Below are 55,193 nucleotides of genomic sequence, written 5' to 3' on the forward strand. Positions count from 1 at the left end.
CGGCAGCCAAGGCTGCAAAAGAGAAGCTGATCGCCGAAGCCGAGGCACTTTCTTCCTCAACCGACTGGGGCTTTGCCGCCGGCGAGTACCGCCGCCTGATGGACGAGTGGAAGGCTTCCCCGCGCGCCAGCCGCAAGGACGACGACGCCCTGTGGGCCCGCTTCCGCGCCGCCCAGGACGTCTTCTTCACCAACCGGCAGGCAGCCAACGACGAGATCGACCAGGAATACGGTGCCAACCTGGTGGTGAAGGAAGCGCTCCTGGTGGAGGCCAACGAGCTCCTGCCGATCAAGGACCTTTCGGCGGCCAAGAAGGCGCTGCAGTCCATCCGGGACCGCTGGGAAGAAGCCGGCAAGGTTCCGCGCGCCGACATGGGCCGCGTCGAAGCTGGCCTGCGGAAGGTGGAGGACGCCGTCCGCCAGGCCGAGGACGAAAACTGGAAGCGCTCCAACCCGGAGACGAAGGCGCGCACCAACAGCGCCTTGACCCAGCTCGAAACCGCCATTGCCGGTCTCAAGGAAGACCTGGCCAAGGCGGAGAAGGCCGGCGACGAGCGCAAGATCAAGGCAGCCCGGGAGGCCCTTGAGGCACGCCAGGCCTGGCTCGAGCAGCTCGAGCGCTCAGCGAGCGAGCTCTCCTAGGCACGCGGCACACCAGAAAGTCAGTCCAGGCCCCGTTTCGGTTATCCACATGACCGGAATGGGGCTTGTTCCATGTCCGGGGAACCCGGAACGATGGCGGGATGGTACACATGCCCCGCGCTCCCGCCGGACTTTCCGGGCCGCCTGGTTCGGGCCAGCGGGGTTCGGGCCAGCGCGCTCCGGGACCGGGGCCGGAGCACTGCGAGCTCTACTCCCCCGGCGCACTGTTCTCCTGGCCGGAGCTGCAGTCGATGGCCGCCGACGGCGTGCTGACGCAGCTGTATCAGCGGGGCTACCTGCCACCCGGCGCGCATGCCAGTCCGCAGCTGCGCGCCCGCGCCGCGTCCCTGGCAGTGGCGCCGGCGATCCGGCAGCGGGTCGTGGCGGGACGAATGACCGCGGCCTGGATCTACGGTTGCGCCGCCGAGCCGGACCGTCTGGCGCTGCTGGTTGACGCCAACCGGCGGATTTCCAGTCTGAGGTCAGTGCGCGGCTGCACCTTCCACGAAGTTCGGCTGGGGCCGTTCGACGTCGTGAGCATGGGAGGCCTGATGGTGTCCAGCCCGCTGCGCACGGCCGTGGACGTGGCGTTGCATGTGGAAGCTGAGCGGGCCGTGCCGGCTCTCAAGGCGCTACTGGCCCGTCCCGAGCTGGGCGTACGTCTCCGGCTGCTCAGGGTTGCGGTCGAAGCCAGCCCGCGCGTTCCGCACAAACGGGCGGCGCTGGCGAAGCTCGCCGCACTCGTCGCACAGCCGCCGCCCGATGCGGCCGGCTAGCGGGGCTGGGTGCCGTGGCGCGAACAGGGCCAGGCCACACGGGCCGGACTGGGCCCGGCTAACTGCGGCGGCGGTTCCCGGTGGTGCGGTACACATCGAAGACGCCGTCAATCCTGCGGACTGCACTGAGCACATGGCTGAGGTACTTGGGATCGCCCATCTCGAACGCAAACTTCGAGATCGCCACGCGGTCCGTGGACGTGTGGACACTGGCCGCCAGGATGTTGACGTGGTTTTCCGACAGTACGCGGGTGACGTCGGAAAGCAGCGACTTGCGGTCCAGCGCTTCGACCTGGATCTCCACGAGGAAGACGCTCGCCTGTGTGGGCGCCCAGTCCACTTCCACAATCCTGTCCGGCTGACCCATCAGACCGCTAACGTTCGTGCAGTCCGTCCGGTGCACGGAGACGCCGGAGCCGCGCGTGACGAAGCCAAGGATCGGGTCCGGCGGCACCGGCGTGCAGCACCGGGCCAGCTTCACCCAGACATCGTCCACGCCGCGGACAACTACGCCGGAATCGGAGAATCGGGCCTTGCTGACCTGGGTGGGAATGGAGACTTCGGTGAGGGCGTCGTCCGGGTGCTCGTTTCCGCCGAGGCTCTCCACCAGGCGTTCCATAACGGACTGCGCGGAGGTATGGCCGTCGCCCACGCCGGCGTAGAGCCCGGAGATGTCGGCATACTTGAAGTCCTCAGCGATCGCAGCGAGGGCGTCGTGGGTCATGAGCCGCTGCAGCGGGAGGTTTTGCTTCCGCATCGCCTTGGTCAGCAGGTCCTTACCGCGGTCAATCGCTTCCTCGCGGCGTTCCTTGCTGAACCATTGCCTGATCTTGTTCCGGGCCCGGGCGCTCTTGACGAAGTGCTGCCAGTCCTGGCTGGGACCGGCGCCTTCAGCCTTGGAGGTGAAGATCTCCACCCAGTCGCCGTGGTTCAGTTCGCTGTTGAGCGGAACGAGCTTGCCGTTGACGCGCGCGCCGATCGTCCGGTGGCCCACCTCGGTGTGCACGGCATAGGCGAAGTCCACGGGCGTGGACCCGGCAGGCAGGGCCATGACCTCACCCTTGGGGGTGAAGACGAACACTTCGCGGGCGTTGATTTCAAAGCGCAGGGAGTCAAGGAACTCGCCGGGGTCCGACGTCTCCTGCTGCCAGTCCACGAGGGAGCGCAGCCAGCCCATGTCGCCGTCGCGGGGGCTGCCGGGGCCGGCGGCCGTCCGGTTCGGCTGGTCCTTGTACTTCCAGTGCGCGGCGACGCCGTACTCGGCCCGCCGGTGCATTTCGTGGGTGCGGATCTGGATTTCCACCGGCTTGCCGCCAGGACCGATCACCGTCGTGTGCAGCGACTGGTACATGTTGAACTTGGGCATTGCGATGTAGTCCTTGAACCGCCCGGGCAGGGGGTTCCAGCGCGAGTGCATCGCGCCCAGGGCCGCATAACAGTCCCGGACTGAATCAACCAGGACGCGGACGCCCATGAGGTCGTTGATGTCGTCAAAGTCTTTGTCGCGGACGATCATCTTCTGGTAGATCGAGTAGTAGTGCTTTGGCCGTCCGGTGATGGTGGCCTTGATCTTCGCCGCCCGGAGGTCCTCGGTGATCTGGTTGCGGATGACCGACAGGTTCTTTTCCCGCTCCGGGGTCCGGTCCCCCACCATCCGCACGATTTCCTCGTACACTTTGGGATACAGAGCAGCGAAGGACAGGTCCTCCAGCTCCCATTTGATGGTGTTCATGCCGAGCCGGTGGGCCAGAGGCGCGAAGATCTCCAGGGTTTCGCGCGCCTTGCGGGCCGAGGACTCAGCCGAGACGAAGCGCCACGTGCGGGCATTATGGAGACGGTCGGCGAGTTTGATCATCAGGACGCGGATGTCCTTGGCCATGGCCACGACCATCTTGCGCACGGTCTCGGACTGGGCCGCCTCACCGAAGCTGACCTTGTCCAGTTTGGTGACGCCGTCCACCAGCATGGCCACTTCGGGGCCGAACTCGGCCTTCAGGTCGGCCAGAGTGTAGGAGGTGTCCTCGACGGTGTCGTGCAGCAGGGCTGCGGCCAGGGTGGTGCCGCTGAGGCCGAGTTCGGCGAGAATGGTGGCCACCGCCACCGGGTGGGTAATGTACGGGTCCCCACTCTTGCGCTTCTGGCCCCGGTGGCAGCGCTCGGCCACCACGAAGGCGCGCTGGATGAGGTCGAAATCCTCTTTGGGGTTGTTGGCACGGACCGTGCGCAGCAACGGCTCCAGGATCGGCGAGTACGCCGGGGCACCGCGGCCGGTCAGCCGGGCAAGGCGCGACCTCGTGCGTTCGCGCCGGCCAGGAAACGTCGGTCGGGCGTGCGAATTGTCGACCTGTACGGGAACATCGGGACGTCCGGGAACCACCAGGTCAGTCTGAGAACCCTGGCCTTGGCCCTTGTCCGCAGGTGCCTCCGGCACCGGCGTCGAACGTTCTTCCAATGGAGCACCTCTCGCGACCGGTCAATTATTCAAGTGTATTCCCGCAGCAGGATACTTTTGTAACCGGCCGGAGTACGGCGACGGGCCGGAGGCCGTCGAAATGGACGGTCTCCGGCCCGTCTGCTGGGCTGGCTAACGGAAGTGGCGGAGCTCAGGCCGTAGCGGGCGACGCCGCCGATGTGGCCTTGGCTGCCGCTTCTGCGCGCCTCTGTTCGACCCGCTTGGCCTGCTTGACCAGGTCAGGTTCGCCCTGCCGCAACGCGGCGTACAGCGGCGCCGCAATGAAGATTGTCGCGGCCGTGCCCACCAGGATGCCCACGAACAGCGCCAGGGACAGGTCCCGCAGCGTTCCGGCACCGAGCAACCCGGCACCGATGAAGAGGATCGCGCCGACCGGCAGGATGGCCACCACCATGGTGTTGATGGACCGGACCAAGGTCTGGTTGATGGCGAGGTTGACCTCTTCGGCGAAGGTGCGCCGGGTGGAGGCTTGGATGTCCGCGGTGTTCTCCCGGATCTTGTCGAACACCACCACGGTGTCGTACAGCGAATAGCTGAGCACCGTGAGGAAGCCGATGATGGCCGACGGCGTCACCTCGAAGTCACTGAGGCCGTAAATACCGGCGGTCATGAACATCGTGACCGCCATGCCGACCAGTGCCGAGAGCGACATCTTCCAAGTCCGGAAGTAGAGCGCCATCAGCACAGCGGCCAGGCCCACAAAGATTGCCAGGCCCATCAGTGCCTGCTTCGTGACGTCCGCACCCCAGGTGGGGCCGACGAACGTTGAGGTGACCTCGTTATCCGTGACGCCGTAGGCCTTGGTGAGGCCGTCCTTGATCTGCAGCGTCTCATCGTCGGAGAGCTTGTCCGTCTGGATGCGCATGGTGGTGCCGGCAACGTTAGCCACACGCGGAACGGATCCCGCCACGACGTCATTGACGGCCTTCTCGCCGAGGGACGCATCGGTTGTCTTGACGTTGGAGACGGTGAATTCGGAGCCGCCGCGGAACTCGATGCCGAGGTTGAAACCACCCTTGGCGACCGGGATCAGGATTGAGAGGGCGACGGCGATCCCGGCAATCAGGAACCACAGTTTCCTCTTGCCGACGAAGTTGTACGAGCGCTTGCCCGAGTACAGCTCATTGCCGAACGTTGAGAAGTTGACCATTTACTTGCCCTCCTTGGACGCGCTCTTGGAGGTACCGGCGAGCTGTGCCTGTTTTGCCTGGTCCTGCTTTTCGGCGAGACGGCGTTCTGCGATGGTCATCCGGCGTTCTGCCTCGGCGGCGGCGCCGGTGTTCTTCGCGCGCACCACTGCCACGGGCTTGTCCTCCGGGGTGCGGACCCGGCCGGCACCCCGGTACAGCGGGACGGCACCCAGGCGCTTCGGGTCCAGACCCGAGAACCTGTGGCCTTCGCCGAAGAACTTGGTCCGTGCCAGCAGCTGCAGGGTGGGATGGGTGAACATGAACACCACGATGAGGTCGGCAATCGCGGTGAGGCCAAGGGTGAACGCGAAGCCGCGGACGTTGCCCACCGCCACGAAGAACAGCACGACGGCGGCGAGGAGGTTGACGGCCTTGGAGGCGAGGATGGTGCGTTTGGCCCGCTTCCAGCCGTTTTCCACAGCCGAGACGAGGCCGCGGCCCTCGCGGAGCTCATCACGGATGCGTTCGAAGTAGACGATGAACGAGTCCGCTGTCTGGCCGATGGCCACGATCAGGCCTGCGACACCGGCGAGCGACAGCCGGTAGTTTTCGGTCCAGCCGAGGATGGCGATGGCCAGGAACGTCAGCACCCCGGCGATCACGAGCGATGCCACGGTCACGAGGCCAAGGGCGCGGTACTGGAACAGCGAGTAGACCACAACCAGCAGGAGGCCGATCAGGCCGGCCAGCATGCCCATGCGGAGCTGTTCCCCGCCGAGGGTTGCCGAGATCTGCTGTTCGCTCTGGATTTCGAAACTGATCGGCAGTGCACCGAAACGGAGCTGGTCGGAGAGGGCCTTGGCCGATTCCTCGGTGAAGCCGCCGGTGATCTGCGGCCGGCCGTCGGTGATGACGGCGAGGGAACGCGGGGCGGAGATGACCTGGTCGTCCAGGACGATGGCGAACTGGGCCTTGGGATCCGAGCCGGTCTGGCCGCCGCCGGCGGCGTAGAACTGGTACAGGCGCTCGGTGACTTCCTTGAACTTGGCAGTGCCCTGGTCGTCGAACTGGATATTGACGGCCCATTCGTTGGTCACGGCGCCCTGGGCGCCGCGCTGCAGCTGGAACGAGGAGGACTTGATGTTCGAGCCCTTTACTTCAACCGGACCAAGGATGTACTTGATGGCCGGCGAGTTGGCCGACGCCGGCTCACAGGTCACCAGCGGCTTGGTCGGATCGGAGCGCTGCTGCTTGTCCTGGGAGGGGTTGTCGCAGTCGAGCGCCTCGAACTGCTTGTAAATCTCGGGGGTAACCCAGTTCTCGTCGCTGCTGTTGGCGGGTGCCGCCGTCGGCTTCGGCAGCTGGGCCTCCGGGGTCCGGGACGCAGCGGGGACGGCTGCGCCGGGGCCAGTCTGGATAACCGGGCGGAAGTTCATGTCGGCGGAGGCCTGGATCAGCGCACGGGTTTCCTTGGCAGGAGTACCCGGGAGGCTGACGACGACGTTGCGGCCGGACTGGGTGCTGATTTCCGCTTCCGCGACACCGGAGCCGTCCACGCGCTGGCGGATGATCGCCACGGCCTGGTTGAGCTGGTCTTCGGTAATACCCGAACCGCCCTCAACCTTGGGCGCCAGGATCATCTGGGTGCCGCCTTCAAGGTCCAGAGCGAGCTTTGGAGCCCAGCCCGCCTGGCCGGCAATCGTGCCGCCTGCCAGGACAGCAGTCATGGCGGCGATGAGTACGCCGAGCCAGACCAGCATCCTGATGGCTGAGTATTTGGGGCCAGTTCGTGCCATTGTCGATCTTTCTATTATTTACGGCGGATCCGCCGGCGCGGGCTCTTGGCCCCCGCCGACGGATGCCCGCAACCGTTGCTTCGCGGGATAGCTCAGTTAGGCAGACTAGCTGTCTTTTTTGCCTTCGTCGTTGAGGCGGCGCAGGGTTTCCTCCGGAGTTTCAATGCGCGGTGCGTCTTGGACAGGAGTGCTGCCATCCGTGCTCTCAGCGCCCAGCTTGTCAGTGGTCAGCGACGAAGCGTCATCGGGAACAACCGACGGCTCCTCGGCCGCGACAACCGGCTCCACAATTTTGGTGACGGCCTGGCGGTGCACGGTGGCGGTGTTCCCCGGGGAAAGCTCAAGAGTGACCTTGTTCTCGGCCTCATCGATGTTGACGATCCGGCCGAACAGCCCGAAGCTCGTCATGACCTCCACCCCGGGCTCAAACTTGGACTGAAGCTGGGCCTGCTGCTGCTGGGTCTTCTTGTTGCGGCGGAACATCATGAAGACGAAAAGTCCGAGCAGGACGAAAAGGAGAATCGTCATGATGTCGATGCCGCCGCCGGCCTGCGGCTGGGTCTGGGCAGAAATAAGTCCGAACACAGGGATTGTTCCGTTCTGTACTTGCATAGCTGTTTTTCAGCAACGTCCGTTTGCTCCGGGCGGCGCGGGCAGAGGTCTGCACAGCAAGCTGGCAGAGAGACCATCCCCAAACCGCCGGCGGCTACCTGCTCTCCGCCCACGGAAACAAAACCCGAACGTGCCGAGCGTCATACCAGTCTAAAGGGAAAAGCTGAAAGTACGGTGCTAGCGGCTATTTCTGATCCGCTGGGGACCGGTTTTCTCAGCCAGGCCACCGCCGGATTCGCCCTGGGGGCCCTCGCCCGGTTCATCGCCAAGCTCGTCGGCCAGCTCTTGGGCCTGGAACAGCTCCAGAGGATCCTGGCTGAAGACGCCGGCAGGCACGGCGAAGCCCAGGTGTGTCCAGGCCGGTGCCAAGGCAATGCGGCCGCGCGGCGTCCGGCCCAGCAGCCCCTCCCGCACCAGGTAGGGCTCGGCAACCGTTTCCACGGTCTCCGTTTCCTCGCCGACGGCGATCGCGAGCGTGGACAGCCCCACGGGCCCGCCACCGAACTTGGTGATGAGGGCCTCGAGAACGGCACGGTCCAGCCGGTCCAGGCCACGCTTATCTACCTCATACATGTCCAGGGCCGCGGACGCCGCCCGGGCATCAATTTGCTCGATGCCGTGAACGAGTGCCCAGTCCCGGACCCGGCGCAGGAGCCGGTTGGCGATGCGCGGCGTGCCCCGTGACCGGCCGGCAATCTCGCTGAAACCGGCCGAGTTGACCTTCAGGTCCAGCAGGCCGGCCGAGCGGCGCAGGACCAGTTCCAGCTCTTCGACCGAATAAAACTCGAGGTGGCCGGTGAAACCGAAGCGGTCCCGGAGCGGCCCGGGAAGCAAGCCGGCCCGCGTGGTGGCGCCCACCAGTGTGAAGGGCGGCAGTTCAAGCGGGATGGCGGTGGCGCCCGCGCCCTTGCCGACGACGATGTCGACGCGGAAATCCTCCATCGCCATGTACAGCATTTCCTCGGCCGGCCGCGACATCCGGTGGATTTCGTCGAGGAACAGGACCTCGCCCTCAGAGAGCGAGGACAGGATGGCCGCGAGGTCGCCCGCGTGCTGGATGGCCGGGCCGCTGCTGATCCGCAGCGGGACGTTCATTTCGGCGGCGATGATCATGGACAGCGTGGTCTTGCCCAGGCCGGGAGGGCCGGAGAGGAGCACGTGGTCCGCGCTGCGGCCGCGCATCCGCGAGGCCTCCAGGACGAGGGAAAGTTGCTTGCGGACCCGGTGCTGGCCCACGAAGTCGTGCAGGTTCTTGGGCCGCAGGGCGGCTTCGATGACCCGCTCCTCCGGTTCCTCTCCCCCGGCGGTAATCGATGGCTCAGCCACGCGCGCCTACCCGGTTTCCGGCGCGGGCGCCGTCCTGGCCCAGCCAGCGCAGCGTCGCGCGGAGGATCTCCGCCACGTTGCCGTTAGCGGCCAGGTCTGGGGAATCGGCCAGGGATTTGTCGATGCTGGCCGTGGCATCCTTTTCGGACCAGCCGAGGCTTGTCATTGCGGCGACGACCTGCGGCTTCCAGACGGATTCCGCGGAAACCGCTGCGGAGGCCGGTGCGCCGGCGGTGCCGTGCGGCACGAGCTTGCCGGCGAGTTCCAGCACGATTCGGCCGGCCACCTTCGGTCCTATTCCGGGGACCTTCGTGAAGGCCTTGCCGTCGCCGGAGTGGGCGGCAACCCGGATGGCTTCCGGCTCGTGGACGGCCAGAACGGCCAAGGCCAGACGGGGACCGACGCCGCTGACGCTGAGCAGGATGTCGAACACATCACGTTCGTCATCGCTGGCGAAACCGAACAATGTCAGCGAGTCTTCCCGCACGATCAGGGACGTGAAGAGCTTCCCCTCATCCCCCACCCGCAGCCCGCTGAGGGTCTGCGGGGTGGCGTTGACGCTCATGCCGGCGCCGTTGAGGTCGATAACGGCGGAGGACAGGCCTACATGCGCTACGGTTCCGCGAAGAAAACTGATCAAGGCCGGGCTCCTGGGTCTACAGCGAAAGGCAACAGCGAATAAATAGAAAGGGAATCTCTAGACAGCGAACAGATAAGAGGGAAACCCTGCTATCCGAACATATCTACGAATACCCTAGCAAGCGAGCCCGACATTCAGCGCGCACGGCGCGCTTTTGCCTCCGCGTCCGCCCACGCCCGCTGGGCCGGAGTGAGAGACTGGCTGCCCGGCCCCGTCGTCGCTACTGCGGCGCCGCTGCCGGCCCGCCAGGCGTGGGTAATGGCCAGTGCCAGGGCGTCGGCGGCGTCGGCCGGGCGCGGGGGCGCGTCCAGCCGGAGGATCTTGGTCACCAGCTTCGTGACCGCGTCCTTGTTCGAGGTCCCGCTTCCCGTCACGGCGGCCTTGACCTCGGACGGGGTGTGAAGCGCCACCGGGATGCCGCGCCGCGCGGCGGCCGCAATGACCACGCCGGAGGCCTGCGCTACGCCCATGACCGTGCTGACGTTGAGCTGGGAGAAGACCCGCTCGACGGCGAGGACGTGCGGTTCGTACTGGTCGAGCCACTCGTCGATAGACGTGGCGATGACCAGCAGCCGCTGGTCCAGGCTCTCCTCCGGGGACGTTCCCACCACACCGAAGGCCACCATGGTGGCCCTCCGGTTCCTTTCGACGTCGACGACGCCGATCCCGCAACGGGTGAGGCCCGGGTCAACCCCCAGGACGCGCAGGGTCAAGACCGGGCCTCAAAATCACAGCTGCGTGAGCGAGTCACTCGGCTTCCAGTGCGGCCTGCACTTCGTCGCTGAGGTCGGCGTTGCTGTAGACGTTCTGGACGTCGTCGAGTTCTTCCAAAGCGTCCACCAGCTTCATGAACTTCTTCGCGGCCTCGAGGTCCAGTGGCACCTGCATCGACGGAACAAACTCGGCCTCATCGGTGTCGTACTCGATTCCGGCCTCCTTGAGGGCATCGCGGATGGCCTGGAGGTCGGTCGGCTCGGAGTGGATCTCGAAGGTCTCGCCATTGTCCTTGACTTCCTCGGCCCCGGCGTCGAGGACTGCCATCAGCACGTCGTCCTCGCTGAGGCCGTTCTTGGGCAGCGAGACGACGCCCTTGCGGCTGAAGAGGTAGCTGACCGACCCGGGATCGGCGATCGTGCCGCCGTTGCGGGAGATCGCGAGCCGGACCTCGGAGGCGGCGCGGTTCTTGTTGTCCGTGAGGCACTCGATCAGCAGGGCAGAGCCCTGCGGGCCGCGGCACTCGTACATGATCTCGGTGTAGTCCACGACCTCGCCGGTGAGACCGGCGCCGCGCTTGATGGCGCGGTCGATATTGTCAGCGGGCACCGAGGTCTTCTTGGCCTTGGTGACGGCCAGTTCCAGGCCCGGGTTGCCGGACAGGTCAGGACCGCCCATGCGCGCGGCGACTTCGATGTTCTTGATCAGCTTGGCGAACGACTTGGCCCGGCGGCTATCAAGGATGGCCTTCTTATGCTTGGTCGTCGCCCATTTGGAGTGGCCTGACATGCTTTACGCTTCCCCTCTGATCATTCGAATAAACAGTTCATGCACGCGCTTCTCCCCCGTCACTTCCGGGTGGAAGGAGGTGGCCAGCAGCTTGCCGGAACGCACTGCAACAATTCTAGCCGTCCCGTCCAGGGATTCGGGGTGGCCTGCTTTGGACGGTTGCACCTGGGCGAGGACTTCGACGCCGTCGCCGACGCGCTCCACCCAGGGTCCGCGGATGAAGACGGCGTGGACCGGGGCCACAGCCCCGGCGACGGCGCTGAACTCGAGCCCCCTGAAGTCGAGATCCGTCTCGAAGGACTCGCGCTGCCGCCCGAAGGCGTTGCGGCGGACGGTGATGTCGAGTCCGCCGAATGTCTGCTGCGGGTTCCCGGCGAGGTCCGTGGCCGGGTCCGCGATCTGGTCCGCCAGCAGGATCATCCCGGCGCACGAGCCGTAGACGGGCAGGCCGGCCTGGATGCGTTCGCGCAGCGGATCCCGGAGCCCGAAAATCCTTGAGAGCTTGTCGATCGTGGTCGATTCGCCGCCGGGGATGATGAGTCCGTCCAGGCCGTCAAGCTCTGCGGGGCGGCGGATCCCGACGCCGGTGGCACCGGCGGTTTCCATGGCGTGAAGGTGCTCACGGAAATCGCCCTGCAGCGCCAGGACGCCGATCCGGAGCCCTGTTCCCACGCGGGAATCAGGGGAAAAAGAGGGGGTGGTCATCCCCACAGCATAATGGGCCGCGCCGGTGCGGTACGCATGGAGATCGCATGCACCAGCCCCGGCCGTCCGGGTTCCATGCCGCTGCTGGGATATATTACAGAGCATGCTTTACTTCAGCGTTCCGCTCGGCAAACTCGTCCGCCGGGTCTCCCGGCTCAGGGGCGGAGGCTCGGCCCTTCCCGGGCTTGTGGTCGAAAAAATCGACCCCGATTTCATGCGGCGGACACTGTCCACGCTGCCCCAGGGGGTCGCCGTCGTCAGTGGCACGAACGGGAAAACCACCACCACGAAGATGGTGGTGGAACTGCTGGAGAGCCAGGGACTGAAGGTCTTCACGAACCGCACCGGCAGCAACTTCACCCGCGGCGTGGCCGCGGCGCTACTGGGCGAGGTGGACTGGCGGGGCCGGCTCGATGCCGACGTCGCGGTTCTGGAACTAGACGAGGCGCATGCCGTGCACTTCGTCAACAAGGTCCCGCCCCGGTACAGCCTCCTGCTGAATGTCCTCCGCGACCAGCTGGACCGTTTCGGCGAGATCGACAAGACCGCCGAACTGCTCCAGCACATCGCGTCCAAGACCACCGGGACCGTGGTCCTGAACCGTGAAGATCCGCGCGTTGCCCGGATCGCCCAGACCCTGGACGGGCCGGAGGTGCTCTACTTCGGGCTGGACGATTCCCTGCTCAGCACCTTCCCCAACGACGACGAGATGCGCGCGGCCCCGGGGAGCCCGGTGCCGCCCGCCCCCGCCCGGCCGGCCGCCGACGTCGTGCTGCGCCGCGTGGGACCCGACGACGCCGATTTCGAGTACGACGGCGCGACGGTCACCACGCCGATGTTGCTCCGCGGCGTCTACAACATCTTCAATGCCGCCGCCGCCCTGACCCTGGCCCGCGGTATCTCGGGAGCCCGCGGCATCGGTACGGACCAGGCCGGCCTGCTCACGGCCCTGGCCAAGGTGGCGCCGGCGTTCGGCCGGGGCGAGAGCCTTGTGGTCGATGGCCTGCCGCTGGAGCTGGTGCTGGTCAAGAACCCCAGCGGATTCCGGCTGGGCCTGAAATCGTTCCCGGCCGCCGGGTACGCCACGATGATCGCGATCAACGACAACTACGCGGACGGCCGGGACATGTCCTGGCTGTGGGACGTCGAATTCGACACCCTCCGCGTCGGCGGCGTGGACCAGCTCACCGGCTCCCGCGCCTACGACATGGCTCTGCGGCTGCAGTACGACGACGTCGCCATCGGCGCCGTCGACACGGAGATCGCGCCGGCGCTGGCAGCGTTCATCCGCGGCGGCGAAGGCAAGCCAAAGCGGATCTTCTGCACGTACACGGCCATGCTGGCCATCCGCCGCGAGCTGTCCAAAATCACCACAGTGGAGGTGGTCTCATGACCCCCCGGTCCCCCGAAACCCCGCACGAGCTCTCCTTTGGGCACGAACTTCCGCCCGACGACTCCGCGGCCCCCAGCAAGGGAACCATCCGCGTGTTGCAGCTCTACCCGCGCGACATGAACATCTACGGCGACTGGGGCAACGCCCTGGTCCTCGCCCAGCGCCTGCGCTGGCACGGCTACACACCGGAGCTGCTCGAATACAACGTCGGTGACCCATTCCCGGCAGACGTGGACCTGATTGTCGGCGGCGGCGGACAGGACAGCGGACAGCTCGTGATCCAGGACGACCTCCTGTCGCGCGAGTCCACGCTGAAGCAACTGGCCGACGACGGCACCCCAATGCTCGTAATCTGCGGGCTGTACCAGCTCTTCGGGAAATTCTTCAAGACCCGGCTCGGCACGGTCCTCCCGGGCATCGGCATCCTGGACGTGGAGACGCACGGCACCGACGAACGCCTGATCGGCAACGTCACCGTCTCCTCCCCCGAGTTCGGCAGCATCCTGGGCTATGAGAACCACAGCGGGCAGACCACGCTGGGACCCGGCGTCGAACCGCTCGGAACCACCGCCAAGGGTACCGGCAACAACAGCACCGACGGCCAGGAAGGCGCCCGCTACCGCAACATCGTGGCGAGCTACCTGCACGGCTCGCTGCTGCCCAAGAACCCGGCTCTCGCGGACTTCCTGATCCGGACCGCCGTCGAACGCAAATACGGCAACTTCACGCCGGGCACTCCGGACGACTCCTACGCGGTGCTGGCGCGTGAACACGCCGCCCGCCGGCCCCGCTGACCCAATGGCAGGGACTTCTAACGGCACGGTCCTGATTGGGCGCGACACCCCGGAGCGGGAGGACGTCCTGCAGCTCCTGGGCGAACACCTCGCTGACATGTACGCGACCTCCCCGCCGGAAAGCGTCCACGCCCTTGATCCCGCCGCGTTGGCCGGACCCGGCGTCAGCTTCTGGACCGCGCGGGAGGACTCACAGCTGTTGGGCTGCGCGGCGCTGAAGCATCTGGCGGCCGGCGACGCTGAGATCAAGTCGATGCGCACCGCGAATGCAGCCCGCGGGCGCGGCGTTGCCTCGGCGCTGCTCCGCCACGTTCTGGCGGAGGCCCGGCACAGCGGCTACCGGCGGCTGTACCTGGAGACAGGGAGCCAGGAGTTTTTCGCGCCCGCGCGGCGGCTGTATAAGCGGCACGGCTTCACGGACTGCCCGCCGTTCGCCGGTTACGAGCTCGATCCCCACAGCGTCTTCATGACCCTCCAGCTCGACGCCGGGTAGCTGCTCGGGGGCTGGCCGCGATGACCGGGGGCTCCGCCTAGCGCCCGGACACCCGAAGATTGCCCAGGGTGCTGAACCTTGCATGGCCCATCAAGTTGCCAACACGGCAAAACCCACCAGCGTTTTGACCGGATTCCATTTCGGAAACCAGTTCTGACCAACGCTATTGGGACATTCCGGCTGCTTTTCTGTGAACGACAGCGGCATCTGGCGCACGTCGGCGCTATTTGGCGCATCCCTTGCTGTAGGCTCCGATTCGAACCTTGGGGGATTGATGCTGAACTACTTTCGCGAGACGCAAGAGGCACGATTTGCGACCTCTGCACGTCGAATCTATGGCTTTGTCTCTGCCGGCTTCGTGGTTGCTGTCATGGCATTGGTTTTCGCGGACCTCGCACCTATGTGGATTTCGTGGGCGACCTTCGCCGCTTCCTGCGTTCTGGACGCTTTCCTGACTAGAAAGTGGATCAGAGAAGACGCACTCGAAGCCTATCGAGGCGGCCACGGTCGAATTCGGTAGGCTGGCGGCAACATTTGCTTTGACACAAACAAAGCCACGTCCTAGGGCCGGAAGTGCCCGCTCGAATAATTCCATCGACCAGCAGGTAAAGGCTACTAATGTTTGGGCTGAGTCGGTGAAGCCCTTGGTTCAGTGGGGTCGGGCTTATTTCGCCATTCAGGCGGTCGCCGGCCTCTCTTGGTGGATCGCGGTATTCGTTTCGCCTATGGTTCGCGAGGCGACTCTCGGTAATCTCGACCCGGTCGCGGTCGCAGTCTTCGACATTCCGCTGTTCGTCATGGCCTCGGCCCTGGCGGCATTTGGCGTCAGGGCAGCCGTGGCAGTAGCTACCGGCTGGACGGGCTTCGTCGCGGTCGCGCTGGCGGTATACGCCACCATCACAACCGAAGCGGGCTGGGGTGTCCTGAGCATGGGTGCTGCAACCGCAGGTTCCCTGATCGCGCTCTGCCTCATCTTGCTGGGGCGCGTACCGATTGCGTGGATCATCCGGGGTCCGTTCGCTTTCCGGCCGGCCGTCACCCGCCCGTCCGCTGCCATCCACGTGGCTTCAACATTCGGGCAAATTGTCTTCTTCTGGGGGTTCTTCCTGGCGGTGCTTCCCTTGGCCATAGCGTTTCTCGCGCAGCGCTGGGGGGTGGGGCTCCCGTTTCCATCGTTTGCAGGTCCCTTAGGTGTCGCGGTTCTCGTACTCGCCAGTGCTCTTGGCCTCTGGTCGGCAGTTGTGATGTCAACGCGGGGAGATGGCACGCCGTTGCCATCGGCGATGCCCAACCGTCTGGTCATTGCAGGTCCGTATCGCTGGATTCGTAATCCGATGGCGGTCGCGGGCATTGTTCAAGGCGCCGCGATTGGCCTCATTCTGCAGTCATGGCTTGTCATTGCCTACGCGGCGGTGGGCTCACTGGTGTGGAACTACGCCGTCAGGCCACTTGAGGAATCTGACCTCAAGGAACGGTTCGGCGAAGAATTCCAGCAATACCGCGACACGGTGCGCTGCTGGATTCCTAGGTATCGAAGACCCGGCTCCCTCAGAGATTTCGAGAACGGTACTAGTCGTCAATGACCGCGAGGCCCCGGCGTTTCAGGTCGGCGAGGCCATCTCGCATGGCCTGCAACTGATCGGGCGAGTGTCCTAACCAATCCACGAGTTCCCCGACGACTTCCACCGGCTCCCGGGTCCGGTAGGACCGGGTCGGATTGCCGGGGAACTTCTTGTCCGTCACGTTGGGGTCGTCTTCAAGCGTGCCCGTCGGTGCCACGATGTAGATCCGTCCACGGCCGTCCCCGGCGGCGAGTTCAGCGGCCCACGTTGCGGCATCCAAGGTTGCCGTCACGTACACGTGATTCGCCGTCCTTCCTTCTTCAAAGTTCGAGCCGCGTCCGGGCGTCAACAGGTCCCCTACCGCCAGGTCCGCCTTCGTCCCGTGAAACAGGGCCCCCGACTCGTGGACTTCGAATGGTTTGGGCTGGTTCGTCATGCACACCCCCTACGAGTTCGATTCGAAATATTAGGCCGGCCGACCCTATGCGGCAAGAATGCTCCACGGGCTATCCACCGGCCCAATCTGCCGTCAGTGGGCCCGGACAAAGGCCAGGACATCACGCGGCACCCGCCTGCTCGATCCCACCCGCAAGTGGCCCCACCGCTCGTAGACGATCAGCGTGCAGTCTGGAATTAACCGCGCGGTCTCCTCCGCCACCGCCCTGGGGAAGAACGCGTCCCGCCCTCCGCAGAGCAGCAGCACGGGCGGACGGATGAGCGGCAGCACCGCCCGCGCATCGAACCCCGACTCGGCCCGCGCCTCCGTAAGGACGTCCGCGGCGGCGCACCCGGAGCGGCCCAGCACGCGCCTGCCGACAAGGGGTCCCAGCAGTTCCCGCAGCCAGCGGGTCCGTGGGCCTGGGAGGAGGGACTCAGCCAGGACCGTTCCCGCGCGGTCTGGGTCCCCGGCGGCGACGGCGGCGGCCAGCCGATTGTCCACGTCCTTGCCCCACGCGCTCACCTCGGCCGCCGTGACCACCAAGGCGATATGCCCGAAGGACTGCGGATGGCGGGCGGCCAGGTATTGCCCGATCGTCCCGCCGAATGACTCGGCCACCACCAGGTCCACTCGGCCGCCGAACTCCTCGGCGATTAGTTCCGCGTAGTCGTCCGCCATGTCTGCACTTGTGTACGACGCCGGCATGTTCCGCCGGCGGGTGACAATCCAGATGGCGTACCCGGCGTCCTCGTAGGCAGCAAACCCCCGCCGGAACAATCCGCGCAGCACCCCTTGGGGCACAACGCTTCCCGGTCCGCCCTGGACGAAGAGCAGGGATTTGGCGCCCCGGCCCCACGTCAGGTATTGCATCCCGTTGCGGAACTCGCCGGTCCGCGGCACCTGATCCCGCCGGTCTGTCTGCGCTGTCACGTCGCCGCCTTACGGCGTCGTCACGGGCTGCCGCAGCAGTGCCGCGAATTCGGCCGGCCGGGTCACGGGCCACCAGTGGCCGCTGTCCACCCGCGTCACCGTGACATCGTCCACCCACGAGTCAAGCCCTTCCACGAGGGCCGGCGTGAGGAACGGATCCTGCAGCGGCACCACTACATGGACAGGGACGGTCACCCGGGTTGGGGCGGCCGGGTTCCGCCGCCGGCCGCGGAAGTTGCTGCGGTACAGTGCCAGGCCGCGGATGGGATCGTTGCCGACGTCGCGCTTGGCCATCTTTTCGTAGCGCCGGGTCAGGAACAGCCGCCAGGACGCCTCCGGCAAGACCGGGACCAGGAACGCTCCTATATACCAGCTGCGCAGCAGTTGCGCGCCCAGCTGCGGCCAGGCCCCCGGTGTCCGGACGCGTCCACGGATCCAGCGGGAAAAGTGGCCAAGGTCCGGCCCGGAAATACTCGTGTAGCGGATGATGAGGCCGTCCGCCCGGGCGTCCTGGACGACGGCCCAGCCCTGGATCGAGCCCCAGTCGTGCCCCACCAGATGGACAGCCCGGACGCCCACCCCGGCCAGCACGGCGAAGGCATCGTCCACGAGGGCCTGCATTGAATAGCCCCCGCCCGGGCCTTGGATGGCGGAGGCGCCCGCGTTCCGCGTGTCGTAGGCCACCACGTGATGCGTCCGTGAGAGTTCGCGGATGGCCGGAAGGAACACCCGGTGGTCATCGGGGTAGCCGTGCACCAGGAGCAGGCTGGGCACGTCCGGTCCAGGTTCCGGGCCAAACTCGAACACGGCCAGCACGGCACCGGGCACGGCGATCGTCCGGCGCCGTTCGTTCAACGTCTCCACATGTTCCCCTTATGGTTCCTACATCAGCGGTTCCCCGGCATTCAGCAGCCCTGGCCGCCGCTGGCTCCGTGCCCCGGCCGCCGCCTCCGGCGTCGGCCTCACCGTATTTTCCGCCGCGGCGGAACAGTCCCACCGGGCCCATCCTACGGTGGGCGCCATCACAACACACTGAAGTGGTCATTGAGAACCCGCGTGCTGCATGAAAGAGTCGCTTCATGACCAATCCCCTCCTGAGCCCCAGCACCCTGCCCTACGGCCTGCCGCCGTTCTCGGACATCGAGGACGCGCACTACGCCGAGGCCGTCGAGGCGGGCCTGGCCGAGCATCTTGCCGAAATCCAGGCCATCGTCTCCGACCCGGCGGCGCCGTCCTTCGAGAACACCGCCTTGGCCATGGAACGCTCCGGCCGGCTTCTGGAACGGGCGTCCGCCTCGTTCTTCACCCTGGTTTCCGCGGACGCCTCGGACACCATCCGCGATCTCGAGACCCGTCTCTCCCCGCTGTTCTCCGCCCACGAGGACGCCGTCTACCTCAACCGCGGGCTCTACGAGCGCTTCGCGGCGCTGGACACTGACGCCCTGGACGCGGAGTCAGTCCGGCTTGTGGAGGAATACCTCAAGGACTTCCGGGCCTCAGGCATCCAGCTTGACGACGCCGGCCAGGGGCGCCTCAAAGAGGTCAATGCCGAGCTCGCCCGGCTCGGCACCGAGTTCGGGCAGCGCGTCAAGGAAGGCATGAAGTCCGCTGCCCTGCTGCTGGACGACGCCGCCGACCTCACCGGCCTGCCGGCCGACGACATCGCCAGCGCCGCTGAGGCCGCCCGGACCGCGGGGCACGAGGGAAAGTACCTGCTGACCCTGATCCAGCCCAGCAACCAGCCCGCCATGGCCGCACTGGCGAACCGGGACATCCGCCGGCGTCTCTACGAGGCCTCGATCGGCCGAGGCAGCGGCGGCAGCTTCGATGTGCTCGATCTGGTCAAGGACATGGTCCGGCTCCGCGCCGAGAAGGCCAGCCTTCTGGGGTTCGCGAACTTCGCCGAACTCAGTGTGGACCGGCAAACGGCACCGGACTTCCAAGCCGTCCAGGCCATGATGAGCAGGCTGGCCCCGGCCGCCATCCGCAACGCCGACGCCGAGGCGGAGGCGCTTGCCGAGGCCGCCGGCCACCCCCTCGAGGCCTGGGACTGGGCGTATTACTCGGCCAAGGTCAAGCGCGAGCGGTATGCCGTGGACGAGCAGGCCCTGCGCCCCTACTTCGAGCTGGACCGGGTCTTGAATGACGGCGTATTCTTCGCCGCGAACGCCCTGTACGGCGTCACCTTCCACGAACGTGCCGACCTCACCGGCTACCACCCGGATGTGCGCGTCTGGGAGGTGAAGAATTCCGACGGGACGGACCTCGGCCTTTTCCTGGGCGACTACTACACCCGTGACACAAAGCGCGGGGGCGCGTGGATGAATTCCCTCGTGGAGCAGTCTGGTCTGCTGAATACCCGTCCTGTGGTGATCAACAACCTCAACATCTCCAAGCCGCCGGCCGGCGAGCCCACCCTGCTGACGCTGGACGAACTCCGCACCACTTTCCACGAGTTCGGCCATGCCCTGCACGGCTTGTTTTCCGCCGTCACGTATCCACGGTTCTCCGGTACCAACGTGCCGCGGGACTTCGTGGAATACCCGTCGCAGGTCAACGAGATGTGGATCATGTGGCCCGAGGTCCTGGCCAACTATGCGCGGCACCATTTAACCGGCGAGCCCCTGCCGCAGGAAACCGTGGACAAGCTCAACGCCGCGCAGCTCTGGGGCGAAGGCTTCGCCACCACGGAATACCTTGGCGCGGCCCTGCTGGATCTGGCCTGGCATGTCCTGGACGCAGCCGATGTCCCGGACGACGTCGTCGAGTTCGAAGCGAAGGCACTGGCCGCGGCAGGCGTGGCGCACAGCCTGATCCCACCCCGCTACCGCACGGGCTACTTCCAGCACATCTTCGCCGGTGGCTGGTACGCCGCCGGCTACTACTCCTACATCTGGAGCGAAGTCCTGGACGCCGACACCGTGGAATGGTTCAAGGAACACGGCGGCCTCAGCCGCGCCAACGGCGATTTCTTCCGGGCCGAACTGCTCTCCCGCGGCAACAGCCGGGACCCGCTGGAGTCGTTCCGCGCCTTCCGCGGCCGGGACGCGGACCTCGGCCCGCTGCTGAAGCGTCGCGGCCTGGACTGACCCCCACCCCACCCATCGATTGCTCCGTAGACGCCCTTATGCGCGCCGATAAGGGCAGTTACGGAGCAATCGACGGAGGGAAACGACGCCGGCCCGCCACCTGGAGAGGTGACGGGCCGGCGTTGCGGTTAGGGCTTTACTACTGCTACCAGCCGCGCTCGGCGAGGCGGTGCGGCTGCGGGATCTCGTCGACGTTGATGCCGACCATGGCCTCGCCCAGGCCGCGGGAGGCCTTGGCGATCTCGTCCGGGTCATCGAAGAAGGTGGTGGCCTTCACGACGGCGGCGGCCCGCTGGGCCGGGTTGCCGGACTTGAAGATGCCGGAACCGACGAACACGCCGTCGGCGCCGAGCTGCATCATCATCGCGGCGTCCGCCGGGGTGGCGATGCCGCCGGCGGTGAACAGCACCACCGGCAGCTTGCCGGTCGCGGCAACTTCCTTGACCAGTTCGTACGGGGCCTGCAGCTCCTTGGCCGCGACGTAGAGCTCGTCCTCGGCCATGCCGGCGAGCTTCTTGATCTCGGCGCGGATCTGGCGCATGTGCGTGGTGGCGTTGGAGACGTCCCCGGTGCCGGCCTCGCCCTTGGACCGGATCATCGCCGCGCCCTCGTTGATCCGGCGCAGAGCCTCACCAAGGTTGGTGGCACCGCAGACGAACGGAACGGTGAAGTTCCACTTGTCGATGTGGTTGGTGTAGTCGGCCGGGGTCAGGACCTCGGACTCGTCGATGTAGTCCACGCCGAGGGACTGCAGCACCTGCGCCTCGACGAAGTGGCCGATCCGGGCCTTGGCCATGACGGGCACGGACACGGCCGCGATGATCTGATCGATCATGTCGGGATCGGACATGCGGGACACGCCGCCCTGGGCGCGGATATCGGCCGGAACACGTTCCAGCGCCATCACGGCCACGGCACCGGCGTCTTCGGCGATGCGGGCCTGCTCGGCGTTGACGACGTCCATGATGACGCCGCCCTTGAGCATCTCAGCCATGCCGCGCTTGACGCGGCTGCTGCCCGTGACGTTCTTCGCGGACGCGCCGGCTTCGCTGCTTACATCAGGTGTAGACACAAAAACCCCTATGGGTAGATAGATGACCTCGCCGGGGCGCGGACGGCACGTAAGTGCTGTGTCTCGCACACACCGGATTACCGGATCCATTGGCCGGTAAAACTAATACTATCCCCCGGCCGGGGCACGGCAGAATTCGAGTTACAGCAGCCGAATCTCGCCCGGGGACGGGGATTCCGCGACTCGGCCGCGGCGCCGTGTGGTGCCGTCAGGCGGACCGTTCCGTGGCAGTACCTTCAGGTTCCTCCAGCGACTGGCGGTGCACTGTGACGATGCGCTGGATCACTGTCACCAGGCTCGCCGCCGCGAGGAGGCAGAGCGTCACGAACAGCACGACGACCGGCAGGCCGAGGCCCGTAAGTCCCGTGACCACCAGCACGGACACCAGACGCTCGGCGCGCTCGGCGATGCCGACATTGGCGTGAAAGCCCAGGGCTTCCGCCTTGGCCCGCGCGTAAGAGACCACCATGCCGAGCACGAGGCAGACGATGGCGGCAACGGCGATCGGCGGGTTGGCGCCGCCGGTGAAGAACCAGACGGCGAGGCCGGCGAAGAGGGCGCCGTCGGCCACGCGGTCAAGGGTGGAGTCCAGGAAATTGCCCCACCGGCCGCCGCGGTGCTGCATCCGGGCCATGATGCCGTCAATGACGTCGGAGAAAATGAAGGCCGTGATGAACACGGTCCCCCACAGGAGCTGCCCGAGCGGGTAGAAGACGAGGGCGCCGATCACCACGCCGAGCGTGCCGACCACCGTCACGGCGTCGGGAGATACCCCGATCCGCAGGAGCCAGCGGGCAACCGGCGAAAACAGGGCGGTGAAGAATCCCCGGGCGTGCCTGTTAAGCATCCTTCTCCCCAGTAGTTTGCTGCGGCGCGGGCATTTCCTGCGGCGCTGGCATTTCCTGCGGCCACGCGTCAGCCACCTGCTGGCGAACCTCGCCGAGGGTCTGCGTGATCGCCTTGGTCTGGGCAATGATGGGGAAGAAATTCCCGTCCCCGCCCCAGCGCGGCACCACGTGTTGGTGCAGGTGACCGGCAATCCCTGCCCCGCCGGTGACGCCCTGGTTCATGCCCAGATTGAAACCGGAGGGGTTGGCGACTTTGCGCAGCACCCGCATGGCCGTCTGGGTCAGCTCGGAGAATTCCGCCGTCTCCTCGACCGTGAGATCCGTGTAGTCGGGGATGTGCCGGTAGGGGCAGATCAGCAGGTGGCCCGGGTTGTACGGAAAGAGGTTCAGCACCACGTAGCTGGTCCTTCCCCGGTACACGATCAGGGATTCCTCGTCCCCCCGCTCGGGCGCGACGCAGAACGGGCAGTCGTCCTGGTTCTTGAACTGGTGCTGGCCGCCCTTGATGTACGCCATCCGGTGCGGGGTCCACAGGCGCTGGAAGGCGTCCGGGACCCCGGCCAGAACGAAGTCGTCCGTCACGTCGTGGTCGCCCGGATACTCCGGCCCGGCCCCTGTGGTTTCCTGCACGCGTTGCCCTTCCGTCTGCCTAGCTGGTCCGGTTTCGGACAGCGTCGACGATCCGCTGGACAGCTTCGGCAACGGGTACGCCGTTGTCCTGGCTGCCGTCGCGGAAGCGGAAGGAAACGGCTCCTGCCTCGGCGTCGTCTCCGCCGGCGATCAGCACGAACGGGATCTTGTCCTTGCTTGCCGTGCGGATCTTCTTCGGGAATCGGTCCGAGGAGATGTCCACCTCGGCGCGGATGCCGGCCGCCTTGAGCTGGTCCACGACGTCGAACATGTAGTCATTGAACGCCTCCGCCACCGGGATGCCGACCACCTGCACGGGGGCCAGCCAGGCGGGGAAGGCACCGGCGTAGTGCTCGGTCAGCACGCCCATGAAGCGCTCCACCGAGCCAAACAGGGCGCGGTGGATCATCACGGGCCGCTGCCGGGTGCCGTCGGCGGCCTGGAACTCGAGCTCGAAGCGTTCGGGCAGGTTGAAGTCCAGCTGGATGGTGGACATCTGCCAGGTGCGGCCGAGCGCGTCCTTGGTCTGGACGGAAATCTTGGGGCCGTAGAACGCGGCTCCGCCCGGATCCGGGATGAGCTCAAGACCGGAGGCTTCGGCCACCTCGGCAAGGGTTCGAGTGGCTTCCTCCCACGTGGCGTCGTCGCCCACGAACTTGTCTTCGTTCTTGGTGGAGAGCTCGAGGTAGAAGTCGTCCAGGCCGTAGTCCTTGAGCAGGCCGAGGACGAAGTTCAGCGTGGTGGTCAGCTCGTCCTTCATCTGCTCGCGGGTGCAGTAGATGTGGGCGTCATCCTGGGTCATGCCCCGGACGCGGGTCAGGCCATGCACAACGCCGGACTTCTCGTAGCGGTAGACCGAGCCGAATTCGAAAAGCCGCAGCGGCAGTTCGCGGTAGGAGCGTCCGCGGGACCGGAAGATCAGGTTGTGCATGGGGCAGTTCATCGGCTTGAGGTAGTAGTCCTGGCCGGGCTTGCGGACCGTGCCGTCCTCGTTCAGCTCCGCATCGATGTGCATCGCCGGGAACATGCCTTCCTTGTACCAGTCCAGGTGGCCTGAGACTTCGTAGAGGTGGCCCTTGGTGATGTGCGGGGTGTAGACGAAGTCGTAGCCGGCATCCACGTGGCGCTGGCGGGAGTAGTCCTCCATGGCCTTGCGGATGATGCCGCCCTTGGGGTGGAAGACCGGCAAGCCCGAGCCGAGCTCGTCCGGGAAGGAGAACAGGTCCAGTTCCGCGCCAAGTTTGCGGTGGTCGCGGCGCTCCGCCTCGGCAATGCGCTCCTGGTAGGCCTTGAGCGCGTCTTTGGTGGGCCAGGCGGTGCCGTAGATGCGCTGCAGTTGCTGGTTGTTCTGGTTGCCAAGCCAGTAGGCGGCCGAGGACCGGGTCAGCGCGAAGGCGTTGGAGATCAGCTTGGTGTTCGGCAGGTGCGGGCCGCGGCACAGGTCGCACCAGATGCTGTCCCCGCTTTTGCGGTCCACGTTGTCGTAGATGGTGATGTCGCCGGCGCCGACCTCGACGTTGACGCCTTCTCCGGCCTCGGCGGCATCGTTCTTCTTGCCCAGGAGTTCGAGCTTGTAGGGCTCGTTCTTCATTGCCTCGCGGGCCTCGTCCTCGGACACCACGCGGCGGACGAACTTCTGGTTCTGGTTGATGATCTTCTGCATCATCTTTTCGAGCTGGCGGAGGTCTTCCGGGGTGAAGGGTTCCGCGACGTCGAAGTCGAAGTAGAAGCCGTCCGTGATGTAGGGGCCGATGCCGAGCTTTGCGTCGGGACGCAGCTGCTGCACGGCCTGGGCCATGACGTGGGCCGTGGAGTGGCGCAGGACGTTGAGCCCATCAGGGGAATCAATGGTGACGGCCTCGACTTGGGCGTCCTCGGGAAGGGCCTGGTCCAGGTCCTTCAACTCGCCGTTAACGCGGGCCACAACGACGTCGCGGCGCTCAAAGAAGAGTTCCGCGCCGGTGGTCCCGGTAGTCACCTTGGTCTCTTCGCCGTCGACGAGAAGGGTGATCTGCTGGGCATCTGACACGGGTGTCTCCTATTCAAGGTTAAGGCTTCGTAGCTTGTGGCGTACGGGGACCACAGCCAGCCTCGTCCATGCTATCGGTTTCTCCAGAGGCCAACCAACGCGCCAGCGCACCACAACCAGAGCATCCGCAGCCGGCGGCCCGCAGCCGGCGGCGGCAGCCCAGCGGCGGATCCCGCGGCGGACGGGAGCTCAGCCGCCCAGCCCGGTGATGGCGAGGCTCCTGCCGATCCCGTCCAGGGGGCCGGGCAAGGTGTCGGACATGAAGGGCTCATACTCGACTGTGGCGCCGGCAACGGATTCCGGGAACGGCAGGGTCTCCGGGCGGCTGAGGTCCCAGGCCATGCTGGCGCTGATGCTGATCCCACGCGGCCCGGTCCGGCGGGTGGTGCCGCGGATCAGCAGCAGGCGGGTGCCAAACAGCAAGGATCCGGACTGCTCCTGCGCCTCGTGGAAGAAGACCGAATCCACGCAGCCCGTGCCGTCGTCGATGCTGATGAACACCACCCGTCGGCCGCCCCGCATGGGCGGGGTCTGGGTGGCCACCCGGACTCCGGCAACCAGCACCTCCGTACCGTTGCGCAGTCCCAGCAGCTTGTCCGCGGTGGTGACGCCGAGCCGGTCCAGCAGCGGGCGGTGGCTGGTCATGAGGTGCTCGCTGACGTCCACTGCCATCAGGTCCAGTTCCGCCCGGACGTTGTCCACCGTGCTGGGCGCGGGCAGCACGGCCTTCAGGTACTTCAGTTCCACGTCCCCCAGCGGCAATGCCAACTGGCCCTCAATGACGTCTACGCCCTTCCGCAGGGGACGGGCCTGGAGTTTCTGCAGGTGCTGGACCAGGTCCGCCCGGTTGGCGGCTCCCCCGGATGCCCGGTGCAGCGAGTCGAAGGCGCCAAGCTGGGCAAGGCGCTGGATGCTGGGCCTGCTCAGCCGTGACCGGGCGCGCAGGTCCGCCAGGGAGTCATAGGGCTGGCCGGCCACTATCCGCTTCAGCTCGGCGCCGGAGAGCCCGAAGATGCCGTTCAGGCTCAGCCGGATTCCCAGCTTTCCCCGGTCCTTTCCGGATTCCACCCGCTCCACCCGGTACTCGGCCTGGCTCCGGTTAATGTCGAGGGGAAGGATGGGGATCCCCAGCCGCCGGGCCTCGGCCACGAGCAGTCGTTTGGGGTACATGCCGGGGTCGTGTTCCCAGAGCCCGGCGAGGAAGGCCTCCGGGTGGTGCGCCTTGAGCCAGGCCGACTGGTAGGTGGGCACGGCGAAGGCGGCTCCGTGGGCCTTGCAGAATCCGAAGCTGCCAAAGGCCTTCAGCGTGCCCCAGACCTTGTCCACTACCTCGGGTCTGTAGCTCCGGGCCCTTGCCTCCTTCCGGAAGAACTCCTCCACCTTGACTTCCAGGACCTCGTTGCCCAGCGCCCGGCGGAACTCGTCGGCGCGCGCAAGCCCGCACCCGGTCATGACATCGAAGGTCTTGAGGATTTGTTCGTGGAAAACCGTGACTCCGTGGGTCTCTTGGAGGACCGGCTTGAGGTCAGGATGCGGATAGATCTCGGGGGCGAACCCGTGCCGGTGCTCTAGGAAGGGCCGGACCATGTCGGATTTCATCGGGCCGGGGCGGAACAGTGAGATGTCAATGATGAGATCGTTGAATTCCCGGGGGGCCATCTTGCCGATCAGTTCGCGCTGGCCCGGGGATTCGATCTGGAAGCAGCCCAGGGTGTGGGTGCTGCGGATCAGTTCAAAGGTTGGCTCGTCATCGAGCGGGACCGCGTTGAGGTCGATGTGCCCGTCCTCAGCGATGTAATCCGGGCCCGTTCCGTCAACGCCGGCCGGATGCGCGCCGGCGGCCACCACCTCGGCCTTGGAGGGGTGGAGCCGGATCACTTCCCGGACGGCGAAGGCCATGGCGCTCTGCATCCGGACGCCCAGGACATCGAGTTTGAGCATGCCCATGGGATCCATGTCGTGCTTGTCGAACTGGCTCATAGGCAGGCCAAGGCCGCTGGGCTGCACGGGGGTGCGGTCCAGCAGGGTGGCATCCCCGAGAATGACGCCGCACGGGTGCATGGAGATGTGGCGGGGCAGCCGGTCCAGCCGCTCCGTAAGGTCCACCAAGAGGTCAAGCTGCTGGTTTCCGGTGAAATCCCGCTGTTCCACCCGCTCAGCGAATTCCTTCAGCTCCGGTTTCTCCTCGAGGGCTTCGCGGAAGTGCCGGGCCGAGAACCGCCACAGCTGCTTGGCGATGTCGCCGATTTCGCCGTCGTCCATGCCCAGCGCCAGGCCGGCGTCCCGGACGGCACCGCGAGCGCGGTAGCCATTCTGCATGCTCATCAGCGTGACGCGTTCGGCTCCGAAGCGCTCAAAGATCTTCCGGTAGACGTTGTGCCGTTCGGCGCTTTCGACGTCGATGTCGATATCGGGCAGTGTGGCGCGGTCGCGGGAGAGGAAGCGTTCGAAGATGAGGTCGTGTTGGAGCGGGTTCACCTGGCTGACGTCGATCAGGTAGTTGACCAGGCTGGAGGCCCCGGATCCGCGGGCGGCGGCCCTGACCCCCATGTCCAGGATCATCCGGGAGACCTCTGCGACGGTCAGGAAGTAGGAGGCGAAGCCCAGCGAGTCGATGATCCGGAGCTCGTGCTGCAGCCGGGTTCGCATCTGCTGTTCCTGCTGCCCGGAGATTCCCGGGAAACGGCGGCCGATCCCCGCCTCGCAGCGCAGGGTAAGTTCGGCGAGCGCATCGCCGTCGATCCCGATCACGGATCCTTCGGGGACCACGGGCTGCTTCCAGCCCATGTCGGCCACAGGATCCATGCGGCAGCGGTCCGCGAGCGCCTCGGTCTGGGCCAGGAGCCGTTTGAGGTCCGCCGTTCCATAGCCGGCGGCGTGGATGATCTCCTTGCCCAACTGCAGCATCTGGGCCGCAGATTTTAGCCAGCCCTGCCCATTGGGCTGCAGCAGCGGGGCTGCGGAGAGCTCGGGGAGGGATCTAAGCGTCCGGGCCGAGTCCAGCACATCGGCGGTGGCCGCGCCGTCCTCGGCCACATACCGCACAGCATTGCTCAGCACGGCGGGCACCCCGTGCTCTGCTGCCAACTTGAGCATCCGCACCGCGTGGGCGGTGCTCAGCGGTTCCCCGGGCGGGCTGAGCTGGGACACGACCTCGGCCGCCAGGGTCCCGGGGGGCATGGCATCCAGCCAGCGTTTGAACAGGGTGCGGGGCCTCAGATAGCGCCTGCCCCCCATGGCGCGGCCGACGTCGGAGTCCGGGCCGATCAGCACCGTCAGGACCGGCTGGAGGGTTTCCGGGTGCAGGGTGCGGGAAGCCAGTTCCGCCCGTGTGACGGCCACCGGCACCGCTCCCCCTGCCTTGCCAGTGGTGCGGGCATGGGCGTCGGAGATCAGCCGGCACAACGCCCGGTAGCCGGCGCCTTTGTTGTGTCCGTGCGCCAGCACGACGACGCGTCCCCCCAGCTGGGTGCGGAGGTCGCCGTCGTCGTCAAAGACCGCAAGGTCCACCCCGACGATCGCATCCAGCCCTGCGCCCATGCACGCCTTCAGGTGCTTGACGGTGCCGTACAACCCATCCCGGTCCGTGCAGGCGAGCGCGGTGGCGCCGTCTGCGGCGGCCGCGGCGGCCAGTTCATCCGGCCAGGAGACGCCATAGTGGGCGCTGAAGGCGGTGGAGACGTGTAGGTGGGTGAAGTTCATGCTGTCTTGGGCTTCCGGAGGGGCTGCAGGGCGTCGTGGATCCTCAGGAGCCGCCACCGGCCGCTGCCGACATGCCGGGTCAGGTCAAGGGTGAGGGTGGAGTCCGCGGATTGGTTCCCGGCGGCTCGCACCTGGACCCGCCAGATCTCGTGGTCCACCAGGCCCGGACCGCTCCCGAGCGGCGCCCGGTTTTCCTCCGCCCACCATTGCCGGCGCTCAAACCAGCGGACGGGTTCCGCGCAGACCGTGTAGTGCCGGCCTGCCCAGTCGAGGCGCAGGGGCTGTCCTGCGGGCGTGCAGACGACATCCACAGACTCGCTAAACATGCCCATACTGCCTCCCGACCCAGTCCGGGCTGGAGCCGGTCCAGTCCCTGCTTCTGCTAGCCCTACATATCCAAGACTCAAAACTCCAGACTGAAGACTGAAGACTCAAGCTTTATTCGAACATATCTTCGAATAAACCCAGTCTACGTCGGAGTAGCGACAAAACCCAGATCGGGGGTGGACGGACCGTGGCACAGGTAGCAGGATTGAGCCATGAGCTCCCACATCGCACTCCTGAAGCACGTAAAGGTCGCCGCCAAGAATTCAACCTTGGTGGCGACCTTTGATATAGACGGAAATATCCCGGGGCAGGGCGCCTACGTGGTGGGCCTACTGGCAGCCGGGCCGGACTACTCCCATCAGCGCAGACTGGGCATTGAGTTCATGAACGGCGAGGCCGTGTCCTTCTACTACTTCAACCATGACGGCACGGAAGAGAATTTCGACCTCAAAGGCGTGGAACACTCAGGAAACACCATCACCGGAAACTTCCCCATGACAACCGTGCTGGGCCTGCCCAAGGGCCACCTCATGACCGCTTTCAGCGATTGTGACGGCCGGGATTACCAGGCCAACGTGCCTGTCGAAGAGGCCCTCTGAGCCCCCGCCAGGAAGCCTCCTGCTAGGAAGTGGACTTGTACACTTCCAACTCGAGCGTGATGAAGGCGTCGATCATCGCCCGGTAGGTCTTCTCGACCAGTTCGACGTCGATGTCCTTCTGTTCGGCCGTGGCGCGGACGTGTTCAATGACCCGCTCCACGCGTCCGGGTGCCCGGACTTCGGCACTGTCCGCCTTGAGGGTCCCGGCGATCCGGATCAGCCGTTCGCGGCGCCCGATCAAGGCCACGATCTGCTCGTCCACCTCGTCAACAGCCACCCGTACGGCGGCGAGCTGTTCCCGGTCGGCCTGGGCGGTCTTGTCGTCTGCGTGATTTGTGGGCATGTGCATGACAGTATCGAAAGATGCAGCCACGAGTCGACTTAATTTCGCTGGGTGTCCGCAGTGTTGACGCCTCACGTAGCTTCTACGTCGATGGCCTAGGATGGCCGGTCCACCGGGAGGTATCCGGCCAGGTGCTCTTCATCCAGGTCAACCACGGCCTGATCCTCTCGCTCTGGGACGCGGGCCAAATGCAATCCGAAGCGGCCACCGATCCCCCGGCCGGCGTCGCGAGCATCACGCTCAGCCACAATCTGGCCAGCACGGCGGAAGTCGACCTGGTGATGGCCGCCGCCGAGACGGCGGGAGCCCTTATCGTCTCGGCACCGAAGACACAGCCCTGGGGCGGGTACACCGGCTACTTTGCCGACCCCGACGGCTACCGCTGGGAGGTCGCCTTCAACCCCGGCTGGGCGGTCGACGGCGGCGGAAAAGTGACGCTCTGAGGCGGAAAGTCCGGCCAGGGTTCCGGACCCGCGCCAGCCGCCGGCCACTCCCTAGAACAGGCTCCCCACCGGCTGGATGAGTTCCGGGGAGTCATTCTTGACGTTCCCGACGGCGGTGCCGACGGCGTCGATCGTCCAGCCTTCCGCGACATCGTGCGCCCCGGCCCGGACCAGGTCCACGAGTCCGGCCGCATCATCGGCCTCCGGGTCCAGCCACGTCTGCATGGTCTCGCGGTTCATGGGCAGCGGCACCCTGTCGTGAAGCGCGGTCAGCTCGGCCAGCATTCCTCCCGCGTAGCCCTCCGGCGGCGAGTCTGTGGTCATGATCGAGGTCGAGAGCATCCAGCGCTCCGGGTCGCCCTCGGCCTTGGACGGATCCCGCCACCATTCATAGAGCCCCGCGAAGACAATGGGACGCCCGTCCTTTGGATGGACGTAGTAGGGCTGCTTGCTGCGGCCCTCGCCCTTCCACTCGTAGTAGCCGTCCGCGGGGACGGCACAGCGACGGGAGCGGGTCGCCTTCCGGAAGGCGGGCTTCTCCAGCACCGTCTCGCTGCGGGCATTGATCATCTTGGACCCGATTCCCGGGTCCTTGGCCCACGAGGGCACCAGACCCCAGCGCGCAATGTGCAGTTGGCGGGCCGGCTCCCCGTCCACCAGCCGTTCGAGCAGGATCGGCACATCCGCCGTCGGGGCCACGTTCCACGACGGCGGAATCGCGATCTCATCCTCCAGCCCGGCGTCGAATTCGGCCAGCAGGTCTCCGACGGCCCGGGCCATCACGTAGCGTCCACACATGGCACCAGCATGCCACCGCTCCCAGGTCATGTCATCCGCCCCTGGCTCCAGGCTGAGCCCGCCGAGGTCGCCGGAAACGTGCGAAGTCGCCGGAACTTTCCCGCGACTTCGCAGCTTTCCGGCGAATTCGCGTCCGACGGCGTAGCGGGGCGGCACACTCTGCGGGAATAGCGGGCCCCGGGGTACGGTTGTTGGCAGTGACGTACGACTTCAGTGGGGCCGGCCAAAGCGCCGGCCCCAACCACAAGCTTGAGGAGAACTTCGTGGACTTCACCCCCGAATCCGGCACCATCACCATGTTTTCGACCACGTGGTGCGGCTACTGCAACCGGTTGAAGAAGCAGCTGGACGCGCAGGGCATCGGGTACACCGAGATCAACATCGAGGAAGTCGAAGGCACCGCCGATCTCGTCGAGCAGCTCAACGGAGGCAACCGCACCGTCCCCACGGTGCTGTTCCCGGACGGCACCGCCGCCACCAATCCCTCCGCGGCAGAGGTCAAGAGCCGGCTCGCCGCCTAGCCTCTTCCTATCCAAGAACAACACCAAACCACGACGGCGCGGCCTCCCAAGGGCCGCGCCGCCGCCCGTTGTGCCAGTAATTTGTGCGAGAAATCCGCGTTCAGAGCAGAGGAGCTTGTTTCATGGTCCATAAAGTCAAGGCAGCAGTAGTCCGTTCGAAGAATGCCGACGTCACCCTGGAAACGATCCTGGTGCCGGACCCGGGCCCCGGGGAGGCCCTCGTGGACATCCTGACCTGCGGCGTCTGCCACACCGATCTGCACTACAAACAGGGTGCCATCAACGACGACTTCCCGTTCCTGCTCGGCCACGAGGCCACCGGCGTTGTCAGCGCCGTGGGGCCGGACGTCACTGATGTTGCCCCCGGCGACCGCGTGGTGCTGAACTGGCGGGCGGTCTGCGGCGAGTGCCGTGCCTGCCGGCGGGGTCAGCCCCAGTACTGTTTCAACACCCACAACGCCACCCAGAAGATGACCCTGGAGGACGGGACGGAGCTGACCGCCGCGCTGGGCATCGGCGCCTTCGCTGAAAAGACCCTCGTGGCCGCCGGCCAGTGCACTAAGGTGGACCCCGACGCCGATCCCGCCGCCGTCGGCCTGCTCGGCTGCGGCGTCATGGCAGGGATCGGCGCGGCGATCAACACCGGAAACGTCCAGCGCGGCGATTCGGTCGCCGTGATCGGTTGCGGCGGAGTGGGCGTGGCAGCCGTGGCCGGCGCGGCCCTCGCCGGCGCCACCACCGTGATCGCCGTCGACATCGACGCCAAGAAGCTCCAGCGCGCCAAGGAGCTCGGCGCCACCCACACGGTGGACTCCTCCGCCGTCGACCCCGTGGAGGCAATCCGCGAACTGACCGGCGGTTTCGGCGCCGATGTGGTGATCGACGCCGTCGGTCGACCGGAAACGTACAAGCAGGCCTTCTACGCCCGGGACCTGGCCGGCACGGTGGTTCTGGTGGGCGTGCCGAGCCCCGAGATGACGCTGGAACTGCCGCTGCTGGACGTGTTCGGCCGCGGCGGCTCGCTGAAGTCCTCCTGGTATGGCGACTGCCTGCCCTCTCGTGACTTCCCCACCCTGATCAGCCTCTACCGGCAGGGCAAGCTGGACCTGGACGCGTTCGTGACGGAGCGGATCACCATCGACCAGGTCGAGGAAGCCTTCGCGAAGATGCACGCTGGCGCGGTGCTGCGCTCGGTGGTGGAACTGTGAGCGCCCGGATCGACCGGCTGGTCACCTCCGGAACGTTTTCGCTCGACGGCGGGACGTGGGACGTTGACAACAACGTCTGGATCATCGGGGATGACACCGCCTGCGTCATCATCGACCCTGCCCACGATCCCGCTGCGGTGGCCGCCGCCGTGGCGGGCAGGAAGGTCACGGCAATCCTGCTCACGCACGGCCACGATGACCACATCCGCGCCGTGGGCGAGGTCCGGACGCTCGTGGACGCGCCCGTGTACCTGAACCGGGAAGACTGGATGCTGTGGGAGCAAGTGTTCCCCGGCACCGTGCCGGACCACGCCATCGCCGACGGCGACACGTTCGAGGTCGCGGGGGCCAGGCTGGTGGCACTGCATACCCCCGGCCACTCGCCTGGATCCGTGTGCTTCCTCCTGGAGGGCGAAGGCACAGAAATTGAAACCACTGTGTTTAGCGGGGACACGCTGTTCAAGGGCGGACCGGGAGCGACCGGCCGGTCCTTCAGCGACTTCCCCACCATCATCGAGTCCATCCGGAACCGGCTCCTGCCGCTCCCCGCAGAAACAGTGGTCCGGACCGGTCACGGGGATCCGACGACCATCGGTGACGAGGCCCCGCACCTTGAGGAATGGATCGCGCGCGGGCACTGACCGCGCCCGCAGCCATCGACGTCCGCGGTGGTCCGGAGCGGATTTCCGGACCGGACCACCGCGCCATAAGATGTGGGGCCATGAGCCTATCCCCAAGCCTGCAACCCACAACCTTCACTGCAGACCTGCGAACCCAGTTCGACGCCTTCCTGGATGAGCACCGGACGGCGCTGTACAACTGCCTCGACGGGCTCTCAGAGGAGGAGGCCCGGGCGTCGCTTGTGCCATCGCGGACCACCCTGCTGGGGCTGGTCAAGCACGCCACCTTTGTGGAAAAGGTGTGGTTCGACGAGGCCATCACGGGCAGGGACCGGCAGGCGATCGGCATCCCGGCCAGCCCCGATGAATCATTCATCCTGACGGAGGCAGACACCGTCCCGGGAGTCCGGGCCGCTTACAGCCAGGCCTGTGAGGATTCACGCCGCCGGGCAGCTTCCGTCGCCTTGGACGACGTGGTCACGGGCAACCGGCGCGGTCCGCTGCCGCTTCGGTGGGTCTACCTGCACATGCTCAGGGAACTCGCCCAGCATTGCGGTCACGCGGACATTCTGCGCGAGCAGATCCTCGCAGCACGCTCCTGACGGCGCCGGCCGCGCGGCGGTTCCTACAAGTCGAAGCGTGAACGAAGATCCGTGGTGCCGGCAATTGCCGCAACAATGGATGCCGCGACTTCGCGCAACTTGATGTTCCGAGCGTTGGAGGCTTTGCGGAGCAACGTGAATGCCTCATCCGGCGGACACCTGTTCTGGGCCATGACAACGCCAATAGCCATGTCGATGACCGTACGCGATTTCATGGCGGACGCGAGGTCGTCGCGGGCGTCCCTGAGGCGGCCGATCCGCAAGCTCAGACGCAGCGGCCGGGAGACCTGCCGGGCAGCGTTTTCTGCCGTGAGGATCTCTCCGTCCGTAAATCCGGAACCGTGCGGGGCATAAAAGCTCAGGGCGGCCAGGCCTTCGGCGTCCAGATCGATGGGGACCGCCAGGACAGCACCGCATCCCCGGTCCGCGGCCGCTTGACTGAATTCTTGCCACCGGCTCTCGCGCGTCACGTCCCCGACATAAACCGTGCGTGCTTCGCTCATGGCGGCGATGCAGGGGCCATCGCCTGCCTCGACCTGTTGCTCTTCGAGTTCGAATGCCTTCTGGCTGCCGGCGCCGGTGGCGGCGGGTTTCTTTGGCCTCGCGACAGTTACGGCGCAAATTACTTCCCCATCAGCGTGGGATAGCCCATTGGCTAAGTGCTGGGCCAGTTCGCCCAAAAATTCGTCCAAGTCCCCGCTCGACAGTACAAGGTCCTGAAGCTGCTCCGCGGTCCCGTCAACAAAACGCTGCTCTGCAAGTTCCACCTCGGCTCCTTCCGGCCGCATGCCCCCAAATCATGCTACATCGAGGGCACCGTTACCGGCCGGTTGGGTCTTCACCCCCGCGATCAGCCGGACCGGCGTCTGGCGCGGCCCCGGCGATGATGTCAGCGGCAATGTCATGCATCCGCGTGTCCTTGATGGTGGCTGCACGGCTTATCAACGCCAAAGCCTGGTCGTGGCTGCAGCGATTCTGGGCCATGACGAGTGCGACGGCGGCGTCAATCACGGCACGCGATTGCAGAGCCGACCGCAGATGTTCCGGGTAGGGAGGGGCCGGATGAACCCTGAGGGCAAGACGGAGAATGTTGGAGATCGACGCCGCGTATTCCTGCACCTGTTCGACGGTGCCGGGTTCAAAATCCCCCGATTCGGAGGAGTAACAGTTGAGCGCCGCCGCCGATCCGGCGTCAGTGCTAATCGGGACGGCGAGTACCGATCGGACATTCTCCTCGGACATGGCGCGGGCGTAGGCAGTCCAGCGCGGATCCGTCCCCGCATCGGTCACACGGATGGTCTGAGCGGTCCGCAATGCGGTCAGGCATGGGCCTTTGTGAAGGCTGAGCTGGATTTCATCCAAGCGTTGCGCTTCGGGTCCACTACTTGCGACAGTGGCTGGACTGCCGTCGCGTTCCACGGTTATGGCACACATCCTGGCGTTCTTGCCGCCTAACGCGGTAGCCGCCAGTGTGGAAAGGCTGAGGAGGAAATCGATGAAGCCCGGGCTCTCCAGCAACATGTCTTGGAGCTGTTCCGCGGTCGGCGCAGCCCCTGATTGTGAAGTGACGGCGTCCTCTTCCTGTGGGTCGCCCTTGCAGGAGCCCTGATTGCGGGTGCGCGCTCTAGTTCGTACGCAACCTAGTGCGAAGAACGTCGGCCGGTCGAACTCTCCGGGGGAATCTCCTCTTTCCACACTACGCGCGCTGCGGCGTGCTGAACAGGGCGCGGTGAACGGGGTCGACTCATGGGAAAGGGCCGCGTGCCCGGTTATGCTGGAAAGCGCAGCCGCAGCGCCCCCGCCACGGCATAGTAAACACGGCACAGTAAAACCTGTCGAGGTAGAACATGGATATCGACCTGCCCTTGGCAGAGGAACTCACGGTGGTCTTCGCCCGCGCCTCCAAGTTATTGCTGACCGAGGAAACGGTCGCGCACGCCCTGCAGTTGATCACGGACGCCGCCATCGCCGCCATTCCCGGAGCGATGGGAGCCGGAGTCAGCCTGATGAAACCCACGGGCCAACGGCTCACGGCTGCCTCCTCGGGCGGCGAGATCGCTTCAATGGCGGACGCGCTGCAGTTTGAGCTTGGCGAAGGTCCGTGCCTGACAGCGTGGGCAACTGGGGAGGCTGTGCTCGTCAGCGATGCCTCTGCCGATCACCGGTGGCCCGCCTGGAGTGCGGCGGTCGCTTCCATGGGCATCGGGTCGGTGGTCAGCAGCCCGCTCCTGACCGGGACCACTGCGGTGGGAGCAGTTAAGGTCTATGCCGGCGCATCGGACCACTTCGACGATCACACCGTCCGACTGCTGGCCCTGTTCGCTGAACAGGCATTGTTGTTCGTGGTGCACGCGCAGGCCCGGGAAGCTGCCGCCGTCCTGAGCGAGCAACTCCAGCACGCCCTGTTTCAGCGCGACACCATCAGTGTGGCCAAAGGCATGCTGATGGCACGGGACAAGACCGGTGAGGACGACGCCTTCCGGACCCTGATCGCCATGTCACGCCGGTCGGGGGAAACTTTGCATGAGACCGCAGCGGCATTAGTCCGCTTCTCTGCGTCGTCCAGCACGTAAATACAAGGCGGATCTATGGCCTTGAGCAATGACGAAAGCGAGCAAAGACGCGGGATTGCTGCTTCGCTTCCTTACACCGGGCTCAACCTCGATGAACTTTGGCTGAAATACTTCACCCTGGGCGGACAAGCCGGCGAGTTGGAGGTGGAGGCCTACCTGCACGGTGCAATGTCGCTGCCGGACCTCCAGCGAGACATACTGGCCCACGCTGTCAACGAACGATTGAACGCGCTGGACTCCCCCGCCCCGCGGGCCCCCTACAGCAGGCCGGCTACGGGCACGGCAGAAGAGGGGACCGAACCGGACCAGCGCCCGTGATGTGGTCCGGTCGTGCGTCCCGGGCCCGCGCCCTCCGGCGCCAGCCGGGGACGCGGCATGCTTTGCACCATTGAGTGCGTTTAGCGCGGATGCGGCCACCCCCGATACGTTGCTTAAGAGCCGCATCCGCGCTGGTCTAAGGGAGGCCTGGATCAGGCTTTTGGTCCTGCTTGCCGGACCGTCGGCGGGCGTGTCCGCGGCGTGATCGCGCCCCGACCAGGTTCAGACGCAACTGGCGCCGCCGGCCGCGCCCGCGCAGTTCCGCGTTGATGATCAGCAGGAGCTCAGACGCTGCAGCGTCATCTGCCGGTTCCTGGCTGTTCGCCAGCGCCTGCCGGAGCTGCAGGAGGTCGCCCGTGGGCACTTGTGGCAAGTGCCGGAAAGTGTAAAAGATCCTGCTGCCGGGGCGCCGCTGCGAGCCTGTGCCGATCATGCTACAACGCCCCAACCAGGCTCCGTTGGGGCGGCGAGGCTGTGGGCGGTCAAGTACTCGAGCTTCACGGCGACAGCGAGAGAGTCCGCGTCAGCAGTGACGGTGACATCGAGTCTGGTGGGCATGAGGCAGGTACTCCCGCAACGAGGTGAGCGGCCTCTTCCTGACCAAATTCAGAATATCAATTGCCTTTGCCCCGCAAAAGGAAAAGAGAGTAACAATTCATATGCGACTTTTCGTGACACGGGTCTCGGGTTCCCGGTGGTGCGTAGTCAGCCCCCGGGCATTCCGCGACGCATACAGGCCAGCTGAAACCGGCACCGGGCGCGGACACAGCAGGCCAACTAATTCAGAGATCGACGTCGAACCTGTCTCTTGATCCTGCGTTGCGTAAGCCTTCGGCACCTCAATGCACCCGCTGGCCCAGCTCGTTTGAGTGCGCCGACGCCGTCATTTCGTGGACGGAGAGTACTCCGGGTAGTAGCGCTGGATCTCTTGAACGGTCTTGCCGGCCTTCACCATTCGCTCAATGGACATCATGCTCCGGACTTCCTCGTCAGAGGATTTGGTGCTATTCCAAGCACCCATGGTCCGGTAGCAGAAGTCATTCGGATTGTTCAGCCTGGCCTCGTTGTAGCACTCCGTGTGGTCCGATGCGTCAGCAGCAGTGTCAACCGGCGGCGCCTTCGACGTTCCGAAAGCAGCTGACAGCCCCAGTGCCAGAAGTGGAGTGAGCGCTAGGGCTGCAATTCCAGATTTCATTCCCTTATTCATGGTCCCCCCAAAAAGCCAGAATATCTTTGCGAGCCTACCCCACGGGGACGGCCCTGGATGAAGATGTTTTCTTCCTTTCGGTTTTGTGAATCCTTTCTGGAACCCTGCCGACGCCAATACGGTCTTGCTTGAATGAGGGGACATGAGAAACAATGCTCCCGCCGAACCTGCCCCGGTCGAAAGGATTTTCTTCAATGACAGCGCGAGATACGTCCTCAGTCGGTGCGCCGTGCTGGGTCGACACTTTACAGCCGGATCCCCGTGCCGCCCGAGACTTTTACGGTCCGCTGTTTGGCTGGAGTTTTGACGACCCAATGCCGATGCGGTCTGGCCTCACTGGAGACTATTTCGCCGCACGCCTCGGCGGGCGGCTGGTGGCCGGCATCGGACAGGCACCGCCGGAATCGCCTCCTGGATGGATCACCCACGTGCGTGTCGACGACGTCGGGGAAGCCTTGGCCCGTGCCGAGCAGGCGGGAGGCAAGCGCCTGGCACGGTTTAGGGCCGGCTCCCGCGACGGCGTTGTTTTGCTCACCGACGCCACTGGCGTTCCGTTCGGCCTCCAGGGCGCCGGAGCGAACGGCGGTGCCGAGGTGGCCAATGAGCCCAATGCCTGGGCCATGAGCTCGCTGCACACCACAGATGTCGGGCGGGCCCAGGCGTTCTACGGCGCAATGTTTGGGCTGGGAACTCGACTCGGTGCCGAACGCTCCCTTCTCGCGGTGGCTCCGCTCGGGTCGGCTCGTGGCGGTCGCGACGGCCACCGACGGCGTCGCGGTCCCGCCGCATTGGAGCGTCAATTTCGCTGTCCGCGACGCGGACGCCATCGCCCAGCACGCCGTAGCACTGGGTGGCGGCATTCTGATGGCACCCGTGGACACACCGGGATTTCGCAGCGCCGTGATCAGGGACCCCCAGGGCGGCGCCTTCGCAGTCAGTGCAATCGCCGGCTGACACTTCGGTCCGCCCGTCTCCCTTAAGCGTCAAGACTGGAATGCGGCGCTGGTAGGGTCAGCCCATGGATGAAAATTTGGGGAAGTTCATCGACAATTTCGCTCGGCTGGTGGAGCTCGCACAGTCCGGGCAGCATCGGGTGCAACGGGGAACCCAGCTGTTGAAGACGCTCACCGACCACTTGGCGGTCCAGGCAGAATCAGTGGCCGTGGTGGTGGAGGAGATTCCGCCGCATCGGTTCGTGGACGCGGACATCCTGATGGAGGAACTCGCCGCAGAGGACCCCGAGTTCCGGCTCGTGGGCATCGGCGGCGGAGACCAAAGGCACCATCATTCGCTGAGCGACATGTTGCAGCAGTCCCAAATGTTTCCCCAATACCCCCTGTCCCAGCCGGACTACGCCAACCTCGCTGTCGGTCCGGACCAACAGCGGCAGGCTGTGGCCCTGGGACTGTGGCTTTTCAGCCACGGCGGCAGTCCAATCGCAGTACTGCAGCGGGACGCCAACCCCCGGTATGGGAGGCAGTCCGCTTCCCTTGAAGTTTTGGCCGGCGCGACGGATCAGGCCGCACACTTCCTCTCGGAGTTCCGCCGGCGGATGCAGCACCGCAGCGTGCTCAAGGGGCAGGTCATTTCCTTGGTGATGGGCGAGTATGGTCCCAGCGCGGCCGGGGTGACCTTTCATGCCCGGCCGGCCCTTGCCGCGTCCGATGTCATCTTGCCGGACGGCCTGCTGGAAAAAGTGTCGGACCATACCCTAGGCATCGCCGAGCACCGGGAATCCCTCAACAAGTACGGCCAGCACCTCAAACGCGGCGTCCTGCTCTATGGCAGGCCGGGGACCGGCAAGACCCACACGGTGCGGTATTTGTTGAGTCGGAGCGACGGTGTCACAGCAATCCTTCTTTCAGGGGGATCGCTGGCCAGGATCTCAGAAGCCGCCGCCATGGCCAGGGCTCTGCAGCCCTCCATCGTCGTTCTTGAGGACTGCGATCTCATCGCCGAGGACCGCAGCTTCGGGCACGGACCCCAGCCGCTGCTGTTCGAGGTGCTGGACGCCATGGACGGATTGGCCAGCGACGCCGATGTCGCGTTCGTCCTCACCACCAACCGGGTGGACATGCTTGAACGCGCTCTGGCACAGCGTCCCGGACGGGTGGACCTGGCCGTGGAAATTCCCCTGCCGGCTCAGCCAGAGCGGATCTCGCTGATCAGGCTTTATGCCCGGGGTATCCCCTTCAGCCCGCACGCGATTGCAGATGCCGCCGCACGCACCGAAGGCACCACGGCCTCATTCGCACGCGAACTCGTCCGCAGGGCGGTCGTCGCCGGCGCTTTGGAGGGCGTGCCGGTCGCGGACAATCATTTGGCGAAGGCTGTGGAGGACCTGATGGCCGACAGTGCCGCCCTCACCCGGAGCCTCCTTGGCAGCGGCGCCGGGGGCGACACTGAGGGCAGTGGAGGACCGTTCCCCGGGCCGCCGGCAACCTTTTATTCCGGCGGCTAGGAAAAGCGTTCCCACGCTGATTGCCGCGTCATACCCAGCGCCGCGCCGATGCGCGCCCAGCTGACGCGCCTTTGACGCGCGGTCCCCACCCAGGCCCTCAACCGGTCTTCGACTTGTGAGGTGACGGCGGCGATTTCCGGGAGGTGGGCCAGCAGTTCATCATCGGTCATTCCCGCCCAGGGGGCGGCCGCCGGAGAGCAGTGCTCTGGATCTGGGCACTGCTCGCCGGCGCCTCTGCAATCCCTATCGTGTTCTCGCCGATGCGGACCTGGACAACAATCCCGGCGGACGTGCCTGGGCCGTTAGCGCCGCCAGCGGTAGGGGGTGGTTGTTGACACCCGGTGTAAGCCGTAGCGTTCCAGAATCGGTCGCGAATATTCTGTCGAGTCGCTGTGGATTAGTTGCTTGCCGAGCGTTAGCGCGGCTCGAGCCCGGGCCGCCGTGAGGGCCCGATAAATGCCCAGGCCACGCCATTCTGCACGCGTTGCTCCGCCCCAGATGCCCGCGAAATTGGTGTCCCCTACCGGCTCGAGGCGGCCAGCGCTCACAATCGCCCTGTCGTGTTCGGCAACCCACAGTTCCATGCCGTCGTCCAGGGCCACACGACGCAGGATTGCGTCGGCATTGCCCTCGGAGACGTCAGTGCCGAAAACCTCGTCCTGCATTGCGCTCATGGCGCGAATGTCCCGTTCTTCGGTCACCCGCCGCAGGCTGATGCCGGACGGGAGCCGCACTTCCACATCCAACGCGCTGGCCGGCCCGATCATGACCGACTCGGTCTCATCCGGCTCAAACCCGTTGTCGAGCAGTGCGTCATGGAGCCCGGGCGCGTGATCGTGGCCCCGGGTTTTCCACTCAACCCGCACGATCGCCGGATCGCTGCGGTAGAACGCGAGCGCTTCGACCACCCAATGGGCGATCGTCGGGGCGCTGGCGCCGTCGAGATCCTGGTACGTCACGAAGCCTCTGCCGCCTGCGAAGGTCACCAGACGCAGCGGGCCGAGCCGCTCGACGGCGATGGCACTGGGTGTCTCGGCATCCGTACGTAGTTGCTGGTCGTAGGCCATAAGGAGTTCTTCAGAAAGGGTCATCGGCCTCCACGGTACATTGTCCGGGGCCGGACGGGTCGTTGGACGGCTACCGGCAAATGTGTCCCTTAGCGGGTGATGGTCAGCGGCTTCACAGGCAGCACACACGACATCCGCATGACAGGGACCTCCCTCGCCACGCGGTTGTTCCTGCCGGTGTCATCGCACCAGTCAATGTCGTAGGGCACTGCGGTTACCGCGGCATCCCCCGCGGCTGTCCGGGCGGGTACGACAAACGTGTAAGTGAACCCACCGGCGTCGCTCATGGCGGAGGTGGTGTTGGGTTTTCTCCGGTTCAGCACGTTGTCTCCGGTACAGCAGCAGAAGCCCACGGTTGCCCGAATTCGTACCCGAACTGTTGCCGGCATGCGCCGGGGCCGCGGCCAAATGGAGCCGCCGCCCGCATGGCAACGACTCCCGCCCTGCCGCGTCGGGCCTATGATCGGGGCCATGGGATCACCCGGAATTACCCGACGCAGCCTGCTAGGGCTCGGAGCTGGCGCCGTGGCAGCGGCGTCGGTCGCGGAGTGCGCCGGCCCGGGGACGTCCGGGGCGGCACCACCAGCCCCGTCCATCACCATGCGCAGCGGCAGCTTCACCTCGCGGTTCCGGCCCCAGGAACCCACCGGCTGGTCACTGGCGGTGCCGGGATCCACCGACGGCGGCCGTACCGGCTCCTTGCCCGCTGCCCTGTTCCTGCATGGCACGGGCGCGGACCACCGCATGGTTTTCGACGAGCTGGACGCGGGCGGCGTCCTAGCCCGGCATGTGGCCGGCGGAGGGATGCCATTCGCGATCGCTGCCATCGACGGCGGCGAAACGTGGTGGCATCGCCGGGAATCCGGAACCGACACGCAGTCCATGCTGGTGGAGGAATTCGTCCCGCTGCTGGCCCGCCAAGGACTCGACACCGGCAGGCTCGCCGTGTTCGGCCTGTCGATGGGCGGCTTCGGCGCCCTGCTCCTGGCCTCCCAGCACCGCGTCGCCGGTCTCCGCGCCGTCGCCGCGATGAGTCCCGCCGTCTGGAGCCTGTACGACGCCGGCCGGTCCGACAACTTCGACAGCGCCGCGGACTTTGCGGCCAACGACATCTTTGCCCTGCGCCCGGAGCTGGGGCCGCTGCCGAAACGAATCGACTGCGGCACGGCGGACAACCTGCTCTTCAGTGTGCAGGACTATGTGAAGGACCTGCCGGGCGCACACGAGGGAGGCTTCCGGGCTGGCGGACACGACAGCGGCTACTGGCGCTCCATCCTCCCGGATGTCCTCGCTTTCCTGGGCAAGAACCTGGCTTAATGCTGGCTGCGAGCGCGCAAAGGACGTGCGGAAAAGCGCCCGGCGGCGCGTGCCCGCCGTCGGCTGACTGCGCCCATCACCCGCATGCAGAGCGCCCAATAGGCTACTCCCACGGCGAGTGAGACTGCGACGGCCAGCACGGGGCTGGTCGCGGCGAGCGGCGGGTAGACCACCCAGTGGACCAGGTACGCGTAGAGGGAAGCGCTGGCCAGCATCATCATGAGGCGGCGAAGGCCCCTGGGCACCGGGACGCTGGGCAGCCAGATGAGCAGCAGGATTCCGACAAGGAGCGTGCACTCCCGGGCCGGGTTCTCGAAGAATCCCGGAACAGTCAACGCAGCGATCACCGAGGCAATGCAGCGCTGGGCTACGGTCCGGGACCGCGCAATGGCCCAACCCAAGGCGAAGAGCCAGAGCGCAGGCGCTGTGTGCGGTACGCCGGGGTTCACCAGCTCATAGCGGGTCAGGAGCCCCGCGCCGGTCAGCGCCAGCGGAAAGAGCAAGGGGAAGCGCCGCTCCGTGCGGTCCGCCCACGGAATGGCCAACAGCGCCATCGCCCCCACCAGCAGGTAGACAAGAATCTCGATGAACCAGAAGTGCCACTGGGTGGTCACCGCCTCCGGCCCGAGTATGGCGTTGAGCAGCAGGATATTGGCGGGCGCGTAGTTATCGGTGATCAGGTAGGCCACCGCGATGAACGCCATGCTCGGCACCACGATTCTTGCCACGCTGGCCAGCTGCCGCCGCAGCCGCGGCACCCTTGGCCCGGAGAGCTGGAAGCGTGCGAAGTTGTAGCCGGCCACGGCCATGAGCACGTGGGCCGCACCCTGCCAACTGAACAGGCCGACGTGGGTGCTCACGATCAGGACAATCCCTACGGCCCGGAGCACGATGCTCGTTTCGACCGGAGCGAAGAACCGGCGCCGCTTCCGGACCGGCGCGGTACGGGGCCGGGGCTCGAGGTCCCGGATCGGAGTCACGTGCCAGTCCGGCGGGAGATGGCCCAGGGCTTGTTCCAACCGGACCGACGCGGCCACGTAGGACAGTGAGTCCCCGCCCAGGGAGACGAAGGTGTCGCCGTCGCCGATCTCGGCGCACTCCAGGGTGTCCTCGAAGATCTTCCGGACGCTGTCCGGCGCGGTTTCGGCCCCTGGCTCAGGTGCCGCCCCTGGTTTCGGCCCGGACAGGGCCAGAACGGCCGGGTAGTCCAGTTTGCCCGTGGCCAGGCGCGGGAGATGCTCGACGGCGTGCACCTCGAGGGCCGCGCGCGGCAGTCCCATACCCTGGGCGAGCACCTTGGCCAGCAGCTGCGCGTCCTGGTCGCCCTCAACGGCGACAACGACGCCGTCGTCGGTCCCTGCGCTGGCCGCCTGCACCCCGAGGTCCGCCAGGAGCCGCTCCACCTGTCCCAGGTCAACACGCAGTCCCACGATCTTGACGAACCGACTGCGCCGGCCCACCACCTCGTAGACGCCTGCCGGGTGTCGCCGGGCGAGGTCGCCGGTGCGGAGTTCGGTGATGGTCCGGCCCGCGGCGAGGTCCTCCGGGCTCTCGGCATAGCCGAGCATGACGTTGGGGCCGGCGTAGACGAGTTCGCCATCCTCCAGCCCCGGCACGGGGTCGATGCGGAACGATCCGCCGGGCACGGGAATGCCCACCGCGCCCGGCACTTCGGCCGCCAGCTCCGGCGGGAGGTACGCCATCCGGGCCGTCGCCTCGGTCTGGCCGTACATCACGAAGAATTCCCAGCCGTTCCGGCGGCCCAGTTCCGCGTATTTCCTCACCAATTCCGGCGCCAGCCGGCCCCCGGCCTGGGTGATGTAGCGCAGGCTGGGCAGATCCATTTCCGCGAACCCGACCCGCTCCAGCAGTTCAAAGGTGTACGGCACGGCAGCCAGCGAAGTGGCCCCGCGACGTCGGAAGAGATCCCAAAAGCAGGGATCAACCACGGAAAGGTCAGTGAGGACCAGGCCGGCACCGCGGAGCAGGTAGCTGTTGATCACCGACAAGCCGTAGCAGTAGGACAGGGGCAGCGTCGTCGCTGCGCGATCATCAGGGCCGATTGTCAGGTACTCCGCAATCGACTCGGCGTTGGACTGCAGGTTCGTGTGCGAGAGGCGGACGAGTTTGGGTGAGCCCGTGGATCCAGACGTGCTGAGCAGGAGCGCCAGGTCCGGATGCAGCTCGTGCCGCGTGCCGGGCCGGCGTTCCTCCAGCACCGTCCGCCCTTCCCCGGGTCGCATGACGACGTCGGGGTCGTAGGCCGCAACCAGGGCTTCCAAGGCGGCGGGTTTGTCCTCGGGCAACAGGATCAGTGGGTGTCCGCCCACCAGCGCAGCCAAGTAGGCGACGATCGAGTCGACGTCGTTGGCTGCGGCCAGCGCCACAAGGCGCCGCTCGGTGCCGAGCCGGACGGCCAGGTCATCGACGCGCTCCGCCAGCTCCCGGTAGGTCAGTGCGAAAGTCTCGGTGAGGATGGCAGGGCTGTTCCCGTAGCTCGCAAGATCGGCGGCAAAGGGCACCCGCATGAAATCAAGCTGCGTGGTCACCCGGACGATGTTATTAGATAAGGCTTACCTAAACCAAATTAGGGCACGAAAGGTTTGCGTAATCGTCCGGAGTGGGTATCCTCCTTACTTAGGCGCCCCTAAGTGCGGGTTTCCCCAGCATCGTCGCCGGAGGGATCCGTACGTCCAACGGCCCCGTACGCTTCCGCACTACCACCGCTCGTCGTTCCGTCCCACCGAACCAAAGGAAACACCATGCCCAGTATCCCCCTGTCCAAAACCGCCCCACGGGTCCGGAAGATGCTTGCCCTGGTTGCGGCGGCAACCGCCGTGCCGCTGGCCTTGGCCGGCTGCATGGACAGCCCAAAAACCCCGGGCGCAGCCGACGGGTCGAACCCGGTGACCAGCACGCAGGCCGTCGACGCCGGGCTCCAGGAACTCCTGGACACCGGCACACGGCAATACTCGGCGTACGTAAAGGATGAAACCAACCAGCTGCTGGACGGCACGAAGGCGTTTGCGGAGGCCTACGCCGCCGGGGACGCGGCGAGGGCCCGCGGTCTTTATGCCGCCACGCGCATGCACTGGGAACGCATTGAGCCGGTGGCCGAGTCCTTCGGCGACCTTGACCCCAAGCTCGATGCCCGCGAGGCCGACCTGGAACCCGGCCAGGAATGGACCGGCTGGCACCGGGCCGAAAAGGACCTGTTCCCGCCCTCGGGCCACACCCCCCTCACGGTGGCGGAGCGCGCCGACCTTGCCAGGCAGCTCGTGGCCGACACCGAGGACCTGGCCCAGCGGACCCAAACCGTGGAACTCTCGGCGGACAAAATCGGCAACGGCGCCAAGGAACTCCTGGATGAGGTAGCCACCGGCAAAGTCACCGGAGAGGAAGAAATCTGGTCGCACACCGACCTCTGGGACTTCCAGGCCAACGTGGACGGGGCCCGGGTCGGGTTCGAAAGCTTGAAGCCCGTGCTGCAGCGGAAGGACCCGGCGCTGGCCGAGGCACTCGAGGCAAAGTTCGCGGCCTTGCAGGCCGGGCTCAAGCAGCACTCCAAGGGCGAAGGCTTCGCCTACTACAACCAGCTCAGCCAGGCGCAGGTCCAGCAGCTCGCCTCCCTGGTTGATGCCCTGGGCGAGCCGCTGGCCAAGCTCACGTCGGCAGTAGTCTTGTGAGCGGTTGCCCCTTCGGCGGCAGCACCGGCCAGACGCCCGACGCCGGCACACCGGAGCCAGCGGCCGCTGCGGGGCCGCCGTCAGCGGCAGCCTCGGGGAACAGTGGTCTCCCCCGCCGCGGGATGTCCCGCCGCGGACTCTTGTCCCTCGCAGGTGCCGGCGGCGCGGGCGCCGTCGCCGGGCTGGCGGCGGGTTTCCTCGGCCACGACGCCGTCGAGGCCGCGACTGCTCCGCTGGCGCGGACCGGCGACATCATCCCGTTCCACGGTGACCGCCAGGCCGGCATCGTCACGCCGGCCCAGGACCGCCTTCACATTGCAGCGTTCGACGTCGTCACGGAGGACCGCGCAGAGCTCATCCGGCTCCTTAAGGACTGGACCGCAGCTGCCGCGGCGATGACCGCGGGACGGGGCACGGGCAGCAGCGGCGCCGTCGACGGCCCCTACGACGCGCCTCCGGAGGACACAGGCGAGACCCTGGACCTTGGGGCCGGAAAGCTCACTCTCACCTTCGGGTTCGGCGCGGGCCTGTTCGAAAAAGACGGAAGGGCCCGCTTTGGTCTGGATGGACGCCGCCCGGAAGCCCTGATCGACCTGCCGCACTTCCCCGGCGATGATCTCCAGCCCGCACGCACCGGCGGCGACATCGTGGTGCAGGCCTGCGCCGACGACCCCCAAGTGGCGGTCCATGCCATCCGGAACCTGTCCCGGATGGGATTTGGCCAGACGCGCGTCCGCTGGTCACAACTGGGGTTCGGCCGGACCTCCTCCACCTCACGGTCCCAGACCACCCCGCGGAACCTCTTCGGTTTCAAGGACGGCACCAGCAACCTCAAAGCCGAGGACACCGCCCTGCTGGACCAGCACGTGTGGGCCCGCCCGGGAACCCGCCCGGACGAGGCCTGGATGACCGGCGGCACCTACCTCGTGGCGCGCCGGATCCGGATGCACATCGAAATCTGGGACCGGACCTCACTGCGCGAACAGGAAGGCCTGATCGGCCGCACCAAGGGCACGGGATCCCCGCTCTCGGGCGGCGAGGAATTCACCGACCCCGACTTCGGCATCACAGGGCACGGCGGTGAACCACTGATTCCGCTGGACGCCCACGTGCGGCTTGCGCACTCGAGCCGGAACGACGGCGTCAAGATGCTCCGGCGCGGCTACAACTACACGGACGGATCGGACGGGCTGGGCCACCTCGACGCCGGACTGTTCTTCATCGCCTTCGTTACAGACCCCAGGACGCACTACGTGCCGATGCAGCTGGCCATGGCGAAGGAAGACACGCTTGCCCTGGAGTACCTTAAACACACCGGCTCGGGTCTGTTCGCGGTTCCCCCGGGTACCAGGGCGGGGGGCTTCATCGGCGAAGGGCTCTTCGCATGACGGCGGCCGTCACCGATGCCGGACTTGCGCCCGCAAGCGAGGAACCGGGTCAACCGAACGGCGCAGAACCCAAAGGCACTGAACGTCCCGGACCCGGCATCAGCGGGCCCGGGAGGCCCACCGGGAAGCCAACCCTGAAACTCGTGCTGCTGGGATTGGGGTGCTCGGCGGCATGGCTGGCGTCCGTGCTGACCGGCGGGTTCCTCGACCCCGGGCCGGCGATCCACCGGATCGCACTCGCGGCCCATATCCTGGCCCTCGTGCTGTCCTTCGGCGCCATCCTGGTGCTCGACTGGGTGGGTCTGCTGTGGCTCCTGGGCCGCCGCGACGTCCACGACACCCATCGGCTCGATTCCGCCGCGCAGCCGCTGATCTGGGGCGGGCTGGCCATCCTGCTCATTTCCGGCGCGCTGCTGCACCCCGAGCTGTCCAGCCCTCCGACGCGGATCAAACTCGCGAGCATCCTGGTCCTCATGCTCAACGGGCTGGTCCTGGCCCAAACCATGAAGCAACTGCACCGGCTGCCGCGGGGAACCTTGTTCACAGGAATGGCAGCCGGTCTGCGGGCCCGCCTGCTCGCGGCTTTGTGTATCTCGCAAACCTGCTGGTGGACGTCCGTGCTGGTCGGATTGCTCAACAGCACGCTGCGGCGCTGGACGGGCGCATGAGGCAAGTCCTTCGGTTATCCCGCCGGCGGGAAGATCCTGCTGTGGCGGTTTTCGGCCACCGGCGGATCGAATCTGGTGTCTTCCAGGATCCCGCCGTCGTCGAGCCAGCGGCGGTTGCTGTAGAAGCTGATGGCCCGAGTGTTGCTTTTCTCCACCCAAAGAAATGCCCGCCGGTAGCCCAGTTCGACGAACTTTTGTTCTGCGGCCGCGAACAGGACGGAGCCCGCTCCCCGCGCCCAGCAGCCCGGATGCACATTGATCGCGTGGAGCTGGCCGGTCTCCGGGTCCGAGTCGCCGGCGGCAGGACCGAGGATTGCGAAACCCACAACCTCATGGCCGCTCTGGACGACGAGGTGAATAATCCCTTCCCTGGGCTCCAGGATGTTCCGGCGCCACGCAGACGCTGCCCGGCCGACGTCGAGACCGTCAAGATACGCATCGGTCATGACTCCCTGGTATGCGGCCCGCCTGGCCGCAATATGGACCTCGGCCAGACGGGCGGCGTCGTCTTCGGTCGCTGCCCTGACGCGGATATCCGGAGTGGTCACGATCCCGAATCTATCAACCCAGTTCAGCGGTGCCGCGCGGCGCGCACCAGACGGCGGGCAAGATAGACGATGACGACGACGCTGACTGCGGCAAGCAGCCACGTGCCTGCCGGGCCAAGGACCGGGCCACTCGTGCAGGTGCTGACGGCGCCCGACTCCGCGGTGTAGTCGATGCACTCGCCAGTCCGAAAACCGATCAGCAAGGCGTCGACGGCAATCACCAGAAGGATGGCTAGTGCCCAGTGCCGCGCCGGACGCCGGCGCAGCAGACGCGTTTCCTCCATGACACCCCTCCGCAGCTTCATAATGGAGCTGGCCGGTAGAACACCTGGCTGACATCACAGCACGAATCGGGTGCTCTGGCGAGACCCAGTTCATAGCCCGCTGAACCTGGAATCAACTCCCGGGGAAGGTTTCGGTCCCCGCGATGGTGGGGGTAGTTTCGTTTCGGCCCATGGTGGGCAGGCGTGGCGCTGCGGGGATTTCGAGGAGCTCCAGCGTTCTGCCTGTAACAGCCGGAATGCGTTGGAGAGTCGGAAAGAAGTGTGGGTCGGTGATGTGCCCGTCAAACAAGACCGGGGTGCCGCCGGCGTTCACCAGCACTTCCGCCATGCAGGCGGCGACGTCGGCGCGCGCCAAGCGGTTGGCCGGATCCAGGGATTCGCATACTGCCTCGACTGCCGGATCCCCGCCTGTACCGAAGACAAAGCATGCAGCAGTAATCCGGTCGTTCCTGATGGCGAACATGCTTCGGGACGCATCCAGCTCGGTCTGGATCATGGGTCCGAATTCGGCGAGGAGGGCACTGCGCGTTCCAGTAGGCGACCAAGATGCGTGAACGATCTCATACATTTTCGTCCAGGCTTCAGTCAGTTGTTCCAGCGGTAGCCGGTCGCCGGCGCGGATGTCGTCCCGGCGGTTTTCGAGCGCCCATCGGCGCACCTCGATCCGTGAGGTCTTGACCCGCTCAGGCGGGCACACCTGATAGCGCACGGCGCCAAGTGATTTGTAGAACTCGTGGGCAATCGTGCCTGGGTGGGCTTTGACCGACAGCGGCATGCAACGTCGGCTTTGGAGGGATGTCACCAGTGCCGAGCCGATGCCCTGTCGCCGGAATTGCTCGGCGACGAACACGAACACCGGGTCCCGGGTCGGATGGACGCGGTTGGTGGCCGAGACGGCGATGCCCGCTAGCTCCCCCTTGATCTTCGCCACGAGCGATGATCCCCCGACACGCCATTCGTCGGCCCGGGCCCATGGTGAGTCGGCCGCGAAGCGATCCGCATCAGCGGCCGTCGCTGGTTCGATCAGCCGTTTCCCCATACCGCTGACCATAGCGGATCACTCAGCCGCCGCTCAGAAACAGCAAGAGAGTCTTCCGGCCGATTCCTCCAGCGCGGTACCCTTCACCGACACCCTGCTTGCCTTTCCCTGGCACGATGAAGCACACATCGACCTCCGGCTCAGGGGAGTCCGGCAGATCATTTCTTGGAAGGTCCTCGCCATGTCAGACCCTGAACTTTCCGCTCTCCGGGCACGGGCCGCTTACGGTGACAACGACGCCATAGGTGAACTCATCGAGCTTGCCGCGGAGCGGGAAGACTTCGACGAGCTGCGGCGCCTTGCGGACGGCGGCAGCAAAGACGCTGAGGATCAGCTCGTTGAACTCGCCACTGAGAAGGAAGATTTCGAGGAGCTGCGGCGCCTGGCATCCGCCGGAAATACGGACGCCGCCGAAGTGCTGGCCGAACTCGCTGAGTGACCTTTCCCGCGCAACGGCAGAATCGCGCAGCCGAAATTGACTACGTCATTACCCGCTGGAGCATCTATGCTGCGTTCAGTCGTAAACGCGGCGTCGATACTGGGGGTTTGACATTGGATCTTGGCTTGCTCGTTGCGATTCTCTACTGGGCCTTTCCCGTGGCAGCGTTTTTCGTTCTGGCACGAACCGTGTTCCGGCTGAACACCTATCTGAAGCTGCGGATCGCCCAGCTTCGCGCTGAGGCGTTGGCCGCCGAGGCAGCAGGGCTCCCGCACTAATTTCAGGTCGCTGGATTGGTTTCGTATCGGTGACTAGCTCGAGGGAAGGAGCGGCCCGTGAAGCTCGAAGGGCTAGTGGTGCGTGCAGCGAGGCCGGAGGACGCGGCCGAGGTTCGTCGGCTGTCCATTTTGTTCACACCAGCCGCACAGGAGGTCTCGCCTGAGGCTTTCCACAGCCGTTTCGCTCAGTTCCTGGCCGACGCCTCATGGTGCCTCCCCGTGGCACAGGGACGCGGCAGGTTGATCGGCTATGGCCTGGCACAGGACTTCGGGCCTGGCCTGCGGGCTACCTTCACCACGGGCCGCGTCCACGACGTCTTTGTCGATCCTGACACACGCCTGGGCGGCACCGGCAAGGCTCTCATGAACTTTATCTTCGACTGGTCGCGAGCCCGGCCACAACCAATGATCCTGGACTGGCAGGCAAGTCCGTCAGCCATCGGCTTCTATGAGGCCCTTGGGTTCACGGCCGATCGAGTTGGCGACTTTCGCGAGTACCCGGGTTTCACCCTTGACCACCGAGTCGGACAGCGCGTGCGGTAGATTGCACTCATCCCGACGACGATTCGGGCAATGGAGGGGGACCATTGAAGGCATCACAAGAGCAGCAGCACCCGCCGCAGGCGAACTGCTCAGCATCCACCGAGCGCTCCGCCCGTGGAGTAAAAACGCACCGCTCGGCGTCGGGCCGCCCTGTGGCCGCGGCCGTTTGGGCTGCTGCTGCCGGCACCCTGTGGTGGCTGGTGGCCAGCGGAGAAACCCGGGCCGCGATGGACGCCGCACCTTGGCTGGTGCTGGTGTCCTGGTTGGTCTATGTAGCCCAGTGGCGGCCGTGCCTGCGCGCTGATGGCGGCGGCTTTACCCTGATCAACGGTCTCCGCGACCACCGCATACCCTTCGAAACAGTCCAGGACGTCGAGGTCCGCTACGCCGTCACTGTCAGGGCCGCAGGCAAGAAGTATGTGAGCTGGGGCGCTCCCACCCCGCCGGGCTCGTTCGCATCCGGCTTTGAGCACGTCAGCGACCTGAAGAGCCGGCCCTACAGCATGCTGCCGAGCAATGAACGGTTCAGCCAGCAACAGCCCGCGGTGACCACCGGCCGTGACGAGATCGCCCAGTCGTGGCAGGACGCCCGCGCCGCCGGCCTCCGCTCCGCCAACGACACCGTAACCCCAACCACCGTAACCCCAACTACAGGAACCCCAACCACAGTAACCACAACATGGAACCGTCCTATGATCGCCCTCGGCGTCGTGGTGCTCCTCTGGGTGGTCGCTGCCCAGCTGTTCTAGCCCAATTGTTCTAGACCGAGCGGTACCGGAGTGAGCCGGGAATCTCTCCCTGAGTCCCCAAGCCTTCGCCGTAGGCGAACCGTGCCCACAGCGCCCGCATCGCCCGGCCGTGCGCATTGATCTCCTCCCAGGTGGCGCCCGCCAGCAGACCGGCACCCTCCCAGGTCCGTTGGTGCCCGAAGAGCAGCGGCAGGTCGACCGTGTGCGCGGCGCCGTACAGATTTCCCGGTGCGCGCCAGGACAGCACGTAGCGGTGGGCCCGCCCGCCCGCACGCACGTGGCGCCGGGCAAACTGCCTGGCCGCTTTGCCGTACACCATTTCCGTGACCACCCACGTGACTGCCTTGAGCACCGCGCTGCCGAGCACGGGAACCCTCGCCACCCGGCCCAGGTGCGGGCTTCGCGGCAGAAACAGCCGGGCCTCCTCCGCGGTGTGGCCGATCAGGATGTCGATCCCTGGGGCAGCCGCATTCCAGGCCCCGTCCAGCGCGGATTCCTCCGGCAGGGGTGCATGCCCGTACTGGATCCCGAACGGCATGGCAGCCATCAGCCCGAACTTCCGCGCCGCCCGCGCAACATCTTCTTCGAGGGCGACGACGTCCATCGCCGGAGTGCCGGCGGTGACCGCTTCCGCGGCGACACCCATGGCGGCGTTCATCTTTTCCCGGCCCCGGGTAATGCCCAGCGGGGCACTTTGGATGATGGCCCGCTGGAAGAGCGACGCCGCGCCCGGCGTCGCCATGAGGTGCGCGACGGCGTCGCCCCCTGCGGATTGCCCGAACGCGGTCACCCTGCCCGGATCGCCGCCGAACGCTGCGATGTTGCGCTGCACCCACTGGAACGCCTCGATCTGGTCCAGCAGCCCCAGATTGGCGGGCCGGCCGGTGCTCGTGGACAAATAGCCGAAGAGGCCCAGCCGGTAGGTCACCGAGACCACGATCACCCGGGTTTCGGCAACCAGCGCCGCCGGGTCGAAGATCGCCAGATCCCCCGATCCGGAGGTGTAAGACCCGCCGTGCAGCCACACCATCACCGGCAGCCGCTCATCGTCCACGAGATCGGCAGGCAGGGTGATGGACAGCCGCTGGCAATCCTCGCTGCCGGGCAGTTCTCCGTAGCGGGTCCCGAGCACGTCGTCCAGGAAGGGCACCGGGGCCTGCGGGCACGCCGGAGCCAGGGATGTCGCCTCGAGCGTCTCGGACCAGTCCGCGGCCGGGGCGGGCGGCTGAAACCGCTCCGCGGTGGCGTAGGGAATGCCGGTGGCCCGCACGACGGCGCCGTCGCGCCATCCGGCGACCGGGCCACACGGCGGATCGAAGGAAAGATTCACAGTCATCCCGGCTTAGCTGTTCTTCAGCAGGGCAACGTCGGAGACAAGCTCAATGTGCTCGAGCATCGCCGCCGCGGCGGCCGCCGAATCGCCGGACCTGATCGCGTCAGCGATCTTGCGATGGGAGGCGAGCGACTGCTCAGGCCGCCCGGGCTGCCCGAGGGATTCGAGGCGCGTTTCCAGGACCATTCCGGCTATGAAGGTCATCAACTGGGCCAAGACTGCCGAGTGGGCCGCGGCGGTTACGGCCTGGTGGAACAGCTCGTCGCCCCGCGCACCCCGTTCTCCCGAGGCGACTTCCGCGGCCATGGCTTCGAGGGCGTGATCGATGGCGTCCATATCCTGCTCGGTGCGCCGGGCCGCGGCCAGCTCGGCCAGCTTGACCTCTAGGGTGCTCCGCGCTTCAACGATCTCGGGCAGCCGGCTGCGGTGCTCGCGGAGGCCCTTGATCACGGACGGAACGTTGGGACGGTAGACCAGCACCGCTCCGGTGCCGTGCTGGACGTCGATCACGCCGAGCACTTCGAGGGCCACCAGGGCCTGCGCCAGGGTTGCCCGGGAAACCCCCAGCCGCTCGGCAAGCTCCCGTTCAGCCGGCAGCGTGTCGCCGGGACCCAGCTCGGCGGACTCGATGAAGTCCATGATCTGCTCCACCAGCTGCTCGTAGAGCCGGGGCCGCGAAACGCGGGAAATCTGATGCGTTGCCGCCTGCTTTGCCATGCGCGTCCTTCCAGCCTGTCCTGACCCCTAAGACTACCGGAGAACTATTGACAAAGACACCTAGTGTCTAGGAGGCTAGGCCACTAAGCCAATCAGTGAATCTCTTCGATCCGGAGGAACAACGATGTCCGCTCCCGTCCTGTCCATCATCATCCTGGCGGTGATGTTCCTGCTGGCCACGGTGCTGCCCCTCAACATGGGTGCCCTGGCCTTTGTAGGTGCCTTCCTGCTGGGCTCCGTGGTGCTGGGGATGTCCACCAACGACATCCTGGCCAACTTCCCCGGCGGCCTGTTCCTGACCATCGTCGGGGTCACCTACCTGTTCGCCATCGCGCAGAACAACGGCACCATCGACCTGCTGGTCCGGGGCGCAGTCCGGTTGGTCGGCAGCAAAGTTGCCCTGATCCCGTGGGTCATGTTCGCCATCACCGCGGTGATCACCGCCGTCGGCGCCCTCTCCCCGGCCGCCGTGGCCATCATCGCGCCGATCGCCCTGAGCTTCGCCGCCAAGCACAAAATCAATCCACTCATGAT

General features: G+C 66.1%; 59 protein-coding genes and 1 pseudogene (2 of these 60 cut by a window edge). 28 read left to right on the forward strand and 32 right to left on the reverse strand.

Annotation, left to right across the window (positions count from 1 at the left end):
- A protein-coding gene (locus ACFRJ8_RS03345; protein WP_377984734.1) for a DUF349 domain-containing protein crosses the window boundary here: on the forward strand, positions 1-641 show its 3' portion. It extends 1,072 nt beyond the left edge of the window; the window shows 641 of its 1,713 coding nt (coding positions 1,073-1,713); its start codon lies off the left edge, out of view; the stop codon is at positions 639-641.
- 110 nt (positions 642-751) lie between these two features.
- Positions 752-1,417 (forward strand): hypothetical protein, encoded by a 666-nt coding sequence (locus ACFRJ8_RS03350; protein ID WP_377984735.1) that lies wholly within the window; start codon positions 752-754, stop codon positions 1,415-1,417.
- 58 nt (positions 1,418-1,475) lie between these two features.
- Here ACFRJ8_RS03350 and ACFRJ8_RS03355 read toward each other — a convergent pair whose 3' ends face one another.
- The 9 genes from ACFRJ8_RS03355 to pdxT form a co-directional block, all read right to left on the reverse strand.
- Positions 1,476-3,794: a RelA/SpoT family protein gene (locus ACFRJ8_RS03355; RefSeq protein ID WP_377985175.1), complete on the reverse strand. Its 2,319-nt coding sequence runs from the start codon at positions 3,792-3,794 to the stop codon at positions 1,476-1,478.
- 226 nt (positions 3,795-4,020) lie between these two features.
- Positions 4,021-5,040, reverse strand: coding sequence for a protein translocase subunit SecF (gene secF, locus ACFRJ8_RS03360; protein WP_377984736.1), 1,020 nt, complete (start codon positions 5,038-5,040; stop codon positions 4,021-4,023).
- Positions 5,041-6,816, reverse strand: coding sequence for a protein translocase subunit SecD (gene secD / locus ACFRJ8_RS03365; RefSeq protein ID WP_377984737.1), 1,776 nt, complete (start codon positions 6,814-6,816; stop codon positions 5,041-5,043).
- Between the two features lie 105 nt (positions 6,817-6,921).
- Positions 6,922-7,344 carry a preprotein translocase subunit YajC gene (yajC, locus tag ACFRJ8_RS03370; RefSeq protein WP_377985176.1) on the reverse strand — a complete coding sequence of 141 codons (423 nt, stop codon included), beginning with the start codon at positions 7,342-7,344 and terminating at the stop codon, positions 6,922-6,924.
- 261 nt (positions 7,345-7,605) lie between these two features.
- Positions 7,606-8,754 (reverse strand): Holliday junction branch migration DNA helicase RuvB, encoded by a 1,149-nt coding sequence (ruvB, locus tag ACFRJ8_RS03375; protein WP_377984738.1) that lies wholly within the window; start codon positions 8,752-8,754, stop codon positions 7,606-7,608.
- Entirely contained in the window at positions 8,747-9,394 is a 648-nt protein-coding gene (ruvA, locus tag ACFRJ8_RS03380) for a Holliday junction branch migration protein RuvA (protein WP_377984739.1), read from the reverse strand. Before ruvA ends, ruvB begins: the two co-directional genes overlap by 8 nt.
- 134 nt (positions 9,395-9,528) lie before the next feature.
- Entirely contained in the window at positions 9,529-10,107 is a 579-nt protein-coding gene (gene ruvC / locus ACFRJ8_RS03385) for a crossover junction endodeoxyribonuclease RuvC (RefSeq protein WP_091563943.1), read from the reverse strand.
- Positions 10,108-10,141: 34 nt separating this feature from the next.
- Positions 10,142-10,897: a YebC/PmpR family DNA-binding transcriptional regulator gene (locus ACFRJ8_RS03390; RefSeq protein WP_377984740.1), complete on the reverse strand. Its 756-nt coding sequence runs from the start codon at positions 10,895-10,897 to the stop codon at positions 10,142-10,144.
- 3 nt (positions 10,898-10,900) lie between these two features.
- Positions 10,901-11,602, reverse strand: a complete 702-nt coding sequence (gene pdxT, locus ACFRJ8_RS03395; protein ID WP_377984741.1) for a pyridoxal 5'-phosphate synthase glutaminase subunit PdxT — start codon at positions 11,600-11,602, stop codon at positions 10,901-10,903.
- A gap of 103 nt (positions 11,603-11,705) precedes the next feature.
- On the opposite strand from pdxT, the gene ACFRJ8_RS03400 reads away from it, so the two are divergent.
- The 5 genes from ACFRJ8_RS03400 to ACFRJ8_RS03420 all read left to right on the forward strand — a co-directional run bounded on the left by ACFRJ8_RS03400 (position 11,706) and on the right by ACFRJ8_RS03420 (position 15,865).
- Complete coding sequence (locus ACFRJ8_RS03400) at positions 11,706-12,995, forward strand: MurT ligase domain-containing protein (protein WP_377984742.1); 1,290 nt, start codon at positions 11,706-11,708, stop codon at positions 12,993-12,995.
- A complete protein-coding gene (locus ACFRJ8_RS03405; protein WP_377984743.1) occupies positions 12,992-13,789 on the forward strand; it encodes a type 1 glutamine amidotransferase in 798 nt (265 codons plus the stop codon). Before ACFRJ8_RS03400 ends, ACFRJ8_RS03405 begins: the two co-directional genes overlap by 4 nt.
- Positions 13,790-13,793: 4 nt before the next feature.
- Positions 13,794-14,282, forward strand: coding sequence for a GNAT family N-acetyltransferase (locus ACFRJ8_RS03410; RefSeq protein ID WP_377984744.1), 489 nt, complete (start codon positions 13,794-13,796; stop codon positions 14,280-14,282).
- A gap of 190 nt (positions 14,283-14,472) precedes the next feature.
- On the forward strand, positions 14,473-14,802 hold the full coding sequence (locus tag ACFRJ8_RS03415; protein WP_377984745.1) for a hypothetical protein: 330 nt from the start codon (positions 14,473-14,475) through the stop codon (positions 14,800-14,802).
- Positions 14,803-14,917: 115 nt separating this feature from the next.
- Positions 14,918-15,865 carry a methyltransferase family protein gene (locus tag ACFRJ8_RS03420; protein WP_377984746.1) on the forward strand — a complete coding sequence of 316 codons (948 nt, stop codon included), beginning with the start codon at positions 14,918-14,920 and terminating at the stop codon, positions 15,863-15,865.
- On the opposite strand, the gene arr is transcribed toward ACFRJ8_RS03420, so the two are convergent.
- The 3 genes from arr to ACFRJ8_RS03435 all read right to left on the reverse strand — a co-directional run bounded on the left by arr (position 15,852) and on the right by ACFRJ8_RS03435 (position 18,077).
- Positions 15,852-16,280, reverse strand: a complete 429-nt coding sequence (arr, locus tag ACFRJ8_RS03425) for an NAD(+)--rifampin ADP-ribosyltransferase (protein ID WP_377984747.1) — start codon at positions 16,278-16,280, stop codon at positions 15,852-15,854. The genes ACFRJ8_RS03420 and arr overlap by 14 nt on opposite strands.
- A gap of 93 nt (positions 16,281-16,373) precedes the next feature.
- A complete protein-coding gene (locus ACFRJ8_RS03430; protein ID WP_377984748.1) occupies positions 16,374-17,213 on the reverse strand; it encodes an alpha/beta fold hydrolase in 840 nt (279 codons plus the stop codon).
- 9 nt (positions 17,214-17,222) lie between these two features.
- Positions 17,223-18,077, reverse strand: coding sequence for an alpha/beta fold hydrolase (locus tag ACFRJ8_RS03435; protein WP_377984749.1), 855 nt, complete (start codon positions 18,075-18,077; stop codon positions 17,223-17,225).
- A 215-nt stretch (positions 18,078-18,292) separates the two neighbouring features.
- On the opposite strand from ACFRJ8_RS03435, the gene ACFRJ8_RS03440 reads away from it, so the two are divergent.
- Positions 18,293-20,302: a M3 family metallopeptidase gene (locus ACFRJ8_RS03440; protein ID WP_377984750.1), complete on the forward strand. Its 2,010-nt coding sequence runs from the start codon at positions 18,293-18,295 to the stop codon at positions 20,300-20,302.
- A 145-nt stretch (positions 20,303-20,447) separates the two neighbouring features.
- Here ACFRJ8_RS03440 and pdxS read toward each other — a convergent pair whose 3' ends face one another.
- The 6 genes from pdxS to ACFRJ8_RS03470 all read right to left on the reverse strand — a co-directional run bounded on the left by pdxS (position 20,448) and on the right by ACFRJ8_RS03470 (position 28,915).
- Entirely contained in the window at positions 20,448-21,374 is a 927-nt protein-coding gene (gene pdxS / locus ACFRJ8_RS03445; protein ID WP_277525827.1) for a pyridoxal 5'-phosphate synthase lyase subunit PdxS, read from the reverse strand.
- 208 nt (positions 21,375-21,582) lie between these two features.
- Complete coding sequence (pgsA, locus tag ACFRJ8_RS03450) at positions 21,583-22,221, reverse strand: phosphatidylinositol phosphate synthase (protein ID WP_377984751.1); 639 nt, start codon at positions 22,219-22,221, stop codon at positions 21,583-21,585.
- A complete protein-coding gene (locus ACFRJ8_RS03455) occupies positions 22,214-22,852 on the reverse strand; it encodes an HIT family protein (RefSeq protein ID WP_377984752.1) in 639 nt (212 codons plus the stop codon). Before ACFRJ8_RS03455 ends, pgsA begins: the two co-directional genes overlap by 8 nt.
- Positions 22,853-22,871: 19 nt before the next feature.
- Positions 22,872-24,881 carry a threonine--tRNA ligase gene (gene thrS / locus ACFRJ8_RS03460; RefSeq protein ID WP_377984753.1) on the reverse strand — a complete coding sequence of 670 codons (2,010 nt, stop codon included), beginning with the start codon at positions 24,879-24,881 and terminating at the stop codon, positions 22,872-22,874.
- Between the two features lie 189 nt (positions 24,882-25,070).
- Positions 25,071-28,583, reverse strand: coding sequence for a DNA polymerase III subunit alpha (locus tag ACFRJ8_RS03465; RefSeq protein ID WP_377984754.1), 3,513 nt, complete (start codon positions 28,581-28,583; stop codon positions 25,071-25,073).
- Positions 28,580-28,915: a DUF6504 family protein gene (locus ACFRJ8_RS03470; RefSeq protein ID WP_377984755.1), complete on the reverse strand. Its 336-nt coding sequence runs from the start codon at positions 28,913-28,915 to the stop codon at positions 28,580-28,582. The genes ACFRJ8_RS03465 and ACFRJ8_RS03470 overlap by 4 nt, the downstream gene beginning before the upstream one ends.
- A gap of 207 nt (positions 28,916-29,122) precedes the next feature.
- Between ACFRJ8_RS03470 and ACFRJ8_RS03475 the strand changes: the two genes are divergently transcribed.
- Complete coding sequence (locus ACFRJ8_RS03475) at positions 29,123-29,509, forward strand: hypothetical protein (protein ID WP_377984756.1); 387 nt, start codon at positions 29,123-29,125, stop codon at positions 29,507-29,509.
- A 22-nt stretch (positions 29,510-29,531) separates the two neighbouring features.
- Here the strand turns inward: ACFRJ8_RS03475 and ACFRJ8_RS03480 are convergent, their stop codons facing one another.
- Positions 29,532-29,858, reverse strand: a complete 327-nt coding sequence (locus ACFRJ8_RS03480; protein ID WP_277525945.1) for a chorismate mutase — start codon at positions 29,856-29,858, stop codon at positions 29,532-29,534.
- A gap of 14 nt (positions 29,859-29,872) precedes the next feature.
- Here ACFRJ8_RS03480 and ACFRJ8_RS03485 point away from each other — a divergent pair, with 14 nt between their 5' ends.
- Positions 29,873-30,295, forward strand: coding sequence for a VOC family protein (locus ACFRJ8_RS03485; protein ID WP_377984757.1), 423 nt, complete (start codon positions 29,873-29,875; stop codon positions 30,293-30,295).
- 51 nt (positions 30,296-30,346) lie between these two features.
- Here ACFRJ8_RS03485 and ACFRJ8_RS03490 read toward each other — a convergent pair whose 3' ends face one another.
- Complete coding sequence (locus tag ACFRJ8_RS03490) at positions 30,347-31,093, reverse strand: SOS response-associated peptidase (RefSeq protein WP_377985177.1); 747 nt, start codon at positions 31,091-31,093, stop codon at positions 30,347-30,349.
- A 263-nt stretch (positions 31,094-31,356) separates the two neighbouring features.
- Between ACFRJ8_RS03490 and ACFRJ8_RS03495 the strand changes: the two genes are divergently transcribed.
- From ACFRJ8_RS03495 to ACFRJ8_RS03510, 4 genes are all read left to right on the forward strand, one after another.
- The gene (locus ACFRJ8_RS03495) at positions 31,357-31,614 is read left to right on the forward strand and encodes a mycoredoxin (RefSeq protein ID WP_011692168.1); all 258 of its coding nucleotides are present in this window, start codon (positions 31,357-31,359) and stop codon (positions 31,612-31,614) included.
- Positions 31,615-31,736: 122 nt separating this feature from the next.
- On the forward strand, positions 31,737-32,822 hold the full coding sequence (locus tag ACFRJ8_RS03500; protein ID WP_377984758.1) for an S-(hydroxymethyl)mycothiol dehydrogenase: 1,086 nt from the start codon (positions 31,737-31,739) through the stop codon (positions 32,820-32,822).
- On the forward strand, positions 32,819-33,463 hold the full coding sequence (locus tag ACFRJ8_RS03505) for an MBL fold metallo-hydrolase (RefSeq protein WP_377984759.1): 645 nt from the start codon (positions 32,819-32,821) through the stop codon (positions 33,461-33,463). The genes ACFRJ8_RS03500 and ACFRJ8_RS03505 overlap by 4 nt, the downstream gene beginning before the upstream one ends.
- Positions 33,464-33,543: 80 nt before the next feature.
- Entirely contained in the window at positions 33,544-34,044 is a 501-nt protein-coding gene (locus ACFRJ8_RS03510; RefSeq protein ID WP_377984760.1) for a DinB family protein, read from the forward strand.
- Between the two features lie 23 nt (positions 34,045-34,067).
- Here the strand turns inward: ACFRJ8_RS03510 and ACFRJ8_RS03515 are convergent, their stop codons facing one another.
- On the reverse strand, positions 34,068-34,811 hold the full coding sequence (locus tag ACFRJ8_RS03515; protein ID WP_377984761.1) for an ANTAR domain-containing protein: 744 nt from the start codon (positions 34,809-34,811) through the stop codon (positions 34,068-34,070).
- Between the two features lie 52 nt (positions 34,812-34,863).
- On the reverse strand, positions 34,864-35,565 hold the full coding sequence (locus ACFRJ8_RS03520) for a GAF and ANTAR domain-containing protein (RefSeq protein WP_377984762.1): 702 nt from the start codon (positions 35,563-35,565) through the stop codon (positions 34,864-34,866).
- Positions 35,566-35,891: 326 nt separating this feature from the next.
- Between ACFRJ8_RS03520 and ACFRJ8_RS03525 the strand changes: the two genes are divergently transcribed.
- Together ACFRJ8_RS03525 and ACFRJ8_RS03530 are read left to right on the forward strand one after the other, a co-directional pair.
- Positions 35,892-36,617 carry a GAF and ANTAR domain-containing protein gene (locus tag ACFRJ8_RS03525; protein ID WP_377984763.1) on the forward strand — a complete coding sequence of 242 codons (726 nt, stop codon included), beginning with the start codon at positions 35,892-35,894 and terminating at the stop codon, positions 36,615-36,617.
- Between the two features lie 15 nt (positions 36,618-36,632).
- Entirely contained in the window at positions 36,633-36,935 is a 303-nt protein-coding gene (locus tag ACFRJ8_RS03530) for a hypothetical protein (RefSeq protein ID WP_377984764.1), read from the forward strand.
- A gap of 136 nt (positions 36,936-37,071) precedes the next feature.
- On the opposite strand, the gene ACFRJ8_RS03535 is transcribed toward ACFRJ8_RS03530, so the two are convergent.
- Entirely contained in the window at positions 37,072-37,308 is a 237-nt protein-coding gene (locus ACFRJ8_RS03535; RefSeq protein WP_377984765.1) for a hypothetical protein, read from the reverse strand.
- Positions 37,309-37,818: 510 nt separating this feature from the next.
- Positions 37,819-38,130: a hypothetical protein gene (locus ACFRJ8_RS03540; RefSeq protein WP_377984766.1), complete on the reverse strand. Its 312-nt coding sequence runs from the start codon at positions 38,128-38,130 to the stop codon at positions 37,819-37,821.
- Positions 38,131-38,336: 206 nt separating this feature from the next.
- Here ACFRJ8_RS03540 and ACFRJ8_RS03545 point away from each other — a divergent pair.
- The 3 genes and pseudogenes from ACFRJ8_RS03545 to ACFRJ8_RS03555 form a co-directional block, all read left to right on the forward strand.
- A pseudogene (locus ACFRJ8_RS03545) lies at positions 38,337-38,642 on the forward strand (VOC family protein); the annotation flags it as partial.
- 199 nt (positions 38,643-38,841) lie between these two features.
- Positions 38,842-39,096: a hypothetical protein gene (locus ACFRJ8_RS03550; protein ID WP_377985195.1), complete on the forward strand. Its 255-nt coding sequence runs from the start codon at positions 38,842-38,844 to the stop codon at positions 39,094-39,096.
- Between the two features lie 64 nt (positions 39,097-39,160).
- The gene (locus tag ACFRJ8_RS03555; protein WP_377984767.1) at positions 39,161-40,603 is read left to right on the forward strand and encodes an AAA family ATPase; all 1,443 of its coding nucleotides are present in this window, start codon (positions 39,161-39,163) and stop codon (positions 40,601-40,603) included.
- A 302-nt stretch (positions 40,604-40,905) separates the two neighbouring features.
- Here ACFRJ8_RS03555 and ACFRJ8_RS03560 read toward each other — a convergent pair whose 3' ends face one another.
- Together ACFRJ8_RS03560 and ACFRJ8_RS03565 are read right to left on the reverse strand one after the other, a co-directional pair.
- Positions 40,906-41,694, reverse strand: a complete 789-nt coding sequence (locus ACFRJ8_RS03560) for a GNAT family N-acetyltransferase (protein ID WP_377984768.1) — start codon at positions 41,692-41,694, stop codon at positions 40,906-40,908.
- Positions 41,695-41,759: 65 nt separating this feature from the next.
- Positions 41,760-41,993, reverse strand: a complete 234-nt coding sequence (locus ACFRJ8_RS03565; protein WP_377984769.1) for a hypothetical protein — start codon at positions 41,991-41,993, stop codon at positions 41,760-41,762.
- Between the two features lie 148 nt (positions 41,994-42,141).
- Here ACFRJ8_RS03565 and ACFRJ8_RS03570 point away from each other — a divergent pair, with 148 nt between their 5' ends.
- Positions 42,142-42,987: an alpha/beta hydrolase gene (locus tag ACFRJ8_RS03570; RefSeq protein WP_377984770.1), complete on the forward strand. Its 846-nt coding sequence runs from the start codon at positions 42,142-42,144 to the stop codon at positions 42,985-42,987.
- On the opposite strand, the gene ACFRJ8_RS03575 is transcribed toward ACFRJ8_RS03570, so the two are convergent.
- Complete coding sequence (locus tag ACFRJ8_RS03575) at positions 42,984-45,536, reverse strand: AMP-binding protein (RefSeq protein WP_377984771.1); 2,553 nt, start codon at positions 45,534-45,536, stop codon at positions 42,984-42,986. The genes ACFRJ8_RS03570 and ACFRJ8_RS03575 overlap by 4 nt on opposite strands.
- A 213-nt stretch (positions 45,537-45,749) precedes the next feature.
- Between ACFRJ8_RS03575 and efeO the strand changes: the two genes are divergently transcribed.
- From efeO to ACFRJ8_RS03590, 3 genes are read left to right on the forward strand one after another with little or no spacing between them, the layout of a single operon-like run.
- Complete coding sequence (gene efeO / locus ACFRJ8_RS03580) at positions 45,750-46,673, forward strand: iron uptake system protein EfeO (RefSeq protein WP_377984772.1); 924 nt, start codon at positions 45,750-45,752, stop codon at positions 46,671-46,673.
- A complete protein-coding gene (efeB, locus tag ACFRJ8_RS03585) occupies positions 46,670-48,061 on the forward strand; it encodes an iron uptake transporter deferrochelatase/peroxidase subunit (protein WP_377984773.1) in 1,392 nt (463 codons plus the stop codon). The genes efeO and efeB overlap by 4 nt, the downstream gene beginning before the upstream one ends.
- On the forward strand, positions 48,058-48,729 hold the full coding sequence (locus tag ACFRJ8_RS03590; RefSeq protein ID WP_377984774.1) for a hypothetical protein: 672 nt from the start codon (positions 48,058-48,060) through the stop codon (positions 48,727-48,729). The genes efeB and ACFRJ8_RS03590 overlap by 4 nt, the downstream gene beginning before the upstream one ends.
- A gap of 14 nt (positions 48,730-48,743) precedes the next feature.
- Here the strand turns inward: ACFRJ8_RS03590 and ACFRJ8_RS03595 are convergent, their stop codons facing one another.
- The 3 genes from ACFRJ8_RS03595 to ACFRJ8_RS03605 form a co-directional block, all read right to left on the reverse strand.
- Entirely contained in the window at positions 48,744-49,277 is a 534-nt protein-coding gene (locus tag ACFRJ8_RS03595) for a GNAT family N-acetyltransferase (protein ID WP_377984775.1), read from the reverse strand.
- Between the two features lie 23 nt (positions 49,278-49,300).
- Positions 49,301-49,561: a hypothetical protein gene (locus tag ACFRJ8_RS03600; protein WP_377984776.1), complete on the reverse strand. Its 261-nt coding sequence runs from the start codon at positions 49,559-49,561 to the stop codon at positions 49,301-49,303.
- 112 nt (positions 49,562-49,673) lie between these two features.
- A complete protein-coding gene (locus ACFRJ8_RS03605) occupies positions 49,674-50,600 on the reverse strand; it encodes a GNAT family N-acetyltransferase (protein ID WP_377984777.1) in 927 nt (308 codons plus the stop codon).
- A 181-nt stretch (positions 50,601-50,781) separates the two neighbouring features.
- Between ACFRJ8_RS03605 and ACFRJ8_RS03610 the strand changes: the two genes are divergently transcribed.
- Genes ACFRJ8_RS03610 through ACFRJ8_RS03625 form a run of 4 tightly spaced genes read left to right on the forward strand, consistent with a single transcriptional unit; the run spans position 50,782 to position 52,609 of the window.
- A complete protein-coding gene (locus ACFRJ8_RS03610) occupies positions 50,782-51,039 on the forward strand; it encodes a hypothetical protein (protein ID WP_377984778.1) in 258 nt (85 codons plus the stop codon).
- Positions 51,036-51,317 (forward strand): hypothetical protein, encoded by a 282-nt coding sequence (locus ACFRJ8_RS03615; RefSeq protein WP_377984780.1) that lies wholly within the window; start codon positions 51,036-51,038, stop codon positions 51,315-51,317. The genes ACFRJ8_RS03610 and ACFRJ8_RS03615 overlap by 4 nt, the downstream gene beginning before the upstream one ends.
- A gap of 57 nt (positions 51,318-51,374) precedes the next feature.
- Complete coding sequence (locus ACFRJ8_RS03620; RefSeq protein WP_377984781.1) at positions 51,375-51,860, forward strand: GNAT family N-acetyltransferase; 486 nt, start codon at positions 51,375-51,377, stop codon at positions 51,858-51,860.
- Positions 51,861-51,904: 44 nt separating this feature from the next.
- Complete coding sequence (locus tag ACFRJ8_RS03625; RefSeq protein WP_377984782.1) at positions 51,905-52,609, forward strand: hypothetical protein; 705 nt, start codon at positions 51,905-51,907, stop codon at positions 52,607-52,609.
- Positions 52,610-52,619: 10 nt separating this feature from the next.
- Here ACFRJ8_RS03625 and ACFRJ8_RS03630 read toward each other — a convergent pair whose 3' ends face one another.
- Positions 52,620-53,945 carry a carboxylesterase family protein gene (locus ACFRJ8_RS03630; protein ID WP_377984783.1) on the reverse strand — a complete coding sequence of 442 codons (1,326 nt, stop codon included), beginning with the start codon at positions 53,943-53,945 and terminating at the stop codon, positions 52,620-52,622.
- A 6-nt stretch (positions 53,946-53,951) separates the two neighbouring features.
- Positions 53,952-54,659 (reverse strand): FadR/GntR family transcriptional regulator, encoded by a 708-nt coding sequence (locus ACFRJ8_RS03635; RefSeq protein ID WP_377984784.1) that lies wholly within the window; start codon positions 54,657-54,659, stop codon positions 53,952-53,954.
- Between the two features lie 124 nt (positions 54,660-54,783).
- Here ACFRJ8_RS03635 and ACFRJ8_RS03640 point away from each other — a divergent pair, with 124 nt between their 5' ends.
- Positions 54,784-55,193, forward strand: the beginning of a protein-coding gene (locus tag ACFRJ8_RS03640) for an SLC13 family permease (protein ID WP_377984785.1). It continues 1,003 nt past the right edge of the window; the window shows 410 of its 1,413 coding nt (coding positions 1-410); the start codon lies at positions 54,784-54,786; its stop codon lies beyond the right edge, outside the window.

The sequence above is a fragment of the Arthrobacter sp. NPDC056886 genome (assembly GCF_042788715.1).
In the GTDB taxonomy this organism is placed as follows: domain Bacteria; phylum Actinomycetota; class Actinomycetes; order Actinomycetales; family Micrococcaceae; genus Arthrobacter.

Bases quoted from the DNA above. Each gene is read 5' to 3' on its own strand.
- ACFRJ8_RS03350 (WP_377984735.1), top strand. From the start codon at position 752: ATGCCCCGCGCTCCCGCCGGACTTTCCGGGCCGCCTGGTTCGGGCCAG.
- secF (WP_377984736.1), bottom strand. From the start codon at position 5,040: ATGGTCAACTTCTCAACGTTCGGCAATGAGCTGTACTCGGGCAAGCGC.
- secD (WP_377984737.1), bottom strand. From the start codon at position 6,816: ATGGCACGAACTGGCCCCAAATACTCAGCCATCAGGATGCTGGTCTGG.
- yajC (WP_377985176.1), bottom strand. From the start codon at position 7,344: ATGACGATTCTCCTTTTCGTCCTGCTCGGACTTTTCGTCTTCATGATG.
- ACFRJ8_RS03390 (WP_377984740.1), bottom strand. From the start codon at position 10,897: ATGTCAGGCCACTCCAAATGGGCGACGACCAAGCATAAGAAGGCCATC.
- pdxT (WP_377984741.1), bottom strand. From the start codon at position 11,602: ATGACCACCCCCTCTTTTTCCCCTGATTCCCGCGTGGGAACAGGGCTC.
- ACFRJ8_RS03400 (WP_377984742.1), top strand. From the start codon at position 11,706: ATGCTTTACTTCAGCGTTCCGCTCGGCAAACTCGTCCGCCGGGTCTCC.
- ACFRJ8_RS03405 (WP_377984743.1), top strand. From the start codon at position 12,992: ATGACCCCCCGGTCCCCCGAAACCCCGCACGAGCTCTCCTTTGGGCAC.
- ACFRJ8_RS03410 (WP_377984744.1), top strand. From the start codon at position 13,794: ATGGCAGGGACTTCTAACGGCACGGTCCTGATTGGGCGCGACACCCCG.
- arr (WP_377984747.1), bottom strand. From the start codon at position 16,280: ATGACGAACCAGCCCAAACCATTCGAAGTCCACGAGTCGGGGGCCCTG.
- ACFRJ8_RS03440 (WP_377984750.1), top strand. From the start codon at position 18,293: ATGACCAATCCCCTCCTGAGCCCCAGCACCCTGCCCTACGGCCTGCCG.
- pgsA (WP_377984751.1), bottom strand. From the start codon at position 22,221: ATGCTTAACAGGCACGCCCGGGGATTCTTCACCGCCCTGTTTTCGCCG.
- ACFRJ8_RS03465 (WP_377984754.1), bottom strand. From the start codon at position 28,583: ATGAACTTCACCCACCTACACGTCTCCACCGCCTTCAGCGCCCACTAT.
- ACFRJ8_RS03470 (WP_377984755.1), bottom strand. From the start codon at position 28,915: ATGGGCATGTTTAGCGAGTCTGTGGATGTCGTCTGCACGCCCGCAGGA.
- ACFRJ8_RS03475 (WP_377984756.1), top strand. From the start codon at position 29,123: ATGAGCTCCCACATCGCACTCCTGAAGCACGTAAAGGTCGCCGCCAAG.
- ACFRJ8_RS03480 (WP_277525945.1), bottom strand. From the start codon at position 29,858: ATGCACATGCCCACAAATCACGCAGACGACAAGACCGCCCAGGCCGAC.
- ACFRJ8_RS03485 (WP_377984757.1), top strand. From the start codon at position 29,873: ATGCAGCCACGAGTCGACTTAATTTCGCTGGGTGTCCGCAGTGTTGAC.
- ACFRJ8_RS03490 (WP_377985177.1), bottom strand. From the start codon at position 31,093: ATGTGTGGACGCTACGTGATGGCCCGGGCCGTCGGAGACCTGCTGGCC.
- ACFRJ8_RS03500 (WP_377984758.1), top strand. From the start codon at position 31,737: ATGGTCCATAAAGTCAAGGCAGCAGTAGTCCGTTCGAAGAATGCCGAC.
- ACFRJ8_RS03510 (WP_377984760.1), top strand. From the start codon at position 33,544: ATGAGCCTATCCCCAAGCCTGCAACCCACAACCTTCACTGCAGACCTG.
- ACFRJ8_RS03520 (WP_377984762.1), bottom strand. From the start codon at position 35,565: ATGTTGCTGGAGAGCCCGGGCTTCATCGATTTCCTCCTCAGCCTTTCC.
- ACFRJ8_RS03525 (WP_377984763.1), top strand. From the start codon at position 35,892: ATGGATATCGACCTGCCCTTGGCAGAGGAACTCACGGTGGTCTTCGCC.
- ACFRJ8_RS03530 (WP_377984764.1), top strand. From the start codon at position 36,633: ATGGCCTTGAGCAATGACGAAAGCGAGCAAAGACGCGGGATTGCTGCT.
- ACFRJ8_RS03540 (WP_377984766.1), bottom strand. From the start codon at position 38,130: ATGAAATCTGGAATTGCAGCCCTAGCGCTCACTCCACTTCTGGCACTG.
- ACFRJ8_RS03555 (WP_377984767.1), top strand. From the start codon at position 39,161: ATGGATGAAAATTTGGGGAAGTTCATCGACAATTTCGCTCGGCTGGTG.
- ACFRJ8_RS03560 (WP_377984768.1), bottom strand. From the start codon at position 41,694: ATGACCCTTTCTGAAGAACTCCTTATGGCCTACGACCAGCAACTACGT.
- ACFRJ8_RS03570 (WP_377984770.1), top strand. From the start codon at position 42,142: ATGGGATCACCCGGAATTACCCGACGCAGCCTGCTAGGGCTCGGAGCT.
- efeO (WP_377984772.1), top strand. From the start codon at position 45,750: ATGCCCAGTATCCCCCTGTCCAAAACCGCCCCACGGGTCCGGAAGATG.
- ACFRJ8_RS03590 (WP_377984774.1), top strand. From the start codon at position 48,058: ATGACGGCGGCCGTCACCGATGCCGGACTTGCGCCCGCAAGCGAGGAA.
- ACFRJ8_RS03600 (WP_377984776.1), bottom strand. From the start codon at position 49,561: ATGGAGGAAACGCGTCTGCTGCGCCGGCGTCCGGCGCGGCACTGGGCA.
- ACFRJ8_RS03605 (WP_377984777.1), bottom strand. From the start codon at position 50,600: ATGGGGAAACGGCTGATCGAACCAGCGACGGCCGCTGATGCGGATCGC.
- ACFRJ8_RS03610 (WP_377984778.1), top strand. From the start codon at position 50,782: ATGTCAGACCCTGAACTTTCCGCTCTCCGGGCACGGGCCGCTTACGGT.
- ACFRJ8_RS03630 (WP_377984783.1), bottom strand. From the start codon at position 53,945: ATGACTGTGAATCTTTCCTTCGATCCGCCGTGTGGCCCGGTCGCCGGA.
- ACFRJ8_RS03635 (WP_377984784.1), bottom strand. From the start codon at position 54,659: ATGGCAAAGCAGGCGGCAACGCATCAGATTTCCCGCGTTTCGCGGCCC.